At 70.0% G+C, this 57,671-nt stretch carries 49 protein-coding genes and 3 riboswitches (1 of these 52 running past the window's edge); of the genes, 15 read left to right on the top strand and 34 right to left on the bottom strand.

Features of this window, described 5'->3' with window-relative positions:
• From AC5Y6X_RS17255 to modA, 4 genes are all read right to left on the bottom strand, one after another.
• Positions 1-616: the 5' portion of an alanine and proline-rich secreted protein Apa gene (locus AC5Y6X_RS17255; protein WP_499987821.1), read on the bottom strand. Its footprint begins 404 nt before the window's first position; the window shows 616 of its 1,020 coding nt (coding positions 1-616); it begins with the start codon at positions 614-616; its stop codon lies beyond the left edge, outside the window.
• A 120-nt stretch (positions 617-736) separates the two neighbouring features.
• Positions 737-1,858, bottom strand: coding sequence for a sulfate/molybdate ABC transporter ATP-binding protein (locus AC5Y6X_RS17250; RefSeq protein ID WP_499987819.1), 1,122 nt, complete (start codon positions 1,856-1,858; stop codon positions 737-739).
• Between the two features lie 6 nt (positions 1,859-1,864).
• On the bottom strand, positions 1,865-2,659 hold the full coding sequence (locus AC5Y6X_RS17245) for an ABC transporter permease (protein ID WP_499987818.1): 795 nt from the start codon (positions 2,657-2,659) through the stop codon (positions 1,865-1,867).
• A 3-nt stretch (positions 2,660-2,662) separates the two neighbouring features.
• Entirely contained in the window at positions 2,663-3,415 is a 753-nt protein-coding gene (modA, locus tag AC5Y6X_RS17240) for a molybdate ABC transporter substrate-binding protein (protein WP_499987817.1), read from the bottom strand.
• 177 nt (positions 3,416-3,592) lie between these two features.
• On the opposite strand from modA, the gene AC5Y6X_RS17235 reads away from it, so the two are divergent.
• The 3 genes from AC5Y6X_RS17235 (at position 3,593) to AC5Y6X_RS17225 (ending at position 6,756) form a co-directional block, all read left to right on the top strand.
• Positions 3,593-4,270, top strand: a complete 678-nt coding sequence (locus AC5Y6X_RS17235; protein ID WP_499987815.1) for an SDR family oxidoreductase — start codon at positions 3,593-3,595, stop codon at positions 4,268-4,270.
• A gap of 52 nt (positions 4,271-4,322) precedes the next feature.
• The gene (locus tag AC5Y6X_RS17230; protein ID WP_499987814.1) at positions 4,323-5,240 is read left to right on the top strand and encodes an LLM class F420-dependent oxidoreductase; all 918 of its coding nucleotides are present in this window, start codon (positions 4,323-4,325) and stop codon (positions 5,238-5,240) included.
• Between the two features lie 130 nt (positions 5,241-5,370).
• Positions 5,371-6,756, top strand: a complete 1,386-nt coding sequence (locus AC5Y6X_RS17225; protein ID WP_499987813.1) for an NAD(P)/FAD-dependent oxidoreductase — start codon at positions 5,371-5,373, stop codon at positions 6,754-6,756.
• A gap of 4 nt (positions 6,757-6,760) precedes the next feature.
• On the opposite strand, the gene AC5Y6X_RS17220 is transcribed toward AC5Y6X_RS17225, so the two are convergent.
• Positions 6,761-7,171, bottom strand: a complete 411-nt coding sequence (locus AC5Y6X_RS17220) for a PaaI family thioesterase (RefSeq protein ID WP_499987812.1) — start codon at positions 7,169-7,171, stop codon at positions 6,761-6,763.
• Between the two features lie 266 nt (positions 7,172-7,437).
• On the opposite strand from AC5Y6X_RS17220, the gene AC5Y6X_RS17215 reads away from it, so the two are divergent.
• From AC5Y6X_RS17215 to AC5Y6X_RS17175, 9 genes are all read left to right on the top strand, one after another.
• On the top strand, positions 7,438-7,854 hold the full coding sequence (locus tag AC5Y6X_RS17215; protein ID WP_324676764.1) for a BlaI/MecI/CopY family transcriptional regulator: 417 nt from the start codon (positions 7,438-7,440) through the stop codon (positions 7,852-7,854).
• A gap of 14 nt (positions 7,855-7,868) precedes the next feature.
• On the top strand, positions 7,869-8,819 hold the full coding sequence (locus AC5Y6X_RS17210) for a M56 family metallopeptidase (RefSeq protein WP_499987810.1): 951 nt from the start codon (positions 7,869-7,871) through the stop codon (positions 8,817-8,819).
• A gap of 96 nt (positions 8,820-8,915) precedes the next feature.
• Positions 8,916-10,385, top strand: a complete 1,470-nt coding sequence (gene gnd / locus AC5Y6X_RS17205) for an NADP-dependent phosphogluconate dehydrogenase (RefSeq protein WP_499987809.1) — start codon at positions 8,916-8,918, stop codon at positions 10,383-10,385.
• A 47-nt stretch (positions 10,386-10,432) separates the two neighbouring features.
• On the top strand, positions 10,433-11,869 hold the full coding sequence (locus AC5Y6X_RS17200) for a GuaB1 family IMP dehydrogenase-related protein (protein WP_499987807.1): 1,437 nt from the start codon (positions 10,433-10,435) through the stop codon (positions 11,867-11,869).
• Between the two features lie 214 nt (positions 11,870-12,083).
• The gene (locus AC5Y6X_RS17195; protein WP_499987805.1) at positions 12,084-13,454 is read left to right on the top strand and encodes a hemolysin family protein; all 1,371 of its coding nucleotides are present in this window, start codon (positions 12,084-12,086) and stop codon (positions 13,452-13,454) included.
• The gene (locus AC5Y6X_RS17190) at positions 13,451-14,497 is read left to right on the top strand and encodes a hemolysin family protein (RefSeq protein ID WP_499987803.1); all 1,047 of its coding nucleotides are present in this window, start codon (positions 13,451-13,453) and stop codon (positions 14,495-14,497) included. The genes AC5Y6X_RS17195 and AC5Y6X_RS17190 overlap by 4 nt, the downstream gene beginning before the upstream one ends.
• A gap of 286 nt (positions 14,498-14,783) precedes the next feature.
• Complete coding sequence (locus AC5Y6X_RS17185; RefSeq protein WP_499987801.1) at positions 14,784-16,985, top strand: malate synthase G; 2,202 nt, start codon at positions 14,784-14,786, stop codon at positions 16,983-16,985.
• Between the two features lie 46 nt (positions 16,986-17,031).
• Positions 17,032-19,059, top strand: a complete 2,028-nt coding sequence (locus AC5Y6X_RS17180; protein WP_499987800.1) for a substrate-binding domain-containing protein — start codon at positions 17,032-17,034, stop codon at positions 19,057-19,059.
• A gap of 23 nt (positions 19,060-19,082) precedes the next feature.
• Positions 19,083-19,943, top strand: coding sequence for a haloalkane dehalogenase (locus tag AC5Y6X_RS17175; RefSeq protein WP_499987798.1), 861 nt, complete (start codon positions 19,083-19,085; stop codon positions 19,941-19,943).
• A 15-nt stretch (positions 19,944-19,958) separates the two neighbouring features.
• Here the strand turns inward: AC5Y6X_RS17175 and gcvP are convergent, their stop codons facing one another.
• The 12 genes from gcvP to AC5Y6X_RS17115 form a co-directional block, all read right to left on the bottom strand.
• On the bottom strand, positions 19,959-22,796 hold the full coding sequence (gcvP, locus tag AC5Y6X_RS17170) for an aminomethyl-transferring glycine dehydrogenase (protein ID WP_499987797.1): 2,838 nt from the start codon (positions 22,794-22,796) through the stop codon (positions 19,959-19,961).
• 35 nt (positions 22,797-22,831) lie between these two features.
• Positions 22,832-22,954, bottom strand: a riboswitch (glycine riboswitch).
• A gap of 2 nt (positions 22,955-22,956) precedes the next feature.
• A riboswitch (glycine riboswitch) is annotated at positions 22,957-23,054 on the bottom strand.
• 130 nt (positions 23,055-23,184) lie between these two features.
• Positions 23,185-23,811, bottom strand: coding sequence for a MerR family transcriptional regulator (locus tag AC5Y6X_RS17165; protein WP_499987796.1), 627 nt, complete (start codon positions 23,809-23,811; stop codon positions 23,185-23,187).
• Positions 23,812-24,103: 292 nt separating this feature from the next.
• A complete protein-coding gene (locus tag AC5Y6X_RS17160; protein WP_324676742.1) occupies positions 24,104-24,598 on the bottom strand; it encodes a bifunctional nuclease family protein in 495 nt (164 codons plus the stop codon).
• A gap of 101 nt (positions 24,599-24,699) precedes the next feature.
• Positions 24,700-25,449 carry a transcriptional regulator FtsR gene (gene ftsR / locus AC5Y6X_RS17155; protein WP_324676740.1) on the bottom strand — a complete coding sequence of 250 codons (750 nt, stop codon included), beginning with the start codon at positions 25,447-25,449 and terminating at the stop codon, positions 24,700-24,702.
• A complete protein-coding gene (gene garA, locus AC5Y6X_RS17150) occupies positions 25,449-25,934 on the bottom strand; it encodes a glycogen accumulation regulator GarA (RefSeq protein WP_324676738.1) in 486 nt (161 codons plus the stop codon). Before garA ends, ftsR begins: the two co-directional genes overlap by 1 nt.
• A 166-nt stretch (positions 25,935-26,100) precedes the next feature.
• Entirely contained in the window at positions 26,101-26,499 is a 399-nt protein-coding gene (gene gcvH / locus AC5Y6X_RS17145) for a glycine cleavage system protein GcvH (RefSeq protein ID WP_499987793.1), read from the bottom strand.
• Positions 26,500-26,535: 36 nt separating this feature from the next.
• Positions 26,536-27,333 (bottom strand): DUF881 domain-containing protein, encoded by a 798-nt coding sequence (locus AC5Y6X_RS17140; RefSeq protein WP_499987791.1) that lies wholly within the window; start codon positions 27,331-27,333, stop codon positions 26,536-26,538.
• Positions 27,334-27,351: 18 nt separating this feature from the next.
• Positions 27,352-27,684, bottom strand: coding sequence for a small basic family protein (locus AC5Y6X_RS17135; RefSeq protein ID WP_067118246.1), 333 nt, complete (start codon positions 27,682-27,684; stop codon positions 27,352-27,354).
• A 58-nt stretch (positions 27,685-27,742) separates the two neighbouring features.
• Positions 27,743-28,663 (bottom strand): DUF881 domain-containing protein, encoded by a 921-nt coding sequence (locus tag AC5Y6X_RS17130; RefSeq protein ID WP_499987789.1) that lies wholly within the window; start codon positions 28,661-28,663, stop codon positions 27,743-27,745.
• On the bottom strand, positions 28,656-29,285 hold the full coding sequence (locus AC5Y6X_RS17125) for a CDP-alcohol phosphatidyltransferase family protein (RefSeq protein ID WP_499987787.1): 630 nt from the start codon (positions 29,283-29,285) through the stop codon (positions 28,656-28,658). The genes AC5Y6X_RS17130 and AC5Y6X_RS17125 overlap by 8 nt, the downstream gene beginning before the upstream one ends.
• 71 nt (positions 29,286-29,356) lie before the next feature.
• Positions 29,357-31,690, bottom strand: coding sequence for an accessory Sec system translocase SecA2 (secA2, locus tag AC5Y6X_RS17120; protein ID WP_499987785.1), 2,334 nt, complete (start codon positions 31,688-31,690; stop codon positions 29,357-29,359).
• Positions 31,691-31,804: 114 nt separating this feature from the next.
• Positions 31,805-33,442 carry an acetolactate synthase gene (locus tag AC5Y6X_RS17115; protein ID WP_499987783.1) on the bottom strand — a complete coding sequence of 546 codons (1,638 nt, stop codon included), beginning with the start codon at positions 33,440-33,442 and terminating at the stop codon, positions 31,805-31,807.
• A 70-nt stretch (positions 33,443-33,512) separates the two neighbouring features.
• On the opposite strand from AC5Y6X_RS17115, the gene bacA reads away from it, so the two are divergent.
• Complete coding sequence (gene bacA / locus AC5Y6X_RS17110) at positions 33,513-35,432, top strand: vitamin B12 ABC transporter pemease/ATP-binding protein BacA (RefSeq protein ID WP_499988380.1); 1,920 nt, start codon at positions 33,513-33,515, stop codon at positions 35,430-35,432.
• Positions 35,433-35,438: 6 nt separating this feature from the next.
• Here bacA and AC5Y6X_RS17105 read toward each other — a convergent pair whose 3' ends face one another.
• The 3 genes from AC5Y6X_RS17105 to AC5Y6X_RS17095 form a co-directional block, all read right to left on the bottom strand.
• On the bottom strand, positions 35,439-36,911 hold the full coding sequence (locus tag AC5Y6X_RS17105; protein ID WP_499987781.1) for an FAD-binding protein: 1,473 nt from the start codon (positions 36,909-36,911) through the stop codon (positions 35,439-35,441).
• Entirely contained in the window at positions 36,908-37,408 is a 501-nt protein-coding gene (locus AC5Y6X_RS17100; RefSeq protein ID WP_499987779.1) for a VOC family protein, read from the bottom strand. The genes AC5Y6X_RS17105 and AC5Y6X_RS17100 overlap by 4 nt, the downstream gene beginning before the upstream one ends.
• A gap of 91 nt (positions 37,409-37,499) precedes the next feature.
• Positions 37,500-38,183, bottom strand: coding sequence for a TetR/AcrR family transcriptional regulator (locus AC5Y6X_RS17095; RefSeq protein ID WP_499987777.1), 684 nt, complete (start codon positions 38,181-38,183; stop codon positions 37,500-37,502).
• A 126-nt stretch (positions 38,184-38,309) separates the two neighbouring features.
• Here AC5Y6X_RS17095 and AC5Y6X_RS17090 point away from each other — a divergent pair, with 126 nt between their 5' ends.
• Positions 38,310-38,765: a nitroreductase/quinone reductase family protein gene (locus tag AC5Y6X_RS17090; RefSeq protein WP_499987775.1), complete on the top strand. Its 456-nt coding sequence runs from the start codon at positions 38,310-38,312 to the stop codon at positions 38,763-38,765.
• Here AC5Y6X_RS17090 and AC5Y6X_RS17085 read toward each other — a convergent pair.
• Positions 38,762-39,436: an Rv1815 family serine proteinase gene (locus AC5Y6X_RS17085; protein WP_324676715.1), complete on the bottom strand. Its 675-nt coding sequence runs from the start codon at positions 39,434-39,436 to the stop codon at positions 38,762-38,764. The genes AC5Y6X_RS17090 and AC5Y6X_RS17085 overlap by 4 nt on opposite strands.
• Before the next feature lie 101 nt (positions 39,437-39,537).
• Positions 39,538-40,482 (bottom strand): sterol desaturase family protein, encoded by a 945-nt coding sequence (locus tag AC5Y6X_RS17080; protein WP_499987773.1) that lies wholly within the window; start codon positions 40,480-40,482, stop codon positions 39,538-39,540.
• A gap of 85 nt (positions 40,483-40,567) precedes the next feature.
• Between AC5Y6X_RS17080 and AC5Y6X_RS17075 the strand changes: the two genes are divergently transcribed.
• A complete protein-coding gene (locus AC5Y6X_RS17075) occupies positions 40,568-41,761 on the top strand; it encodes an NAD(P)/FAD-dependent oxidoreductase (RefSeq protein ID WP_499988379.1) in 1,194 nt (397 codons plus the stop codon).
• On the opposite strand, the gene AC5Y6X_RS17070 is transcribed toward AC5Y6X_RS17075, so the two are convergent.
• From AC5Y6X_RS17070 to AC5Y6X_RS17015, 12 genes are all read right to left on the bottom strand, one after another.
• Positions 41,762-42,475, bottom strand: coding sequence for an MgtC/SapB family protein (locus tag AC5Y6X_RS17070; RefSeq protein WP_324676711.1), 714 nt, complete (start codon positions 42,473-42,475; stop codon positions 41,762-41,764).
• A gap of 95 nt (positions 42,476-42,570) precedes the next feature.
• Positions 42,571-42,897: a DUF732 domain-containing protein gene (locus AC5Y6X_RS17065; RefSeq protein WP_499987771.1), complete on the bottom strand. Its 327-nt coding sequence runs from the start codon at positions 42,895-42,897 to the stop codon at positions 42,571-42,573.
• Positions 42,898-42,923: 26 nt separating this feature from the next.
• Positions 42,924-44,318: a PPE family protein gene (locus tag AC5Y6X_RS17060; protein ID WP_499987769.1), complete on the bottom strand. Its 1,395-nt coding sequence runs from the start codon at positions 44,316-44,318 to the stop codon at positions 42,924-42,926.
• Between the two features lie 39 nt (positions 44,319-44,357).
• Positions 44,358-45,608, bottom strand: a complete 1,251-nt coding sequence (locus AC5Y6X_RS17055; protein WP_499987767.1) for a PPE family protein — start codon at positions 45,606-45,608, stop codon at positions 44,358-44,360.
• 938 nt (positions 45,609-46,546) lie between these two features.
• Positions 46,547-47,737, bottom strand: a complete 1,191-nt coding sequence (locus AC5Y6X_RS17050; RefSeq protein WP_499987765.1) for a PPE family protein — start codon at positions 47,735-47,737, stop codon at positions 46,547-46,549.
• An 82-nt stretch (positions 47,738-47,819) separates the two neighbouring features.
• Positions 47,820-49,010: a PPE family protein gene (locus AC5Y6X_RS17045; RefSeq protein WP_499987763.1), complete on the bottom strand. Its 1,191-nt coding sequence runs from the start codon at positions 49,008-49,010 to the stop codon at positions 47,820-47,822.
• Entirely contained in the window at positions 49,007-49,252 is a 246-nt protein-coding gene (locus AC5Y6X_RS17040) for a PE family protein (protein WP_499987761.1), read from the bottom strand. Before AC5Y6X_RS17040 ends, AC5Y6X_RS17045 begins: the two co-directional genes overlap by 4 nt.
• 396 nt (positions 49,253-49,648) lie before the next feature.
• Positions 49,649-49,824, bottom strand: a riboswitch (M-box (ykoK) riboswitch).
• Positions 49,825-49,948: 124 nt separating this feature from the next.
• Positions 49,949-51,781, bottom strand: coding sequence for a type VII secretion AAA-ATPase EccA (gene eccA, locus AC5Y6X_RS17035; RefSeq protein WP_324682259.1), 1,833 nt, complete (start codon positions 51,779-51,781; stop codon positions 49,949-49,951).
• Positions 51,778-52,980 (bottom strand): type VII secretion protein EccE, encoded by a 1,203-nt coding sequence (gene eccE / locus AC5Y6X_RS17030; RefSeq protein ID WP_499987759.1) that lies wholly within the window; start codon positions 52,978-52,980, stop codon positions 51,778-51,780. Before eccE ends, eccA begins: the two co-directional genes overlap by 4 nt.
• 19 nt (positions 52,981-52,999) lie before the next feature.
• Complete coding sequence (locus tag AC5Y6X_RS17025) at positions 53,000-54,856, bottom strand: S8 family serine peptidase (RefSeq protein WP_499987757.1); 1,857 nt, start codon at positions 54,854-54,856, stop codon at positions 53,000-53,002.
• Complete coding sequence (gene eccD, locus AC5Y6X_RS17020) at positions 54,834-56,354, bottom strand: type VII secretion integral membrane protein EccD (RefSeq protein WP_499987755.1); 1,521 nt, start codon at positions 56,352-56,354, stop codon at positions 54,834-54,836. Before eccD ends, AC5Y6X_RS17025 begins: the two co-directional genes overlap by 23 nt.
• 269 nt (positions 56,355-56,623) lie before the next feature.
• A complete protein-coding gene (locus AC5Y6X_RS17015) occupies positions 56,624-57,532 on the bottom strand; it encodes an ESX secretion-associated protein EspG (protein WP_324682264.1) in 909 nt (302 codons plus the stop codon).
• Positions 57,533-57,671 lie beyond the last annotated feature (139 nt).

Below are 57,671 nucleotides of genomic sequence, written 5' to 3'. Positions count from 1 at the left end.
TCCCGTTGGCGCCGGTCAGCGTGGACGTCGACTGGTTGATCCGCGTGCCCGGGTACGGCATGAAGAACTCGCCCATGTCCGAGCCGAGCCGGACCGCGGCCTTGGCGTTGTTGGCTTCGGCGCTGGCGTAAAGCTTTTGATCCAGCCGGCCCATCACGATGCGAGTGTCGTTGGCCACCGGCGGCGGCTGATTGGGCATCGGCGGCTGGCCGGTCGTCTTGCTCAGCAACTCCGAGCCGTAGTCGAGGTGGGACGCGTCCGACTCCACCCAGCCGGGCGGAAGCACGAAGCTGAATCCGCCGACGGGGTTGCCGATCCGGCCGGCGTTGGGGTCGACGGCCGGCGGTGGCGGCGCGTTCGGGTCGACCGGTGGCGGCGGCGCGGCGTTCGCATCGCCCGGCGCCGGCGGCGCATTCGGAGCGGGCTGCGCGTTCGGCGCGGGGGCGGCCGGCGGCGGGGCGGCCGTGGTTGCCGGGACCGGGGTGGGGGTCTCCGGATCGGCGTGCGATGTCGCCGGCAACGCGATGGTGACGGCGCTGGCGCCGGTCACCGTGGCGATCGCCAGCGTTGCCCACAGGGCTTTGCGGCGTGTCGAGTTCGGGTCCACCTGATCCATGGCGACGAACCTACCGTGTTACGGCTGTGACGCAAGGGTGCGCTGCTGACGATGCGGTGCGGTTTTCCCGATGTTGCCAATGTGCAACCAGTTTCGACGGCGCGCGGTCCGTCCCGACGGTCAGGAGCGAGCGGGCCGCGCGGCCGCCGGATACAGCGTCACCTCGGTGGCCTTGACCGAGAACCACACCTCCTCCCCCGCCGCCAGCCGCAGCTCCGACGCGGCGTCCACGGTGATTTCGGCGGCCAGGCCCGGCGCGCCGTCGGGCTGCTCACGGGCCCGCACCAACACGGCGGACCCGCGCATACCCAGCTCCGCGACGGTCAGCCGGACGCAGTTGCGCGGGCTGCCGTGCGGCGGCTCTCGGTAGACGGCCACGGCCGACGGCGGGAACACCGCGACGGCGTCCTGCCCGCCGCCGAGCTCCTGTGCCGGCATCCCGTGCCATGGCTCGCCGGACCGGGCGCGCAGCGAGCCGTCGGCCCCGATCGTCCCGTTGACCAGGTTGATGCCCGCGATGCGGGCGCCGAAATGGCTGCGCGGCGCGGCGAGCACCTCGGCCGCCGGACCGATCTCGGCGACCCTCCCGGATTCGAGCACCAGCACCCGGTCGGCCAGGGTGAGCACGTCCAGCAGGTCATGCGTTATCAGGATCACCGCGCAGCCGCTGCGGGCGACCACGCCGCGCAGCACCGCGCGGATGGCCGCGGCCGCGGCGACGTCCAGCCCGGTCAGCGGCTCGTCCAGCAACAACACGTCGGGCTCGGCCGCCAGCGCCCGCGCGATTGCCACCCGCTGGGCCTGACCGCCGGACAGCCGCCGCGATTTCCGGTCGGCGAGCTGCTCGGCGCCCACCTCGCGCAGCCAGCGCAGCGCCCTCGATCGCTCTTCGGCGCGCCGCCCGCCACGCGACTTGCCGACGATCCTGCGACGGCTGTGCGGCCCGAACGCCACGTTGGCGGCGACGCTCAGGTGCGGAAACAGCAGCGGATCCTGCAGCAGCAGCCCGACCCGGCGATCGTGGGTCGCCACCTGCACGCCGGCGGCCGTGTCGGTCAGCACCCGATCCCCCAACCGCACCACGCCCTCGTCGGGACGCACCAGCCCCGCGATGACGTGCAGGGCCGTCGACTTGCCCGCGCCGTTGGGCCCCAGCACCGCGAGCACCTCGCCCGCCGACACCGAGAACTCCACGTCCAGCCCGCGGTCGACCACCACCGCGCGAAGCCGCAACTCGCTCATCGCCGGCTACCCCGCCCCCGGCCCGGTCAGCCTGCGCGCGCCCAGGCCCAGCACCACCAGCGCCGCCACCGCCACCAAGAGGATCGACAGCGCCACCGCCGCGTTCGCGTCGGTCACCCGCTGCAGGTAGATCTCCAGCGGCAGGGTGCGGGTCACGCCCTGCCGCGAACCCGCGAAGGTCAGCGTCGCGCCGAACTCCCCCAGCGAGCGGGCGAACGCCAGCACCGCGCCCGACACCACCCCCGGCAGCAGCAGCGGCAGGGTGACCCGCCACCAGACGGTGCTGGGCCGCGCCCCCAGCGTCGCCGCCACCACCTCGTAGTTGGCTCCGGCGGTTCGCGCGGCGCCCTCGAGGGAGATCACCAGAAACGGCAGCGACACGAACGTCTGCGCCAGCACCACCGCGGTGGTGGAAAACGCGATGCTCACCCCGGCGGCCTCCAGGTACCGGCCGACCAGGCCGAGCCTGCCGAACGCGTACAGCAACGCTATGCCGCCGACCACCGGCGGCAGCACCAGCGGCACCAGGATCAGCGGCCGCAGCACCCGCACCAGCCGCCCAGCGCCGCGGGCCAGCACCAGCGCCATCGGCACCCCCAGCAGCACGCACAGCACCGTGCTGGCCGCGGCGGTCTTCAGGCTGAGCAGCAGCGCCGTCTTCGACGACGAGCTGGTGATCAGCGACCAAAAGTTGGGCCAGTCGACCTCGATCGCGATCGACAACAGCGGCAGCGCCACGAAGACCACCCCGGCGGCGGCGGGGACGTACACCCAGCGGGGCAGAGCCGTATTCCCTTGCACGGCTCAGGGTTTCGCGAAGCCCGACTGGGCCAGGACCTGCTGCCCCGCGTCGGACGTCACCAGCGCGACGAACTTCTGCGCCAGGGCCGGTTTCGGCGCCTTCTTCAGCACCCCGATGGGATAGACGTTGACCGCACCGGACGCCTCGGGGAAGTCGACGGTCGCCACCTTGTTTCCGGCGGCGTGCGCATCGGTGACGTAGACCAGCCCCGCGTCGGCCTGCCCGCTGGTGACCTTGTTGAGGACGTCGGTCACGCTGGGTTCCTCGCTGACCGGGTTGAGCCGCACGCCGGTGCCGTCCTCGACGCGCCGGGCCGCCGATCCGCAGGGCACCGGCTGCTGGCAGATCACCACGGCGAGCCCGGGCCTGGCGAGGTCGGCGAACGATCCGATCCTTTTCGGGTTGCCCGGCGTCGTGACGATCACCAACGTGTTGGACGCGAAGTTCGCCGGGTCACCGGCCAGCAGCCCGGCCCTGGCGACCGTGTCCATCTGCGCGGTGTCCGCCGATGCGAAGACGTCGGCGGTCGCGCCCTGGGTCAGCTGGGTCGCGAGCTCCGAGGAGCCGCCGAAATCGAACTCGACGCCGCTGCCCGGGTTGTCGGTCTTGAACCGCTGGCCGATCCGGGTGAACGCGGGTTTCAGCGAGGCCGCCGCGAAAACCACGATCGACCCGGACGCCTGCGGCTTCGAGGCGCAGGACGCCGTCCCCGGCAGCAGCATCGCGGACAACAGAAGGCCCAGGAAACGGCGCATGGGTGAACCCTAACGCGCCGACGATGCGGCCCGCCGGGGGCCAAATAGTCGCAAACGAGTGACGGCCGAATAGTTATGCAAATGATCTGCGCGGCGCGCCCGACGGGATTTCCCCGAATAGCTACTGTCCAGTAACATCGACCGGTATCGACGTTCAACGTTGAGCACGAGGAGGTCATGGCTGTGGAGGTGCTGGTCACCGGCGGGGATACGGCGCTGGGGCGCACAGTGGCCGAGGGCTTCCGCGATGACGGTCACAGGGTGACCCTCGTGGGCTCGCGGCGCAGCGACCTCGAGGTCGCTGCCAAAGAGCTGGACGTGGACGCGATCGTCTGCGACACCACCGACCCGGCGAGCCTGGAATCGGTTCGCGGTCTGTTCCCCCACCACCTCGACACGATCGTCCACGTGCCGGCCCCGGACTGGGACGCCGGCGACCCGCGCACCTATGCGCTCTCCGACACGGCCACGGCATGGCGCAAAGCGCTCGACGCGACGGTGCTTTCGGCGGCGCTGACGGTGCACGCCGTCGGCGACCACCTGCGCTCCGGTGGCTCCATCGTTTGCGTGGTGGCCGAAAACCCGCCAGCCGGCAGCGCCGACGCCGCGATCAAGGCGGCCCTCTCGAATTGGGTTGCGGGACAGGCGGAGATCTTCGGCACCCGCGGGATCACGATCAACGTGGTGGCACGGGGCCGCAGCGCCCAGGCCGGTTACGACGGCCTCTCCCGGACGCCGCCGTCGGTCGCGACGGAGGTCGCCCGCCTGACGCTGTTCCTCACCACCTCGGCGGCCCGCCACATCACCGGCCAGACCCTGCACGTCAGCCACGGCGCCCTGGCCCGTTTCGCCTGACGCTGAATCCGGGCCGTATCCCGACGCGGGGCGCCGCACTACGGTAGACGGCGTGGCTATTCGACTCGGTCTGCAGATTCCCAACTTCTCCTACGGCACCGGGGTGGACAAACTCTTCCCCACCGTCCTGGCCCAGGCCCGCGAGGCCGAAGCGGCCGGTTTCGACTCGGTCTTCGTCATGGACCACTTCTACCAACTGCCCATGCTGGGCGATCCCGACCAGCCGATGCTGGAGGCCTACACCGCGCTGGGCGCGCTGGCCACCGGCACCGAGCGGGTGCAGCTGGGCACCCTGGTGACCGGCAACACCTATCGCAACCCGGCGCTGCTGGCCAAGATCATCACGACGCTGGACGTGGTCAGCCAAGGCCGGGCGATCCTGGGGATCGGCACCGGCTGGTTCGAGCTCGAGCACGACCAGCTGGGCTTCGAGTTCGGCACGTTCACCGACCGCTTCAACCGGCTCGACGAGGCGCTGCAGATCATCCTGCCGATGATCAAGGGCGAACGCCCGACCTTCGAGGGCAAGTGGTATCGCGCCAACCAGGCCATGGCCAATCCGCGCTTCCGCGACCACATTCCGTTGATGATCGGCGGCAGCGGCGAGAAGAAGACGATCCCGCTGGCCGCGCGCCACTTCGACCACCTCAACGTCATCGCCGGGTTCGACGAGCTGCCGGCCAAGGTGAAGGTCGTGCGGCAGCGCTGCGAGGAGATCGGCCGCGACCCGGCCACGCTGGAGACCAGCACGCTGACCACGGCCGTCGTCGACGAGAACTTCGGTGCCGACCGCATCCCCGCGGAGATGACCCAGCGCATGGTGGCCGGCAGCGCCGAGTCGGTCGCCGACCAGATCAAGACCAAGGTGCTGGACGCCGGGATCGACGGGGTGATCATCAACATGCCCTTCTACACACCCGGGGTCATCGCCGCCGCCGGGGAGGCGCTGCGGCCCCTGGTCGGTCTGTGAGCGCAGCCAGGGCGGCGAGCCGGTGTGGGTCATTACACATGCAAACGAATTGGGTTTCGGGTGTCCGCTGACTAGCGTGGTAGCTAACTGAATTCGCGCGTCAAGAAGCCCCGGCAGGAGCAACCCGAACATGAGCACGCAGGCGGAAACCACTGCTGCACCCGAGCGTCGTCATCAAGTCGTCATCATCGGATCGGGTTTCGGCGGGCTCAACGCGGCAAAGAAGCTCAAGCACGCCGACGTCGACATCAAGCTGATCGCCCGCACCACCCACCACCTGTTCCAGCCGCTGCTGTACCAGGTGGCCACCGGCATCGTGTCCGAGGGCGACATCGCCCCGCCCACCCGGGTGGTGCTGCGCCGGCAGCGCAACGTCCAGGTGTTGCTCGGCGACGTCACGCACATCGACCTGGAGGGGCGGTTCGTCGTCTCGGATCTGCTGGGTCACGTCTACGAAACCCCTTACGACACACTGATTGTCGCCGCCGGCGCCGGCCAGTCGTACTTCGGCAACGACCACTTCGCCGAGTTCGCGCCCGGCATGAAATCGATCGACGACGCGCTCGAGGTGCGCGGCCGCATCCTGAGCGCCTTCGAGCAGGCCGAACGCTCCCGCGACCCGGAACGACGGGCCAAGCTGCTGACGTTCACGGTCATCGGCGCCGGCCCCACCGGCGTCGAAATGGCCGGGCAGATAGCCGAATTGGCCAACCACACCCTGAAGGGGTCCTTCCGGCACATCGATTCCACCCGGGCGCGGGTGATCCTGCTCGACGCCGCGCCGGCGGTGCTGCCGCCGTTCGGCGAAAAGCTCGGTGACCGGGCGGCGACGCGGCTGCAGAAGATGGGCGTGGAGATCCAACTCGGGGCGATGGTCACCGACGTCGACCGCAACGGCATCACGGTCAAGGACTCCGACGGCACCACCCGGCGGATCGAAACCGCGTGCAAGGTGTGGTCCGCCGGGGTGCAGGCCAGCGGGCTCGGCCAGGACCTCGCCGAGCAGTCGGCGGTCGAGATCGACCGGGCCGGGCGGGTCAAGGTGCTGCCCGACCTGTCCATCCCCGGGCACCCGAACGTGTTCGTCATCGGTGACATGGCCGCCGTCGAGGGCGTGCCGGGGGTGGCCCAGGGCGCCATCCAGGGCGCCAAGTACGTCGCCGGCCTGATCAGGGCCGAGCTCGGCGGGGCCGACCCCGCCGAGCGCGAGCCGTTCCAATACTTCGACAAGGGCTCGATGGCCACCGTGTCGCGGTTTTCCGCGGTCGCCAAGATCGGCCCCATGGAGTTCAGCGGGTTCATCGCCTGGCTGATGTGGCTGGTGCTGCACCTGGTCTACCTGGTCGGCTTCAAGACCAAGGTCAGCACGCTGCTGTCGTGGACCGTGACCTTCCTGAGCACCCGCCGCGGCCAGCTCACCATCACCGAGCAGCAGGCGTTCGCCCGCACCCGCCTCGAACAGCTGGCCGTGCTGGCGGCCGAGGCGAAGCGGCCGGCGGCCCGGCGGGCCAGCTAACGGGCTACGCCTCGAGGTTCTGCAGCCGCACCTGACCCCGGGCGACGACCCGGTCGTCGGCGTCGGTGATGGTGACCAACCACAACTGCTGGCTCCGGCCGCGGTGGATCGGTTCCGCCCTGCCGTAGACCGTCCCCGAGCTGATGGACCGCAGGAAATCCGTGTTGTTGTTGACCCCGACGACGTTCCCGCCGCCGTGCGCGGCGCGCCAGGTGTAGGCGGACACGCTGGCCATGCTCTCGATGATCGAGCAGTAGACCCCGCCGTGCACCAGGCCCATCGGCTGCAGCAGTTTGGGTGTGACCTCGAGTTGCGCCCGGGCCCCGTCGGGGCTGAGCTCGGTGAATTGCAGCCCCAACTCGCTGTCGAACGGGGCGGTGAAATCCGGCGGGAGAAGCTCTTCGGGCGATGGCACGCCAATGTGTCTACACCATCGGTGAAAACGGGCGAGCCCCGTGCACGGGGCACGGGGCTCGCCGATCGAGTAGACCGGGGGTCACTGCAGCCCTCAGGACTCTGCCGCGGTCGTGTCGCTCGACCGGTTTAGCATAGGCAAGGCTGCCCTAATTTCGCAAGGGCTCGGCGCGGGTTCCGCACTCACAGTTATTCGCCAGCCTTCGGTACGACAGCCGGTAGTAATCGGGAGTACGCTTGTGGCAACGCTCAGGAGATGAACGAACTATGGCAAAACTGACACGGCTCGGGGATCTGGAACGCGCCGTCATGGATCACCTGTGGTCCACCCCGGAACCCCAGACCGTCCGCCAGGTCCACGAAGCGCTGTCGGCGCGACGCGACCTTGCCTACACCACGATCATGACCGTGCTGCAACGGCTGGCCAAGAAGAACCTGGTCTCCCAGATCCGCGACGACCGGGCGCACCGCTACGCGCCCGTGCACGGCCGCGACGAGCTGGTCGCGGGGCTGATGGTCGATGCCCTGTCCCAGGTCGAGGATTCCGGCGGCCGGCAGGCCGCGCTGGTCCACTTCGTCGAGCGCGTCGGCGCCGACGAGGCGGACGCGCTTCGGCGGGCACTCGCCGAATTGGAAGCAACCCAACGCAAAACGCCATCGGCTGGCGCTAACGCGGAGGAGTAAGGGAGACTAGCAGCGTGTCCGCGGCGGCCTTCACCCTCCTCGCGGTGCTGCTGGTCGGCCCGGCGCCGGCACTGTTGGCACGCGCGGGGTGGCCGCTGCGCGCTCCGCGCGCCGCGATGGTGCTGTGGCAGGCCATCGCCCTGGCCGCGGTGCTCTCGGCGTTCAGCGCCGGCATCGCGATCGCCACGCGGGTGCTCATGCCGGGCCCCGACGGGCGGCCCACGGCCAGCGTCGTCGGCGCCGCCGGCCGGCTCGGGTGGCCGCTGTGGACGGCCTACATCGCGGTCTTTGCGCTGACCGTGCTGGTCGGTGCGCGGCTGATGGTCTCGGTGGTGCGGGTCGCCATCGCCAACCGGCGACGCCGGGCCCACCACCGCATGGTGGTCGACCTCGTCGGCGTCGGCCACGATGCGGTGCTCGCCCAGCCGTGCGCCCGGGCGCGCGACCTTCGGGTGCTGGACGTCGCGCAACCGCTCGCCTACTGCCTGCCCGGCGTGCGCAGCCGGGTCGTCGTCAGCGAGGGAACGCTCACCACGCTCGCCGATACCGAGGTCGCCGCCATCCTCACCCACGAGCGGGCCCACCTGCGCGCCCGCCACGACCTGGTCCTGGAGGCCTTCACCGCGGTGCACGCCGCCTTCCCGCGACTGGTCCGCAGCGCCAACGCGCTGCGGGCGGTGCAACTGCTCGTCGAGTTGCTCGCCGACGACGCCGCGGTGCGCGCGACCGGCCGCACTCCCCTGGCCCGCGCGCTGGTCGCCTGCGCCTCCGGGCGGGCGCCGTCGGGCGCGCTGGCCGCCGGCGGTCCCAGCACGGTGCTGCGGGTGCGGCGGCTGTCCGGGCGGGGCAACAGCCTGGTGCTGTCGGCCGCCGCGTACCTGGCGGCGGCGGCCGTGTTCGTGGTGCCCACCGTCGCGCTGGCCGTGCCGTGGCTCACCGAGCTACAGCGCTTGTTCAACGTCTAGCGGCGGCGCGGGGGCGAAACACTTTGGAGGACCGCCGGTTCGCTGTGCCAGAGTGTGTCGGGATCGCCGTCAAATGGCGCGACTGAAAGGCAGCACATGAGTTCGTCGGATACCCGGCCAGGTTCCAAGACCGGCACCGCGCAGATCGGGGTCACCGGCCTGGCCGTCATGGGCTCGAACATCGCCCGCAATTTCGCCCGCCACGGCTACACGGTCGCGCTGCACAACCGGTCCGTCGCCAAGACCGACGCGCTGCTCGAAGCGCACGGCGACGACGGCAACTTCGTGCGATCGGAGACCATCGAGGAATTCCTGGACGCGCTCGAGAAGCCGCGGCGGGTGCTGATCATGGTCAAGGCCGGCGACCCCACCGACGCCGTCATCGATCAGCTCGCCAACGCCATGGAGGAAGGCGACATCATCATCGACGGCGGCAACGCGCTCTACACCGACACCATCCGCCGCGAGAAGGCGATGCGCGAACGCGGGCTGCACTTCGTCGGCGCCGGCATCTCCGGCGGCGAGGAGGGGGCGCTCAACGGGCCGTCGATCATGCCGGGCGGGCCGGCCGAGTCCTATACGTCGCTGGGCCCGCTGCTCGAGGAGATCTCCGCACACGTCGACGGCGTGCCGTGCTGCACCCACATCGGCCCCGACGGCGCCGGGCACTTCGTCAAGATGGTGCACAACGGCATCGAGTACTCCGACATGCAGCTGATCGGCGAGGCCTACCAGCTGCTGCGCGACGGGCTGGGCAAGACCGCCGGGCAGATCGCCGACGTGTTCGACGAGTGGAACAACGGCGACCTGGACAGCTTCCTGGTCGAGATCACCGCGCAGGTGCTGCGCCAGACCGACGACAAGACCGGCAAGCCGCTGGTGGACGTCATCCTCGACGAGGCCGAGCAGAAGGGCACCGGCCGCTGGACGGTGAAGTCGGCGCTGGACCTCGGGGTGCCGGTCACCGGCATCGCCGAGGCGGTGTTCGCCCGCGCCCTGTCGGGTTCGGTGGCCCAGCGCAGGGCCACCACCGGGCTGGCGTCGGGCGAGCTCGGTGAAAAGCCAAGCGATGCAACTCAATTCACCGAAGACATCCGGCAGGCCCTGTACGCGTCGAAGATCATCGCGTATGCTCAGGGCTTCAACCAGATCCAGGCCGGCAGCGCCGAATACGACTGGGGCATCACGCCCGGCGACCTGGCGACCATCTGGCGCGGCGGCTGCATCATCCGGGCCAAGTTCCTCAACCGGATCAAGGAGGCCTACGACTCCGACCCCGACCTGCCCACGCTGATCGTGGCGCCGTACTTCCGCAGCGCGATCGAGGCGGCGATCGACGGCTGGCGCCGCGTGGTGGTGACCGCCACCCGGCTGGGCATCCCGATCCCCGGGTTCTCCTCGGCGCTGTCCTATTACGACGCGCTGCGCACCGAGCGGCTGCCCGCGGCGCTGACCCAGGGCCTGCGCGATTTCTTCGGCGCGCACACCTACGGCCGCATCGACGAGGACCCCGGCAAGAAGTTCCATACCCTGTGGAGCGGGGACCGCACGGAGGTGCCCGCCTAGTTCGGCCAACTAAACTGGCCCGCAGGTACACGGTGGGGCGATAGCGAATGAAATTTCTGGACGGGCACCGGCCTGGGTACGACCTGACCTACAACGACGTGTTCATCGTGCCGAACAGCTCCGACGTCGCGTCGCGGTTCGACGTCGACCTGGCCACCGGCGACGGCTCCGGCACCACCATCCCGGTCGTCGTCGCCAACATGACGGCCGTAGCCGGGCGGCGGATGGCCGAAACGGTGGCCCGCCGCGGCGGCATTGTCATTCTGCCGCAAGACCTTCCGATCACCGCGGTGCAGCGGACGGTGGAATTCGTCAAGAGCCGCGATCTCGTCCTCGACACCCCGGTGATGCTCGCACCCGACGACTCGGTGTCCGACGCGATCGCGCTGATCCACAAGCGCGCGCACGGCGTCGCCGTGGTGGTCTTCGAGGGCCGCCCCATCGGTTTGGTGACCGAGTCGTCCTGCCTGGGCGTGGACCGCTTCACCAGGGTCCGCGACGTCACCGTGAGCGACTTCGTGACCGCCCCCGTCGGCACCGACCCGCGGAAGATCTTCGACCTGCTCGAGCACGCCCCGACCCAGGTCGCACTGGTGACCAACCCCGACGACACGCTGGCCGGCGTGCTGACACGCACCGGGGCGCTGCGCGCCGGCCTGTACACCCCGGCCACCGACGCCGACGGGCGGCTGCGCATCGGCGGCGCCGTCGGCATCACCGGGGACGTGGGGGCCAAGGCCCGCTCCCTGGTCGAGGCCGGCGTCGACGTGCTGGTCATCGACACCGCGCACGGGCATCAGGTCAAGACGCTGGAGGCGATCAAGCTGGTCGCGTCGCTGGACCTGGGCGTGCCGCTGGCCGCGGGCAACGTGGTCTCGGCGGAGGGCACCCGCGATCTGCTCGGCGCCGGGGCGAACATCGTGAAGGTCGGCGTCGGGCCCGGCGCCATGTGCACCACCCGGATGATGACCGGCGTGGGCCGTCCGCAGTTCTCCGCGGTGCTCGAATGTGCTTTGGCGGCAAGGCAACTCGGTGGTCACGTGTGGGCCGACGGCGGGATCCGGCATCCGCGGGACGTTGCGCTGGCGCTGGTCGCCGGCGCGTCGAACGTGATGATCGGCTCCTGGTTCGCCGGGACCTACGAGTCGCCCGGCGACCTGATGCGCGACCGCGACGACCAGCCGTACAAGGAGAGCTACGGCATGGCGTCCAAGCGGGCGGTGGTGGCCCGCAGCACCGGCGACACCGAGTTCGACCGCGCCCGCAAGGCCCTGTTCGAGGAGGGCATCTCGACGTCGCGGATGGGGCTGGACCCCGACCGCGGCGGGGTCGAGGACCTGATCGACCACATCACCTCGGGCGTGCGCAGCACCTGCACCTACGTCGGCGCCGCGAACCTGGCGGAGCTGTACGACCGGGCCGTCGTCGGTGTGCAATCGGTCGCCGGCTTCGCCGAGGGCCACCCGCTGCCGCTGGGCTGGTGACCCCGGCGGCGCGGATGCCTTCGCTACCATGTGAATTCCCGGAACTTCCGGGCCGCGACAGAGCGAAAGGGATGACGTGCCGCAGGCACCCGCCGAGGCCTCGTCGAGGCCGGGGGCCTTGCGCGCGCAGCGGCGACTCCCCGCCGCCGGGGTGACCCGGGCAGACCCGACCGGACCGGCGTCCGCACCGCCGTCCCGGTAATTGAGCCCAGCGATGAACGTCACCGTCACCGTCGTCAGCGTGCTGGCCATCGCGGTGCTCATCTTCGGCAACGGGGTGTTCGTCGCGGCCGAGTTCTCGCTGACCGCGCTGGACCGCACCACGGTCGAGGCCAACGCGCGCCGGGGCGGGCGCCGCGACCGCTGGATCCAACGCGCCCAGAACAGGTTGTCGTTCCAGCTGTCGGGCGCGCAGATCGGCATCTCCATCACCACGCTGGTGGCCGGGTACCTGACCGAGCCGATGGTGGCCGACCTGCCGCACCCGTGGCTGGACGCGATGGGGGTGTCCGACCGGTTGGCCGACGGCATCACCGCGTTCATGGTGATGGTGATCGTGACGTCGGTGTCGATGGTGTTCGGGGAGCTGGTGCCGAAATATCTGGCGGTGGCGCGCCCCCTGTCGACGGCGCGCGCCGTGGTGGGCGTCCAGCTGCTGTTCTCGCTGCTGCTCACCCCGGCGATCCGGTTGACGAACGGGGCCGCGAACTGGATCGTCCGCGAGCTGGGCATCGAGCCGGCCGAGGAGCTGCGCTCGGCCCGCTCGCCGCAGGAACTGCTGTCGCTGGTGCGCGCCTCGGCGCGCACCGGCTCCCTGGACCCCGCGACCGCCGCGCTGGTGCGGCGGTCGCTGCAGTTCGGCAACCTCACCGCCGAGGAGCTGATGACGCCGCGGTCCAAGATCGTCGCGCTGCAGACCGACGACACCGTGGCCGACCTGATCGCCGCGGCCGCCGAGTCCGGGTTCTCCCGCTTCCCCATCGTCGACGGTGACCTCGACGAGACCGTCGGCATCGTGCACGTCAAGCAGGTGTTCAAGATCCCCCGGGCCGACCGGCCGCGCACGCTGCTGGCGACGGTCGCCCAGCCGGTCCCGATGGTGCCGTCGACGCTGGACGGCGACGCGGTGATGGCCGAGATCCGCGCCAACAGCCTGCACACCGCGATGGTCGTCGACGAATACGGCGGCACCGCGGGCATCGTGACCGTCGAGGACCTGATCGAAGAGATCGTGGGCGACGTCCGCGACGAACACGACGACGCCACGCCGGACGTGGTGGCCGCCGGCCGCGGCTGGCGGGTGTCCGGCCTGCTGCGCATCGACGAGGTGGCCGCCGCCACCGGGTACCGGGCCCCCGAGGGGCCGTACGAGACGATCGGCGGCCTGGTGCTGCGCGAGCTCGGCCACATCCCGGTGGCCGGTGAGACGGTCGAGCTGACGGCGCTGGACCCCGACGGGCTGCTGGACGCCTCGACGCGCTGGCGGGCGACCGTGATCGGGATGGACGGTCGCCGCATCGACGTGCTCGAGCTGACCGAACTGGGCGGCCACGCGCACACCGCCGCGGGGGTGTGCCACCGATGAACGACACCCTCGGGGTGGTGCTGGCGGTCCTGCTGATCGGGGCGAACGCGTTTTTCGTCGGCGCGGAATTCTCGCTGATCTCGGCGCGGCGCGACCGGCTCGAGGCGCTGGCCGAGCAGGGCCGGGCCAGGGCGGTCACCGTCATCCGCGCCGGCGAGCAGCTGTCGTCGATGCTGGCCGGCGCCCAGCTCGGCGTCACGGTGTCCTCGCTGCTGCTCGGGCGGATCGGCGAGTCGGCCGTCGCCAACCTGCTGCGGCGGGGGTTCGGGCTGACCGCGATGCACCCGACGCTGCTGCACACGCTGTCGTTCGCGATCGCGCTGGCGCTGGTGGTGACGCTGCACGTGCTGCTGGGCGAGATGGTGCCGAAGAACATCGCGCTGGCCGGTCCGGAACGCACCGCGATGCTGCTGGTCCCGCCGTACCTGGCCTACGTGCGCGCCGCCCGGCCGTTCATCGTGTTCTACAACAAGTGCGCCCACGCGATACTGCGCGCGCTGGGCGTGGAACCCAGGGACGAGCTGGACATCGCGGTCTCCCCCGTGCAGCTCAGCCAGCTGATCGCCGAATCGGTGTCCGAGGGCCTGCTGGATCCCGAGGAGCACACCAGGCTGACCCGCGCGCTGCAGATCGGCAGCCGGGTCGTCGGGGATGTGGCGGTGCCGCTCGCCGAGGTGCGGGCGGTGCCGATGGCCGCGGCGGGCTCGGGGCCGCGGGTCGGCGACGTCGATCGCGCCCTGGCGCAGACCGGCTACTCCCGCTTTCCGGTCACGGACCCCGACGGGAACTTCGTGGGCTACCTGCACATCAAGGACGTGCTGACGCGCAGCGACGACCCCGAGTCGGTGATCGACCTGGCGCTGGTGCGCCCGCTGCCGCGGGTGCGCGCGTCGCTGCCGCTGGCCGACGCGCTGTCCCGGATGCGCCGCAGCAACAGCCACCTGGCACTGGTGACCGACGGCGCCGACGGCGGCCTGGTCGCGATGGTGACGATGGAGGATCTGGTCGAGGACCTGGTCGGCAGCATGCGCGACGCGTCCTGAAACCGGCCGCCCGGCCCGCCCGGCGAGAAGCGCGGCCCGGGGCCCGTATGATTGAACGGCCGCCGGTACAGGCCAATGGAGGAATGTGCTGGACGGCTCAAAGTCTTGGCCGGCAGTCATGCGTTGCCACAAAGCGGTACTCACCGTCCGCCCCGGCACCATGGGTGGAGCTGTGCGCACGCCTGACCTGCGATTGCGGGTTTGGCGGATACGCTCTTTCGGGCTGCCGGCCGGTAGGCTGACGAAGTAGCCACTGGCACCAAAGAGGCCATTACGGAGGAGAAACATGACTGATCGCGTGTCGGTGGGGAACTTGCGCGTCGCCCGAGTGCTCTACGACTTCGTGAACAACGAGGCCCTGCCCGGCACCGACATCGACCCCGAGAGCTTCTGGGCCGGCGTGGACAAGGTCGTCACCGACCTCACCCCGCAGAACCAGGAGTTGCTGCGGCGCCGCGACGAGTTGCAGGCCCAGATCGACAAGTGGCACCGCCACCGCGTCATCGAACCGATCGACGTCAAGGCCTACCGCGAATTCCTCGCCGAAATCGGATACCTGCAGCCCGAGCCCCCCGACTTCACCATCACGACCTCGGGCGTCGACGCCGAGATCACCACGACCGCCGGCCCGCAGCTGGTCGTGCCGGTGACCAACGCGCGGTTCGCCCTCAACGCGGCCAACGCCCGCTGGGGCTCCCTCTACGACGCCCTCTACGGCACCGACGTCATCCCCGAAACCGACGGCGCCGAGCAGGGCACCAGCTACAACAAGGTGCGCGGCGACAAGGTGATCGCCTACGCGCGCAGGTTCCTCGACGAGGCGGTGCCGCTGGCGTCGGGCTCGTGGGCGGGAGCCACGGGCGTGAGCATCGTGGACGGCCGGCTGCAGATCGCCAGCGGCCCGGACTCCACCGGGCTGGCCGACCCGGAGCAATTCGTCGGGTACAGCGGCGAGCTGGGCTCCCCCAGCTGGTCGGTGCTGCTGGTCAACCACGGGCTGCACATCGAGATCCAGATCGACCGCGAGTCGCCGATCGGCAGGACCGACGCGGCCGGCATCAAGGACGTGGTCCTGGAGTCGGCCGTGACCACCATCATCGACTTTGAGGACGCCGTCGCCGCCGTCGACGCCGACGACAAGGTCCGCGCCTACCGCAACTGGCTGGGCCTGAACAAGGGCGACCTGTCCGCGCCGGTCGACAAGGACGGCAAGACGTTCACCCGGGTGCTGAACCAGGACCGCCACTACACCACCCCCGACGGGGGCGAGCTGGTGCTGCCGGGGCGCGCGCTGCTGTTCGTCCGCAACGTCGGTCACCTGATGACCAACGACGCGATCGTCCTCGACAACGACGGGGCCGACGGCGACGAGGTGTTCGAGGGCATCATGGACGCGCTGTTCACCGGCCTGACCGCGATTCACGGCCTCAGGGCCGGCGACGCCAACGGGCCGCTGACCAACAGCCGCACCGGGTCGATCTACATCGTCAAGCCGAAGATGCACGGTCCCGACGAGGTCGCGTTCACCGCCGAGCTGTTCAGCCGCGTCGAGGACGTGCTCGGGTTGCCGCAGACCACCCTGAAGGTCGGCGTCATGGACGAGGAGCGGCGCACCACGCTGAACCTGAAGGCGTGCATCAAGGCCGTCACCGACCGGATCGTGTTCATCAACACCGGCTTCCTGGACCGCACCGGCGACGAGATCCACACCTCGATGGAGGCCGGCCCGATGGTGCGCAAGGGCACCATGAAGAGCCAGCCGTGGATCCTGGGCTACGAGGACAACAACGTCGACGTCGGCCTGGCCGCCGGGTTCGCCGGCCACGCCCAGATCGGCAAGGGCATGTGGACCATGACCGAGCTGATGGCCGACATGGTGGAGCAGAAGATCGGGCAGCCGAAGCAGGGCGCCAGCACGGCCTGGGTGCCGTCGCCCACCGCGGCCACCCTGCACGCGCTGCACTACCACAAGGTCGACGTCATCGCGGTGCAGAAGGAGCTGGCCGGCCGCAAGCGGGTGCCGATCGAACAGCTGCTCACCATCCCGCTGGCCAAGGAGCTGGCCTGGGCGCCCGAGGAAATCCGCGAGGAGGTCGACAACAACTGCCAGTCCATCCTCGGCTACGTGGTGCGCTGGATCGACCAGGGCGTGGGTTCGTCGAAGGTTCCCGACATCCACAACGTGGCGCTCATGGAGGACCGCGCCACGCTGCGCATCTCCAGCCAGCTGCTGGCCAACTGGCTGCGCCACGGCGTGATCACCGAGGAGGACGTGCGCGCCGGCCTGGAGCGCATGGCCCCGATGGTGGACCAGCAGAACGCCGGGGACGCGGCGTATCGGCCGATGGCGCCGAACTTCGACGACAGCATCGCCTTCCAGGCCGCGCAGGAGCTGATCCTGTCCGGAACGCAGCAGCCCAACGGGTACACCGAGCCGATCCTGCATCGGCGGCGACGTGAGTTCAAGGCCCGCGCCGGTGCCTCATAACGCACTGACATGACGACGAGTCGACTGAAAGGCGGCGCGCAGCGGCATGGGTAGGCACAGCAGGCCCGACCCCGAAGACGAAGACCCCGTCGACGAGCCGGCTGACGAATCACCCGCGGACGTTCCGCATTCCGACTACCGCCGCTATGCGGACGCCGGTCATTACGCGGACGAGGGCTATGCCGACGAGGATTATGACGACGCCGACTACGACTACGCCGGTGCCGACGAGGATTATGCCGACGAGGCCGGCGACGAATACCCGGAATTCCCGTCCCGGCCGGCCGCCGCGGCGGGCTCGGGGCCGCCGACCCCGCCCGGCGGGCACCGCGGGCTCGGCGATTGGCGGGGCGGTCACCGCAGCGACGGCGGCCGGCGCGGCGTCAGCATCGGGGTGATCGTCGCCCTCGTCGCCGTCGTCGTGGTGGTCGGCACGGTGATCCTGTGGAGTTTCTTCGGCGACGTGTTGTCCAACCGCTCGCACACGGCCGCCGCGCGCTGCGTGGGCGGCAAGGAGGCGGTCGCCGTCGTCGTCGACCCGTCGCTGGCCGACCAGGTGCAGCAGTTCGCGGACAGCTACAACGCATCGGCGGGCCCGGTCGGCGACCACTGCATGCAGGTCAACGTCAAACCGGCCGGCTCCGACGCCGTCGTCGCCGGCTTCATCGGCAAGTGGCCGGCCGAACTGGGTGACCGGCCGGCACTGTGGATCCCCGCCAGCTCGGTGTCCGCCGCGCGGCTGTCCGCGGCGGCGGGCCAGAAAACGATCAGCGACAGCCGCCCGCTGGTGACCTCGCCGGTGGTGCTCGCGGTGCGGCCCGAGCTGCAGCAGGCCCTCGCCAACCAGAGCTGGGCGACGCTGCCCGGCCTGCAGACCAACCCGAACGCGTTGGCCGGCTTGAACTTGCCGGCGTGGGGGTCGCTGCGGCTGGCGCTGCCGACGAACGGCAACGGCGACGCCGCCTACCTGGCCGGCGAGGCGGTGGCGGCCGCGGCGTCGCCCGCCGGCGCGCCGCCCACCCAGGGCGTCGCCGCGGTGCGCACGCTGACGGGCGCACAACCGAAGCTGGCGGACAATTCGCTGACCGAGGCGATGAATACGCTGCTCAAGCCCGGCGACGCGGCGACCGCGCCGGTGCACGCGGTGGTCACCACCGAGCAGCAGCTGTTCGCGCGCGGCCAGTCGCTGCCGGACGCCAAGGGCACGCTGGCCTCGTGGCTGCCCCCCGGGCCGGCGGCCGTCGCCGACTACCCCACGGTGTTGCTCAACGGCTCGTGGCTCTCGCGCGAGCAGACCTCGGCGGCCAGCGGGTTCACCCACTTCATGCGCCGGCCCGAGCAGCTGGCGAAGCTGGCCAAGGCCGGTTTCCGGGCCGAGGGCGTCAAACCGCCGAGCAGCGCGGTGACCAGCTTCCCGGCGCTGCCCTCCACCCTGTCGGTGGGTGACGACGGGATGCGCGCCACGCTGGCCGACGCCATGTCCGCGCCGTCGGGCGGCGGGGCGGCGACGATCATGCTCGACCAGTCGATGCCCGGCGACGAAGGCGGAAAGTCCCGGCTGGCCAACGTGGTCGCGGCGCTGGGCGACCGGATCAAGGCGCTGCCGCCCACCTCGGTCGTGGGGCTGTGGACCTTCGACGGCCACGAGGGCCGATCGGAGGTCACCGCCGGGCCGCTGTCCGACCCCGTCAACGGCAAGCCCCGCTCGGAGGCGCTGACCGCGGCGCTGGACAAGCAGTACTCGTCGGCCGGCGGCGCGGTCTCGTTCACCACGCTGCGCATGCTCTACCAGGAGATGCAGGCCAAATACGCTGCGGGACAGCCGAATTCGATATTGGTTATCACGGCGGGGCCACACACCGACCAGACCCTGGACGGCCCCGGGCTGCAGAATTTCATCCGCACCGGCGCCGATCCGGCCAAGCCGATCGCCGTCAACGTCATCGACTTCGGGTCCGACCCCGACCGACCGACGTGGGAGGCCGTCGCCCAGCTCAGCGGCGGCAGCTATCAGAACCTGCCGACCTCGGCGTCCCCCGCACTCGCCACGGCGATCGGTCAATACCTGGGCTGACGGCCGCCTGACAGACTGGGGTGATGCGCATCGACTTCACCCCGGACCCGCGGCTGTACCCGTTCGAGTCGCGCTGGTTCGACAGCTCGCGTGGCCGCGTCCACTACGTCGACGAGGGAGACGGGCCACCCATCCTGTTCTGTCACGGCAACCCGACCTGGAGCTTCCTGTACCGCGACATCATTGTCGCGCTGCGCGACCGGTTCCGTTGCGTCGCACCGGATTACCTCGGTTTCGGGCTCTCCGAGCGACCGGCGGGGTTCGGCTACAAGATCGACGAGCACGCGGCGGTGGTCGGCGAGTTCGTCGACCACCTCGGCCTGGACGGCTACCTGAGCATGGGCCAGGACTGGGGCGGGCCGATCAGCATGGCCGTCGGCGTCGAACGCGCCGACCGGGTGCGCGGCGTGGTGCTGGGCAACACCTGGTTCTGGCCCGCCGACACCTTCGCGACGAAGGCCTTCAGCAGGGTGATGTCCAGCCCGCCGATGCAGTACGCGATCCTGCGGCGCAACTTCTTCGTCGAACGGCTGATTCCCGCGGGAACCGCGCGCCGGCCCAGTGCCGCGGTGATGGCGCACTACCGCGGCGTGCAGCCCAGCGCCGAGGCGCGCAAGGGCGTGGCCGAGATGCCCAAGCAGATCCTGGCCGCCCATCCGCTGCTGCAACGGCTCGCCGCGGCGGTGCCGGCTAAGCTCGGCGCCAAGCCGACGCTGCTGGTGTGGGGGATGAAGGACGCCGCCTTTCGGCCCGGGCCGACGATCCCGCGGATGCGGGCCACCTTCCCCGACCACGTCGTGGTGGAGCTGCCCGACGCCAAGCACTTCATCCAGGAGGACGCCCCCGACGAGATCGCCGCGGCGATCGTCGAGCGCTTCGGCTGACGCGCCCGGGGCGCCCTAGGCGAAGGCCTCCACCGGCGGGCAGGAACAGACCAGGTTGCGGTCGCCGTAGGCGCTGTCGATGCGGCGCACCGGCGGCCACACCTTGGGCCGGAACGCCTTGCCCAGCGGATAGGCCGCCTGTTCGCGGGTGTACGGGTGATCCCAGTCGGACACCGCCAGGCACTCGGCGGTGTGCGGCGCCCCCCGCAGCGGGTTGTCATCAACAGGCCAGTGCCGGGCCGCCACCTTCTCGATCTCGCCGCGGATGGCGATCATCGCCTCGCAGAAGGCGTCGACCTCGGTCAGGCTCTCGCTCTCGGTGGGCTCCACCATCAGCGTGCCGGCCACCGGGAAGCTCATGGTGGGTGCGTGAAAACCGTAGTCCGCCAACCGTTTTGCGACGTCGTCGACGGTCACGCCGGTCGACTTGGTGATGCCGCGCAGGTCCAGGATGCACTCGTGGGCGACCATGCCGTTCTCGCCGGTGTAGAGCACCGGGAAGTACTCGTCGAGGCGGCGGGCGATGTAGTTGGCCGACGCGATCGCGGTGAGCGACGCCGCCCGCAACCCGTCGGCGCCCATCATCCGGATGTAGGCCCAGGTGATCGGCAGGATCGAGGCGGACCCGTAGGGCGCCGACGACACCGGCCGGCCGCCGGGCAGCTCCGGGGCGTAGGGGTGACCGGGCAGGTACGGGGCCAGGTGCGCGCGCGCGGCGACCGGACCGACGCCGGGCCCGCCCCCGCCGTGCGGTATGCAGAACGTCTTGTGCAGGTTCAGGTGGCTGACGTCGCCGCCGAACTTCCCGGGCCGGGCCAGCCCGACGAGCGCGTTGAGGTTGGCGCCGTCGATGTAGACCTGGCCGCCGGCGTCGTGGGTGGCCGCGCAGATCTCGGCGATGTCGTGTTCGTACACGCCGTGCGTCGACGGGTAGGTGATCATCAGCGCCGCCAGCCGGTCGGAGTGCTCGGCCACCTTGGCGCGCAGGTCGTCGAGGTCGACGTCGCCGTTGTCCCGGCAGGCCACGACCGCCACCCGCAGCCCGGCCAGCGCGGCCGACGCCGCGTTGGTGCCGTGCGCGCTGGCCGGGATCAGGCAGACGTCGCGGTGCGGTTCGCCGCGGCTGGCGTGGTAGTCGTGGATCGCCAGCAGGCCGGCGTACTCGCCCTGCGAGCCGGCGTTCGGTTGCAGCGAGACCGCGTCGTAGCCGGTGATGGCCACCAGCCAGCCCTCCAGGTCGGCGATCAGGCGGCGCAGCCCGGCGCTGTCGGAGGCGGGGGCGAACGGGTGCAGGCGCGCGAACTCGGGCCAGGTGATCGGCTCCATCTCGGCGGCGGCGTTGAGTTTCATCGTGCACGACCCGAGCGGAATCATGCTGCGGTCCAAGGCGATATCCTTGTCGGCCAGCGTCCGCAGGTAGCGCATCATCGCCGTCTCGGTGCGGTACTGCGTGAACGCGGGATGTGTCAGAAACTCCGACGTGCGGTTCACGATGCCGGCGCACGCCGGCTCGGCGGCCGCTGAAACTCCGAACGCGTCGAGCACCGCGGCCACATGCTCGTCGGTGGTGGCCTCGTCGCAGGACACCGAGATGTGGTCGTCGTCGACCCGCCACACGTTGATACCGCGCTCCTTGGCGGCCGCCTGGATCTGCGCCGCACGGCCCGGGACGCGCGCCAACACGGTGTCGAAGAACTTCTCGTGCACCAGCGCTGTGTCGGCCGCCGAGCCCAACGCCGCGGCGATCGCCTCGGCGTGGGCGTGCACCCGGCGGGCGATCGCGGTCAGGCCGTCGGCGCCGTGGTAGCTGGCGTACATGGCGGCCATCACCGCCAGCAGCACCTGCGCGGTGCAGATGTTGCTGGTCGCCTTGTCGCGGCGGATGTGCTGCTCGCGGGTTTGCAGCGCCAGCCGGTAGGCCGGCGATCCGTCGGCATCCACCGACACCCCGACCAGCCGGCCCGGCAGCTGGCGGGCATGGTTAGCGTGCACCGCCAGGTACCCGGCGTGCGGACCGCCGAATCCCATTGGCACACCGAACCTTTGGGTGGTGCCGAACGCGACGTCGGCACCGATCTCGCCGGGTGGCGTGATCAGTGTCAGGGCCAACAGGTCGGCGCCGACGGCGACCAGCGCACCCCGGTCATGGGCCTGGGACACCAAGGCCGACCAGTCCGTGATCCGGCCGCTGGCGCCGGGCAGCTGGGCGACGACACCGAAGAACTCGCCGTCGGGCAGGCCGTCACGCAGGTCGGCGGTCACGATCTCGATGCCCAACGGCTCGGCGCGGGTGGCCAGCACCGCGGCGGTCTGGGCGAACACGTCGGTGTCCACCGCCAGCCGGTTGGCGGAGCCCCGCGACGCCCGGTGCATCAGCGTCATGGCCTCGGCGGCTGCGGTGCCCTCGTCGAGCAGCGACGCGTTGGCGACCTCGAGGCCGGTGAGGTCGGCCACCATGGTCTGGAAGTTCAGCAGCGCCTCAAGCCGGCCCTGGCTGATCTCGGGCTGATACGGCGTGTAGGCGGTGTACCAGGCCGGGTTCTCCAGGATGTTGCGCACCAGCACCGGCGGGGTGAGCGTGTCGTAGTAGCCCTGCCCGATCATCGAGACGGCCACGGTGTTGGCGTCGGCCAGGGCGCGCAGCTCGGTGAGCGCCTCGACCTCGCTGGCGGCCGGCGGCAACGCGTCCAGGCCCGGCGCGGCGGCGCCGTCGGGCCGCTTGTCGAGGATGCCGGACGGGACCGCCTTGGCCGCCAGCTCGTCGAGCGAGTCGACACCGATGACGGCGAGCATGGCCGCGACGGCCGGGCCGTCCGGGCCGATGTGCCGGGCTGCAAATGACTGGTCGGACACTGGCGAACTCCTGATGGGGCCAGAGGGACGGGTGGCCCTCTCCCTCTGTCTTCACCCAGTCGCCGGGTGCCTGAGAGATTCGGCGCCGGTGCTTTCGGCGGCGCCTTTCCCCATCGGCGGGTGCGTCCGCTGCCGGTCGCACCACTTTCCAGAGGCATCGTTGTCTTGCGCGGTCCGGGTGCCTGAGAGGTTGACGGAGAGGTATTGCTCCTTCGGCGTCCGTGACTGGCGATCACGGAACTCTCCCGCACGAGGGCGATGCGGCGACCAGTTTACCCGTCGCCCCAAATGGCCCGCGAGCGTCCGCATATGTACGGCGACACGCCGTAAATCGTGTACAAATGAGCGCCCTCGCGCGGACGAGAGGGGCCGAAGAGGGCCGCGGGTGCTAGCCGATCTTGCGGTCGCGATGCTTGCGCCGGGACGCCAGCTCGTCCTCCGGGGCGTCGATCGACTCGCCGCCGTCGGCCCGCTCGCCGGGGAAGTCGGCGATCACGCCGGTCAGCTCGCGCATCGCGCCGGACACCGCGATGCCGAACACGCCCTGCCCGCCCTGCAGCAGGTCGACGACCTCTTCGGCCGACGTGCACTCGTAAACCGTGGTGCCGTCGGAGAACAGGGTGATGTTCGCCAGGTCCTGCACGCCGCGCTGGCGCAGATGGTCGACGGCGACGCGGATGTTGTGCAGCGAGATCCCGGTGTCGAGCAGGCGTTTGACGATCTTGAGGACCAGGATGTCCTTGAACGAGTAGAGCCGCTGGCTGCCCGAGCCCGCCGCGCTGCGGATCGACGGGACCACCAGCGACGTGCGGGCCCAGTAGTCCAGCTGGCGGTAGGTGATCCCGGCGATCTGGCACGCGCTCGGCCCGCGGTAGCCGACCAGCTCGTCGGGCACGGAGTCGTCGGGGAACAGCCCGGGCTGCACGGGCGCGCTCGGCGCGGTGACGCCGGGGTCGGTCGTGGCGTCCGCGTGGTCAGCTAGGTCCAGCTGCTCTTGACGTGGCTGCTCGCTCACGGTGGGTTCCTCTCGCCGATCGCGCTCTCGTTGTAGCTGCGGCATCGACTGCGTCCGCAGCCATGTTTGCTCAGGCCCGAGTGCTAGAGAGCTTACGCTTTTCGATAGCTGCCGCGCCTTAGTCGTCCTCAAAGTATGGCCGCCGCGGGGGTAAGTCGGGGGACTATCCGCCAGGCGTGTCGAGATCGCGGGCCCAGATGAGACGCATCCGTGATGTCGGTGTCCACCCTGGTCGTCGTGCACGCCACGCCGCGACCGGCCCGCCGGCCTGCGAATTCCCAGCTTGCCCGGGTCAGGTGGCCTTGAAATCGTCGGGGGACACGCTGTCGAGAAATTCTTTGAATTTCTCCACCTCGTCCTCCCGGACGGCGGTGTTGGATTCCTCGTCGCTCTCGTCGGGGATCAGCAGGCCGGCCTGGGCGAGGACGGCCTCCTCGACGTAGATCGGGACGCCGACCCGCAGGGCGATCGCCACCGAGTCCGACGGACGCGCCGACACCGTGATGTTGCGGTCGAAGACCAGGTCAGCGTAGAAGGTGCCCTCCTGCAGGTCGACGATCCGCACCTCCTTCAGCGAATGCCCAAGCGCGGCAATGAGATCCCTGATCAGGTCGTGCGTCAACGGCCGCGGCGGCTCGACGCCTTGTTGCTCGAGCGCGATCGCGGCGGCCTCGGACTGACCGATCCAGATCGGCAAGTAGCGGTCACCGTCGGCCTCGCGCAGCAACAGCACCGGCTGGTTCTGCGGCTGCTCCACGCGAATGCCGACAACACGAACTTCACCCATCTGTGTCTGCCCTCCGCACATGCCGCGACTCACACTCGGCGTGACGACGCGGTGCAACACCATGCCGCCGAACACCAATCTAACGAACGAAAGTCTAGTCCTCAGCGATGCAGAACGTCGCGAACGGCAGACTTGATCAACGAGGTATGCAAAGTGATGGCCAGTGCCGCGACCTCACGCGCCAGGTCGTCGGCGCGATCCAGCGCCCCGGCCTTGCCGGCTTTGACTACCGGCCCGGCAATTTGGGCGATCAGGTCCGACTGCCGGTCGGCCGCCGAGCGGAAGGCGCGCAGGTGCCGCGGCTCGACGCCGTAGTCGGCCAGGGCCCGCGCGCACTGCAGAATCACCACCGCGTGTTCGTCGAACAGCCCGCCGGGACCGGTGGTGATGACCCCCGCCTTGAGCAGCGCGGTGAGCAGGTCGTCGTCCACGCCGGAGCGTTCCAGGAGATCCTCGCGGCTCAGCCGAACCCGGGTGGGCGCCACCGCGGCCGGATCGGATCCGGGCCCGACGGCGGCGCGATCGCCACCCGCGACGGACACCAATCGCGGTACGCCGTAAGGCGATCCGACCGGCGGCAGTTCGCCGTCCGGTTGGGCGTCCAGCTGCGCCCGGATCACCTTCAGCGGCAGGTAGTGGTCGCGCTGCGCGGTCAGGATGAAGCGCAGCCGGGCGCAGTCGTATGCGGTGAACCTGCGGTAGCCCGAGGCAGCGCGCTGCGGCGTCACCAGTCCCTCGGCCTCCAGGAAACGAATCTTGGAGATCGTGACATCGGGGAAATCCGGCCTCAGCAGTTCGAGGACCGCCCCGATCGACATCCCGGCCAGCGCCGGGCTATCGGGCGCGCTCACTAGCCTGAAGATCCTCCCTCGTCGTCACCCTGCTTCGGCCCGGTCAAGAACACCAGGCGGAACTTGCCGATCTGCACCTCGTCGCCGTTCGCCAGCACCGCCGAGTCCACCGGCTCCCGGTTGACGTAGGTGCCGTTGAGGCTACCAACATCGACGACGTGGAAGTCGTTGCCTTCCAACCGGAATTCGGCGTGGCGACGGCTCACGGTGACGTCGTCGAGGAAGATGTCGCTGTCCGGGTGCCGGCCGGCGGACGTGATGGCCTGGTCGAGCAGGAAGCGTGAGCCGGCGTTCGGCCCCCGTTTGACGACCAGTAGGGCCGAGCCCGCGGGCAGCCCTTCGACCCCGGATACCGCGCTCTCGGCTCCCGCCTGCGCCGGAGCGTCCAGCTCGTTGAGGAAGTCGGCCCGGAAGACAGAGGTCGTCTCCACCGTGACTTCGTCAGCGTTCTGGTCGTCCTGTTTTCCTGAGTCCTTGTCCGTCACGCGCTGCTCCTCACTGGCCGCTGTGGCGTTGTCTGACCGGGCCGCTCGGCCGGCTTCCCACTGGGTGCTCTGCCTTCACATTCTGATCTGTTGACCGTACCGCGCACCGGTCGGCGATGTCCCCACCACTGCGCGGATCGACAGGCTGCAGGGACATTAGCAATCGTCATTCGGTCAGTGTGCCGCGGTAGGCCTCGGCGTCAAGCAGATCCGCGATGGCCGAATCCAGCCCGGCGGCATCCGAAACACGGACGTCCACCAGCCAGCCGGCGCCGTACGGGTCGGAGTTGACCAGTTGCGGACTGCCGTCCAGATCGCCGTTGACGGCGGACACCGTGCCCGACACCGGCGCGTACAGGTCCGACACCGACTTCGTCGATTCCACCTCGCCGAACGATTCGCCCGCGGTCAGCACGGTGCCCACGTCGGGAAGCTGAACGAAGACGACATCGCCGAGCGCCGACTGCGCGAAGTCGGTGATCCCGATCCGCGCGGTGTGCTCCCCGCTGCGGCGAACCCACTCGTGCTCGGCGGTGTAGTGCAGGTCGGGCGGGATGTCGCTCACGATGTTCCTGTTCTGCTCGGCTCTAGCATGGCAAGTTCACTTGACGGGCTGAGCGTATTGGTGCGGTTTTGGTTGTCGCAAGGTGGTCACGTCCACCCGGTCGGCCTGCTGCACCGACATCCGCGCACCCACCCGCTTGATGCTGTCCTGCGCGCCGCCCGGGATGTTCATCGCGGCGGCCAGGGTGGGCGGATCGCCAATCGCCAGAATCGAATACGGCGGCGACAGCGTCTTGTTGTCGACGGTCAGCGAGCCCGGCGTGCCCACGACCCAGGTGTCGCCGCCGACCCGCACAGACTGGCGGGTGTCGTTGGTCTCGATCGCCTCGGCGCCGGCGGCGCGCAGCTCGTTGATCACGTCGAGCATCACCTCGGGTGACACTCCGGGGCCAGGGTCGTCGATGGTGACGGTGACGCCGGGCCCGGTCGCGCCGACGGCGCCGACCAGGATGGACAGCGCGGCCAGCCGGGCCTGGGCGCTCTGGATGGCGGCCTGGTCGGTGTTGCCGGACGCCTGCAGCTGGTTGAGCGTGTTCTGCAGGTCGTTGACCTCGGTGTTGAGCGTGGCCTCGCGCTGCCGCAACGAGTCCAGCAGCACCAGCAGGTCCGCGGGGCGGGCCGTGTCCAGCGAGTCACCCGACTTGGTCTGGCGGACCTGGGTGACGATGGCGAGCCCCAACACCAGGCACAAGACGACGGCCAGCGCCCCGAAAAGCAGCCGGGAGCGACCGCCCCGCAGCAGCCCGTTCCCGGGGCGGGGACGGTCGGCCGGCAATTCGTGGCGGCCCCGCGGGCCGTCTTTTGTCGGGTCCCGGTCTGTCGGATCCTGGCTCACGCTGACCTCATCCCCGGGTCATGCCCCGAACAGCCGTCGCCGGAGCGCGGCCGCGTTGCCGAAGATGCGGATGCCCAGCACGACGATGATCGCGGTGGACAACTGCGTGCCGACACCCAGCTGATCGCCGACGTAGACGATCAGGGCGGCCACGAAGACGTTGAACACGAACGAAACCACGAACACCTTCGGATCGAAGATCCGCTCGAGGTAGGCGCGCAGCCCGCCGAACACCGCGTCGAGCGCGGCGACCACCGCGATGGGCAGATACGGCTGGACGACCTCGGGCACGGCGGGATGGAAAACCAGCCCGAGCACGATGCCGACCGCCAGCGCCGCGATGCCGATCATGCGCGGGTTCCCGTCCGCGCCCGTCCCAGGGCGACCTGTCGTAACCGAACTTTTCTCACTAGGGCCCAATCTGTTTGGCGAACTTGACTTCCCGGACCGATCCGGCCGGCAGCGAAAGACCGTCGGAGACGTTGACGGTGACGCCGACGCCGTAGGAGACCTCCAGCAGCCTAAGGCGCTGCAGCCCCGGACTGGCATCGAAGACGTCCCGCATCGAGTGCGGCGGCCCTATCGCGAGGATCGTGTACGGGCTGCCGGTGGGGTTGTTGTCGATCAGGATCGCTCCCCCGGCCTGCCGGATCGTCACGTTCGGCCCGATCCGCACGCCGCCCACCGAAATCGCTTCGGCCCCGCTGGCCCACAACGAGTTGACGACGAGCTGCAGGTCCCGGTCCAGGATGATCTGCCTGCTGCCGTTCACCCGCTGCTTGGACACGTCGGAAAGGTTCGGGCCGGCGCCCGGCTCGGTCACCGTCACGGTCAGGCCGGGGCCGATGACCGGCGTGCTGGCCGCGGCCAGGCCGAGCGCGTCGAGCCGGCCCAGCAACCGTCGCCCCTCCGCGTTGTCCGCCAGCGCGTGCCGCTGCACGTCGTCGACCCGGGCCGACAGCGCGCCGCGCCGCTGGGCCAACCTGGCGTCGGTGTCCTCGGTCGACCGGACGCTTCGCACCAGCAGTTGCTGGGCCGAGCGCACGCCGGGCTCGACCGAGCGGGCCTGGGCGACCGCGGCGGCGAACACCGTGGCGACCAGCAGCGCCGCCAGGGCCTGCCACAGCCAGCCGGCGGCGCGCGCCCGCGCGGTCCGGGGCGATTCGGCGCCGCGACGTTTTTCGGCCGCCGCGGCGTAACCGGGGTCCAGGTGTTCGGACAGCAGGGCGCGCAGCAGCGACGGCACCGGGATCAGCGTCGGCCGCGTCGCGTGCGCGCTGCGCCCGGCGTTGGGGTCGTAGCCGCCGAGCAGGCGGTCGGGTTCAGCCATGCTCGCCCGCCTTGCGGGCCACGGGCTGGCGGCGGCGTTGCCCGAGCCTGGGCATCCGGCGAACGACCAGCACCATCTGCACCGCGTACAGCACGAACGCCCACAGGTAGGCGTAGAGGCCCCAGATCAAGAATCCCCAGCCGCAGGCGCCGATCACCCTGCTCCACAACGCATCCCAGGTGCCGAGCAGGACCAGCGGGAAGCCGGCCATCAGCGCGAAGGTGGCCGCCTTGCCGACGTATGTCACCGGCAGCGCCGACAGCCCGCGGCTGCGCAGCAGGGGCAGCGTCGCGGCCAGCAGCCCGTCGCGCACCAGCAGCGTGACGACGAACCACCACGGCAGCACCTTGTCGAGCGCCATGACGACGGGCACGGTGACCATGTAGAGGCGATCGACCGCCGGGTCCAGCAGGACGCCCAGCCGCGACGACTGGTTCAGCATCCGGGCGATCTTGCCGTCGGCCCAGTCGGAGGCGCCGCTGAACATCAGGATCGCCACGGCCCAGCCGTTGGCGTGCGCGAACAGCAGGGCGTAGACGAACACCGGGATCAGCGCCAGGCGGATGCCGCTCAGCGCGTTGGGCACGGTCAGCACCCGGTTGGGCGGAGGCACCTGCTCCATGAGCCGTGACCTTAACGCGGGAGCCGGCCGGCCCGCAGCGCGGACCGGCGGCGCCGCGCTTGCGATCGCCGCTAGCGGAACACCCCGGGCAGGCTCAGCGTGGACAGCGTGTCGTCCGACAGCGGGTTGTCGTTGACCATGTAGGTCCACGTCGACGTCGGCCGCGCCAGCTTGGACAGATCCAGCCCCGGCTCCTCCTCGAGCACGTTCGCGGTCTCGAACGTCTGCTGCGCCGCCTCAATCGCGTCGGCGGCCAGCGAGGCGAACGCGTCGACGGCCAACCGGTGGAACTCGTCCAGCGGGTTTTGCCGGCCCAGCGCGCGCAGGTGGATGCTCTCCCGGATGTCGGCGAGGTAGGCCAGATGGTCGGCCCAGCCGCGGTCGAGGTGATAGAGCATGATCAGCCGGCAGATCGTCTCGAGCCGTTCCTCCGAGACGTGCTCGGCCAGCTCCTTGTACCGTTTCGGTGCCAGCTCGGCGAGTTCCTCGCGCGCGGTTGCGGTGCGCAGCAACGTGTTTCGCCGGTCGACGATGATGGCGCGCTGCTGGGCGATCAGCTGGTTGTAGCGCCAGGTGTTCGCGTGGACGTCGAGCATCCGGCCCTCGGCGACGCGCTGGGCGTGGTCGAGCAGGCCCGCCGCCTTGGGGCTGACGATGCGGCCGTCGCCCTTGTCCGGGTCGGTCTGCATCGGCAACTTGTTGCGCTCGAGGTTGGCGACGACGACGTCGTCCTCCCAGCTGGAGAAGAACACCGACGACCCGGGGTCGCCCTGGCGTCCGGCCCGGCCGCGCAGCTGGTTGTCCAGCCGCTCGGTGTGATGCCGGCCGGTGCCGACCACGTGCAGCCCGCCCAGTTCGGCGACCCTGTCGTGGTCGGCCTCGTCGGATCCGCCGAGCCGGATGTCGGTGCCGCGGCCGGCCATCTGCGTGGACACCGTGACGGACCCGAACTTGCCGGCCTCGGCGATCACCTGTGCCTCCTCGGCGTCGTTCTTCGCGTTGAGCACCACCGCGGGCACGCCGCGGCGCAGCAGCCGCTCGTGCAGCTCCTCGGATTCGGCGACGTCGCGGGTGCCGACGAGCATCGGCTGCCCGGTCTCGTGCACCTCGGCGATGTGCTCGACGATCGCGTCGTTCTTGGCCGCGGCGGTGATGTAGACGCGGTCGGGCTCGTCCTCGCGAATGTTGGGGGTGTTCGGCGGGATCGGGGAGACGCCGAGCTTGTAGAACTGGCGCAGCTGCTCCCCGGCGGCCAGCGCGGTGCCGGTCATGCCGCACACGGTGGCGTACCGGTTGATCAGCGCCTGCACCGTGATGGTGTCGAGCACCTCGCCCGTCTCGGTGGTCTCGATGCCCTCCTTGGCCTCGACGGCGGCCTGCAGGCCGTCGGGCCAGCGCTGCAGCTGCGCGATGCGGCCGCGCGAGGCGTTGATCAGGTGCACGGCGTCGTCCCGGACGATGTAGTGCACGTCGCGGTGCAGCAGCACGTGGGCGTGCAGCGCCACGTTGACCTCGGTCAGCGTGGTCCCGACGTGTTCCTCGGAGTACAGGTCGATGCCGCCGAGTGCCTTTTCCACCTTGCGGGCGCCGACGTCGGTCAGGTGCACGTTGCGGCTGTCGGCGTCGGTGTCGTAGTCGGTGCCGGCTTGCAGCTCGCCGACCAGCTTGATGATCTCCAGCCGCGGCGTCTCGCGGTGCGTCGTGCCGGCCAGCACCAGCGGCACCAGCGCCTCGTCGACCAGCACGGAGTCGGCCTCGTCGATAAGGGCCACATCGGGATTGGGCGACACCAGGTCGGTGACGTCGGTCACCAGCTGGTCGCGCAGCACGTCGAAGCCGATCTCGTTGACCGATGCGTAGGTGACGTCGCAGTCGTAGGCCGCCCTGCGCTCCTCGCTCGTCGACTCCGCGGTGATCCAGCCGACCGTCAGGCCCATGGCCTGAAGCAGCGGGCCCATCCACTCGGCGTCGCGGCGGGCCAGGTAGTCGTTGATGGTGACCACGTGCACGTGCCGGCCCGCCAGCGCGTAGCCCGCGGCCGCGATCGCGCCGGCCAGCGTCTTTCCCTCGCCGGTGGCCATCTCGATCACGTCGCCGTCGAGCATGCGCAGCGCGCCGAGCAGCTGAACATCAAAGGGCCGCAACCCCGTTGACCGTTCGGCGGCCTCCCGGGCGATCGCCAGGAACTGCGCGATGTCGTCGGACTCGGCGAGATCGTCGAGGTTGAGCAGCCCCGCCGCCTTGCGCAGTTGCTCGTCGGTGAGGCCGGCGGCTTCGTCGTCGTAGTCCGACGAGGCGCCCACCTGGGTGAGCGAACGGTTGCGGTTCTTTTCGGTGCTGGCGCCCAGCAGTCGCCAGAATCGGCTGCTCAGGCGCCCGGGTTCGGCGCGGGTGGTCTTTGGCACAGGTCAACGGTACGCGACCTTCCCACCACGGCGAGCGTGCGCGTTTGCACACGACAAGCCGCTTGGATTCAGGCGGCGTACAACTGCGCACGCTCACGGCAAAGGGCGGGTGTCCTAGGCGAGGTTGGACCGGCGTGGGTAGGCGATGCTCGGGTCGGTGAGCACGTTGACGACGGCGGGCAGGCCACTGGCGAAGGCGCGCTCCAGCGCGGGCCGCAGCTCGGTGGGCGCGGACACCAGCTCACCGTGGCCACCCAGGGCGCGCACCACCTCGTCGTAGCGTGTGCCCGGACGCAACTCCGCGACCACCGAGTAGCCGTAAATCGCCTCCATCGGGTGCTTTTCGAGCGCCCAGATCCCGTTGTTGCCGATCACCGACACCACCGGCACGTTGTGCCGGACCAGCGTGTCCCACTCCATGCCGCTGAAGCCGAACGCGCCGTCGCCCTGCAGCAGCACGACCTGTCGGCCCGGGTGGGCCAGCTTGGCGGCCAGCGCGTAGCCGGGGCCGGAGCCCAGGCAGCCGAAGGGGCCGCTGTCCAGCCAGCAGCCCGGCAGATAGCTGTCGATGACGCGGCCGGCATACGACCCGAAGTCGCCGGCGTCGATCACCACGATGGCGTCGCGGTCCAGCAGCGGCGCCAGCTCGGCGTAGACCCGCATCGGGTGCAGTGGGACCCGCTCGTCGCCGAGCTCGGCGGCCTCGGAGCCGCGGGCCGCGGCCTCGGCCGCGCGCAGCTCGCCGATCCAACCGCGATGCTCCCCCGGCCCGGCCAGCGCCGACAGGATCGACGTCAGGTCGCCGTACAGACCGGCCGCGACGGGCCGCGGGTGTTCGCGGGACGGCTCGACGCGATCGGCGACGGCCAGCTGGGTCTGCGGCCCGAAGACCTTGCCGAACCCCAGCCGGAAGTCCATCGGCACCCCGACCACCAGCGCCACGTCGGCCTCGCCCAGCGCCTTCGCCCGGACCCGCGAGAACGCCAGCGGGTGGTCGGCGGGCACCGCGCCGCGGGCCATTCCGTTCATCAGCACCGGGATCTGCCGCTCCTCGGCAAGGCGCAGCAGCGCCGCCTCGGCGTGTCCCCACCAGACGTTGGTGCCCGCCATGATCACCGGCCGCTGCGCCCCGGCGAGCAGGCCCGCCGCGCGGTCCCGGGCCGTGGCGTCGGGTGCGCCGCCCGGCGGGACGTCGCCGAGCGCGCCGGGGCGGCCCGGGTCCTCGGACACGGAAAACACGTGGTCCATTGGGAAGTCGACGAATCCCACGCCGGACGGGGCGCGCACCGCCGCGCGCAGGGCGTCGTCGACGAGCCGGCCGGCGTCCTCGGCCGACTGGGCGGTGGCCGCGAAGCGGGCCAGCGGCGCGACGAACGGCACGTGGTCGATCTCCTGCAGCGAGCCCATGCCCCAGCGTTGCGCGGGCGCCCGGCCGCCGAGCACCACCAGCGGCGACTGGTTCTGCTGCGCGGCCGCCATCGCGCTCATCCCGTTGGTGACTCCGGGCCCGGCGGTCAGCGCGGCCACACCCGGCACCCGGGTCACCTTCGACCAGCCCTCGGCGGCGAAGGTGGCCGTCTGCTCGTGGCGGGTGTCGATCAGCCGGATGCCCTCGTCGCGGCAGCCGTCGTAGATGGAGAACAGGTGGCCGCCGGACAGCGTGAAGACGGTGTCGATTCCGCTGGCCTTGAGCCGGCGCGCGATGAGCCGGCCGGCGTGCACGGTCTGGCTGGACGGAGCCTCGATGCTCATCCAGGCAGCCTATCCATACTCTCTCGGGTAATTTCGCGGGGAAGTGTCCGCCTAGAAGGAGGCGTTGAAGTTGGGCCCCAAGCCGTTCAAGGAATCCATCAATTGGTCCGCCGCGCTCCCCGACTCCTTGCGGTGGCTGGGCGAAGCCTGGGCGATCAGTGCCGTGTGCCTGCTCGTCGTGCTGGTCCTGATCCGCTATCTCACGGTCTGGGGCCGCCAGTATTGGCGGATCACCCGGGGCTACTTCGTCGGTCCGCACGCGGTCCGGGTCTGGCTGCTGCTGGGCGTGCTGCTGCTGTTGGTACTTCTCACCGTGCGCCTGTCCGTCCTGTTGAGCTACCAGAGCAACGACCTGTACTCATCGCTGCAGACGGCCTTCGAGGGCATTGCGGCGGGCGACGACAAGGCGAAAAACTCTGGCATTCACGGCTTTTGGATGTCGCTGCTGCATTTCAGCATCCTGGCAACCATATTCATCGCCCGTATCTTGATCGACATCTACCTGACGCAGCGGTTCATCATCGCCTGGCGTGTCTGGCTGACCCGGAACCTCACCGACGACTGGCTCGATGGCAGGGCCTACTACCGGGACCTGTTCATCGACGACACCATCGACAACCCGGACCAGCGTATTCAGCAGGACGTCGACATCTTCACCGCCGGCGTGGGTCCGACCCCCAACATCCCGTCCAACGAGACGCAGAACACCTTGCTGTTCGGGGCCGTCCGCGCGGTGGCGTCGGTGATTTCGTTCGCGGCGATCCTGTGGAACCTCTCCGGCGACCTGAACATCTTCGGCTTTTCGCTGCCGCGGGCGATGTTCTGGGTCGTCGTGGTCTACGTGTCGATCGCGACTGTGGTCGCCTTCTGGCTGGGGCGCCCGCTGATTTGGCTCAGCTTCAACAACGAGAAGCTCAACGCCGCGTTCCGTTACGCGCTGGTGCGGCTGCGCGACGCCGCCGAGGCGGTGGGCTTCTATCGCGGCGAGCGGGTGGAGCGGGGGCAGCTGTGGCGGCGCTTCATGCCGATCATCGGCAACTACCGCAGGTTCGTCCGGCGGACCATCATCTTCAACGGCTGGAACTGGTCGATGTCACAGGCAATTGTCCCGTTGCCGTGGGTGATTCAGGCGCCGCGACTGTTCGCGGGCCAGATCGCCTTCGGCGACGTCGGCCAGACGGCCACCGCGTTCGGCGAAATTCACGACTCGCTGTCGTTCTTCCGCAACAACTACGACGCGTTCGCGGCGTTCCGGGCGGCGATCATCCGGTTGCACGGTCTGGTCGACGCCAACGCGCAGGGCCGGGCGCTGCCGACGGTGCTGGTCAAGCCGAGTCGAGAGACGGCCGTCGAACTCGCCGGCATCGAGGTGCGGACACCGGCCGGTGACCAATTGATCGATTCCCTCGACGTGCAACTGGACAGCGGTGACGCGCTGGTGATCACCGGGCGTTCCGGCGCCGGCAAGACGACGCTGCTGCGCAGCCTGGCCGAGCTGTGGCCGTACGCATCCGGGACGCTGTGCCGTCCGGAGGGCGAGAACGCGACGATGTTCCTGTCGCAGTTGCCGTATGTGCCGCTGGGCACGTTGCGCACGGTGGTGTGCTACCCGAACGAGCCGGACGACGTCTCCGACGAGCAACTGCGCGACGTGCTGACCAAGGTCGCGCTGGCCCCCTTCTATGCCCGGCTCGACGAGGAGCAGGACTGGGCCAAGGTGCTCTCCCCGGGCGAGCAGCAGCGCGTCGCCTTCGCGCGCATCCTGCTCACCAAGCCGAAGGCGGTGTTCCTGGACGAGGCCACCTCCGCGCTCGACGAGGGGCTCGAGTTCGCGCTCTACCAGTTGCTGCGGACCGAGCTGCCCGATTGCGTCGTGGTCAGCGTCAGCCATCGGCGCACCGTGGAGCAGCACCACGAACAGGAGCTGCAGCTGCTCGGCGACGGCCAGTGGCGCCTCGAGCCGGTGGAAAAGGAGCCCGCCCGCGTCTGACGGTGTTCAGCGGTTTTGCGCCGCGTGCGCCCCGGCGCGGCGACCGAAGAACGAGCCCTCACCCAGCTGCGTGCCGCTCGCGTAGCCCTTGCCGTCCTGGGCGATGTTGGACGCGCACGCCCCGACCGCGTACAACCCCGGCACCACGGTGCCGTCCTCGCGCAGCACCTGCCCGTCCACCGACACGGCCAGCCCGCCGACCGTGAACCCGGCGTACATGGCCTTGCCCAGCGACATGTCGAACGCGCCCCAGGGTCCTTTGTCTTGCGGCGCAAGGAATTCCGGCTGCTTGTGGAAGTCGGGGTCCTCGCCGCGCGCGGCATAGGTGTTGTAGCGGTCCAGCGTGGCGACCAGGTTGCCCTCCGGGATCCCCAGGGCTGCTTCCATTTCCGGAACGGTCTCCCAGCCGTCGATCAGCGGGACCAGCGGCATCTTGGGGTGCTCCAGATGCGCCTCGTCGACGATCAGGAACGCCGCGCTGTCGGGCTGGTCCATGATGAAACCCGAAGTCCGCGAATGGTAGGAGTCCTCGGCGACGAACCGCTGCCCCAGCTTGTTCACGATGATCCCGGTCAGCAGGATCGACGGCGGGTACGGCGGCGCCGTGATGAAGATCTGATCCATGTGCTGGGTCGCGCCGCCGGCCGACACGCCCAATCGGATGCCCAGGCCGTCGTCGTAGGTGTTGCCGAGCACGAACGGCTTCTCGGCCAGCTTCGGCGTGTACTCGGCCACCATCTCCGGGTTCATCACGAATCCGCCGGCGGCGATGATGACCGACTTCGCCCTGATCGCACCGGTTTCGGAGAACCGCTTCCACATCACGCCGGTCACGCGGGTGTCGGCGCCCGAACCCTCGACGATGAGCTCCGTGGCGCCGGTCTCGTACCGGACCTGCACGCCCAGGCTCGCGGCCCGCTTGAGGAGCAGGTCGATCACCATGGCGGCGCCGCCGGTGTCGCCGGGCACGGGCACCTTGTGGCCGCGGGGCGCCGGCACCGCCTGCTCGAGAAACGGCCACACCTTCTCGTTGCCGGTGAACATCAGCCCCTCGGTGTTGGGCTGGATCACCGCCTTGCCCGGGAAGTAGCTGCGCTCGAACTGAAATCCCAAGTCCTCCAGCCAGTTGAAGTGCTCGACGCTGCCGTCGCAATACGCACGAATCTTTTCGTGGTCCGGCTCCCGCGACACCGCGACCAGATACTTGTACATCTCTTCCGGCGAGTCGGGATGGCCGGTCGCCTGCTGGACGGCGGTGCCCCCGCCGAGGTAAAAGTGGCCTCCCGCAAGCGAAGTCGTGCCACCCGCCACCGCGGCCCGTTCGAGCACCAGCACCCGCGCGCCGGCGCCTAGAGTCTCTGCGGCGCTCACCGCCGCGCAGCCGCCGCCGATGCCGAAACCGATCACCACCACGTCGACGTCATCCGACCAGGACGTGACGGTGTTCGCGTTCACGGTTGCCGGTATCTGGGTGCTCACCGCTGCTCCTGTTTGATGTAGTCGTAAAACGCCCGCATCTCGGGCGAGATGTACGCGATCTCCAGGAACGGGACGCCCGCCTGCGGGGCCGACACGTAGGCGAACTGGATGCCGCCCGGCATCACGCCCTGCTGCACCACCGCGGCGCCGTGGCCGGCGGCCTCGGTCAGGGCCGCGTCGAATCGCTCGGGGCTGTCGGCCTCGATGCAGATGTGGTGCAGGCCCGGTCCCGAGTCGCGCAGAAAGTCACTATAGATATTCCGCCCGCGCACCGGCGCGATCAGCTCCAACTGCATGTCGCCGAGGTAGCTCAGCGAGATGCCGGCGACGAAATCGGCGGGCTCGCCACGGTAGCTGCAGGTGTCCGGGGCAAAGTGCACGTCGGGTATCCGCACCCATTTCCGGACGCCTAAAAGGCCGGTGAGGGCCGTTTCGGTGACGTCCAGGTCCGGGGTAACCCATGCGATCTGCGTCGGCTCGTGAACGGGAAGGGTCATCGACTGGCAGGATAGCCCACTTTGCCGCGAGCACGCGCCCGGCGCCGGAAAAACTCGGATGAACACGTTCTAATTCGCGGGCGTCAACGCGTCAGTGCTGGCCCAGCAGGTCCACCAGCAGCCGAAGCTGGGTGTCGAAGATGGCCTCGGGATCGGTCAGGGTGTCGGCGCCGTACTGGCCGAACACCTCGAGGCTGATCGCGCCCAGCACCGCCGCCCAGAACAAGAAGCACTTGGCGATGACGGAATCGTCGCCGGGAAAGCCGAATTCGTGGCGAATCCGTTCGAAGTCCGACGACATCGGTTGCGGCGCAACGGTATCGGTCAACCTGATGTCTCCGGTGGCGATGCCCGCGGCGATGGCGTCGAAGATGGCCCCCACCACGCGGGTGCCCACCCCGACGGTCCGCTCCGGGGGCGCGTGATATCCGGGCACCGGGCTGCCGTAGAGCAGGGCCCACTGGGCGGGATGCGCCACGGCCCAGCGCCGGGCCGCCCGCGCGATCGCCATGACGTCGTGGCTCCACAGCTCGTCGGCGCTGTCGCGGGCCCGGTCCACCGCGTCGGCCAGGTCGGAATAGGCGTCGACGAGCAGCAGGGTCAGCAGCTCGTCGCGGCTGGACACGTAGCGGTACACGGCCGAGGACACCATGCCCAGGTCGCGGGCGATCGCACGCAGCGACAACCCGGCCGCGCCGCAGTCCACCAGGTGTCGCCGGCCCAGCTCCACGATCCGCGCCTCGATCTGCTCCCGCGACTCCTGGCGTTTGCCCACGCGACCAGTGTGACACAAACGAGATCACCGCTCTTGCTTTTCGGCGGGCGATGTGGGAGCGTGGCTAGCACCGAGAGCACCGCTCTCACAACGCGCAACCCGAAACACCCCTCGAGAGGACCCACGATGGCCACGCGATACGAAGAACCGAACCAGGCCGCGCGGGCGGCGAACGCGGCGATCCGTTGGCTCGCGGAGCTGGGCATCAGCATCGCCGGGACCCGGGCGCTGCGCGTGCGCGGCCGCAAGAGCGGCAAACCGCGCGCAGTGGTGGTCAACCTGCTGACCGTCGACGGCGTCGACTACCTCGTCTCACCGCGCGGCAACACCCAATGGGCGCGCAACGTCCGCGCCGCGGGTGTCGTCGAGATGGGACCGCGCTGGCGCAGGCAACGGCTGCGGGCCACCGAGCTGGACGACGCGGCCAAGCCCGAGGTGCTGCGGCGCTACCTGGCCAGGTGGTACTGGCAGGTCAAGGGGTACGTCGCCGGGCTGACACCGGAGTCCAGCGACGAGCAGCTGCGGGCCGGCGCCGGCTCCATCCCGGTGTTCGCGCTCGCCGCGGCCGGTGACGCGCACTAACTGAGGCTGGTGCCCATCCCGAGGTCCTGGCGGACCTGATCGGCGGTGGACCGCCACGACACCGCCGCCGGCAGATCGCCCCAGACGCTGTTGAAGATCCCGACGATCTGCCCGGGTCCCCCGTCCGGGGCCAGGTATACGGGACCGCCCGAATCACCCGGGTGGCTCTGGACGCCGTGGGACATGGTGAACCAGCCGTTGTTGACGCTCTCCACCGTCCCGCAGGTCTCGCCGGTCGCGACGCCGAAATGGCAGACCGCCTGCCCCGGCTGCACGGTCAGACCGGGGGTCGAAACCAGCGGACGCCCGCCCGGCAGGATGTCGTTCGCCGGGACGTTGTCCAGCACGATCGCCTCGTAGTCGTTGACCACCTGGTCGGTGGCCACCGTCGCGCCGCTGGGCGTGTTGTCGCGGAAGGTGGCCAGGTGCCCGATGACGTGGCGGTCCTTGTCGGTGACGACGCCCCCGCCCCGGCAGTGCCCGGCGGTGAACGCGATCTTCGTGGCCGGGTCGACGTAGCCCAGCGTGCACAGGTGGGAATCCTGGTGGATCTCCATGCCGGGGAAGACCACAACCGGGTCGGCCCCGGCCGTCGCACCCGGCAACCCGGGTACCAGCGCCGCGACCGTAACGGACGCGGCAAACGCGCGCAGTGCCAGGCGGTGCACCATGGACTCCGTTCCGTCGAGGCCGGTAGACGCACCGGCCAGAGCTTGAGATTACGACGTCAATCTCGCCGACGTTGAGTCTTTCGCGCGACCTGGCCGTGACGTTACCGTGACGTGGCCAGCGGCACCGCGCCGCCGGTTTGGCCGGCCGCGGCCGGTTCCCAGCCCGGCGGTCCGAAGACGTAGCCCAGGCGATCGCGCAGCCGGCTCGCCGAGCGCCAGTCGCGGGCGATCGCGACGTATTCGCGGACCTGCAGGTTCCAGACGTTGAACGTGTCCACCTGCTTGGTCAGGCCGTAATGCGGGCGGAACACCTCGGGCTGGAAGCTGCCGAACAGCCGGTCCCAGACGATGAAGATGCCGCCGTAGTTCTTGTCCAGATAGATCTGGTCCATGCCGTGGTGCACCCGGTGGTGCGAGGGGGTGTTGAAGACGAACTCGAACGGCCGCGGCAGTTTGCCGATCCGCTCGGTGTGCACCCAGAACTGGTAGATCAGGTTCAGCGACCAGCTGAAGAACACCATCCAGGGCGGAAGCCCCAACAGCGGCAAGGGAATCCACATCAAGATCTCGCCGCTGTTGTTCCACTTCTGGCGCAGCGCGGTGGCGAAGTTGAAGTATTGACTGGAGTGGTGGGCTTGATGGGTGGCCCAGATCAGCCGGACCCGGTGCGCCATCCGGTGATAGGCGTAGTAGAGCAGGTCCACCCCCACCATCGCGATGACCCACGTGTACCACTTGCCCGGCGAAAGATGCCAGGGCGCGACATAGGCATAGAGCGCCGCGTAGCCGAGCAGCGCCAGCGCCTTCCAGGCGGCGCTGGTGGCTATCGACACCAGCCCCATCGAGATGCTCGCCATCGAGTCGCGGGTGAGGTAGGCGCCCGACGCCGGACGCTGCTGCTCGGCGCCGGCGGCCTCGATGCGTTCCAGCTTGCGGGCCGCCGTCCACTCCAGGGTCAGCAGCAGCAGAAAGAACGGGATCGCGAACAGCACCGGATCCCGCAGCTGCGAGGGCAGCGCGAGCCAGAACCCGGTCACGGCATGCACACGGATAGATTACGTCCATCGGCGCGATGTCCATCGGCCGATCCGTGCACGCCGGCCGGCCGGGATTGACGAGGTGGTGGAGCGCTTGACCGCCGTCGTCGTCATAGGCTCCGGGTTCGCCGGGCTGTGGGCGGCGCTCGGCGCGGCCCGGCGACTCGACGAGCTCGCCGTTCCCGCGGGCACCGTCGACATCACCGTGTTGAGCGCCAAGCCATTTCACGACATCCGGGTCCGCAACTACGAGGCCGATCTGAGGGCCTGCCGCATCCCGCTCGCCGACCTGCTCGACCCGGCCGGGGTCGCGCACATCGCGACCGAGGTGACCGCGATCGACGCCGCCGCCCGCACCGTCGCCACGTCCGACGGCGTGACGCACGGCTACGACCGCCTGGTGCTGGCGTCGGGCAGTCAGGTGGTCAAACCCGCCGTACCGGGCCTGCGCGAGTTCGGCTTCGACGTCGACACCCACGACGGCGCCCTCGCCCTGCAGCACCACCTGCTTGGCCTCGCCCACGCGCCGACGGCGGCGGCGGCCACCGTCGTCGTGGTGGGCGCCGGGCTGACCGGGATCGAGACGGCCTGCGAGCTGCCGACGCGGCTGCGCGCGCTGTTTCCCGGGGGTTCGGTCGCGCCCCGGGTGATCCTCGTCGACCACCACGCGGTCGGCTCCGACATGGGCCCCTCGGCGCTGCCGGTGATCGAACGGGCCCTGTCGGACAACGGCATCGAGACCAGGACCGGGGTGCGGGTCACCGCCGTCGACGGGGATGGCGTGTCGTTGTCGACGGATGAGCGGCTCGCGGCGGCCACGGTGGTGTGGTGCGCCGGCATGCGCGCCAGCCCGCTGACCGAGCAGCTGCCGGTGGCGCGGGACCGGCTGGACCGGGTGCCCGTCGACGACTTTCTGCGGGTGATCGGGGTGCCGTCGGTGTTCGCCGCGGGCGATGTCGCGGCGGCCCGGATGGACGACGAGCACACGTCCGTGATGTCGTGTCAGCACGGCCGGCCGATGGGACGCTACGCCGGCTACAACGTGATCGGCGACCTGTTGGGCGCGCCGATGCTGGCCCTTCGGATTCCTTGGTACGTAACGGTTCTCGACCTCGGACCGGCCGGCGCGGTCTACACCGAGGGGTGGGATCGGGTGGTGGTCTCCGATGGCGCGCGGGCCAAGGCCACCAAGCGGACCATCAACACCCGGCGGATCTACCCGCCGCTGACCCGCAACCGCGCCGACCTGCTGGCCGCGGCCGCACCGCAACTGCAGGACCGCCCGTAACTACTCCGCCGATTGCTGGGCCGCGTCGCCGGCGTACCACTGCACCGCGCGCACCCCGGGTTGCAGGGACAGCTCGGCCACCAGCCGCTCGAGCCTGGCCGGCGTGTGGCCGTCCATGAGCAGGTGCGCGCTCAGGGTGATCTCGTCGTCGGTGGCGTGCCCGGTGTGGATGCCCCGCAGCGTGATGTCGTTGCTGCTGGTGTGTTGCACGATCTGGGCGCGCGCGTACTTCTCGGACTTGCGCCGGCAGACCACCTGCACGAGATAGGGCTGCAGGCTTTCGTCCTCCTCGACGGCGTTGTCGTGGTCGATGAGCCGGCCGAGTGGGCGCCCGAACAGATGGATGGCGACGACGGTGCCGGTGCCGATCAGCGTGAAGGCCAGATGCCCGGAGGCGGCCAGGACGCCCACCGCCGCGGAGCACCACAGCGTCGCCGCGGTGTTGAGGCCGCGGACGTTGAATCCCTCGCGCAGGATCACCCCGCCGCCGAGAAACCCGATGCCCGACACCACATACGACGCGACCCTGGTGGGGCTGCTGTCCTCGGTGGCGACCGAGTAGAGCACGAACAGCGTCGCGCCGCCGGCGACCAGCGCGTTGGTGCGCAGGCCGGCCAGGCGCGCCCGCCATTGCCGCTCCAGGCCGATCAGCGCGCCGCACCCGACCCCGATCCCCAGCCGGAGCGCGAAATCGGCGACGCTCAGCGTCTGCATCACACACCACATATAGCCACACCCGGGCACATCCAGGTGAACGGCGAGTGGACCCCGGTCAAACCGGTCGAACCGGCGCGGATCGGGTTCGGCCGTCAGGCCTTGGACAGTTGGTGGGGGCAGTAGTACTTCGCCGAGATCATGGCGAAATTGGACGCCATCTCCATGTCCATTCCCGGGTTGCGCGTCTTCACGTCGTGCACCAGCTCCAGGCCCGACTCGCCGTTGTTCAGGCACGAGCACACCGCCCGGCCGGCCCCGACGGCCGCGCCCGGGTTGGCGAAGCTGAAGCCGGCCTGATGCAGCGCGTCGAGAAACCCGGCGTCGTCGCCGTCGGGAACCGGAGGTGGACCGGCATGGGCCGGGGCGGCGATGCCGATCATCGCGGAAACGCCGAGTATCGCCAGTAAGGCTCTCATCACTCACCAACTTCCAATTGTGTTGTGCGTTAACCGAATTGCGCTTCCGGGGGCACGACCTTGGCCTTGCCCTTGGACAGATGCACCGCGTGGATGCCGGGTTTCTTCGAGAGCTGCTCGAGCAGCGCGTCGAGGCCTTCTTGGCCGACGGTGTGGTGCTGCACGCTTTCGGGTTTCTCCGATATCTGTGCGACCAGGCGTTTGAGGTGCTCGGGCGAGTGTTTGTCCTTCAGGTCTTTGATCGGGGTGAGACGGCCGCGGACGCCGGCTCGCATCACGGTGGGGCCCCCGGCGCCCAGGGCGCTGCCGAGCATGCCGGCCACCGACATCGAGCTGAGCAGGCCCTCGCCCAGCGCGGCCGCGGGCACCGCGTCCGGCCCGGCGGCCGACAGGGCGGCGGCGACCGTCCTGATCGCCGGGGTGGCGGTGGCCCAGGTCGGCGGAACCGACAGCTTCCCCACCAGCGTGCCGGCGTTTCCCATGCCCGCCGAGACGGCGCCGTACAGCGTGCCCCGGCCGAAGCCCAACGCTCCCAGCCCGGCGCCCAGCGCGTCCTTCGGCAGCGCGCCATACGACACGGGCGGGGCGAACTTGAGCCACTGCGACAGGGGGAAGTTGATCAGCAGCCCGACGTCGTTGAACTGCGTGGTGAGGCCCAGCGGAACCTTCACCGCGTTGTACATGCTGGTGTAGAAGGTCGCCCCGCCCGGGACGGTGTTCAGCAGATTGGTCCAGAACTTGTTGTAGTCCGAGGCCATCTGCGCGAGCCCCGCCAACGGCCCGGTGTAGCCGCTGGGCGTGGTGGCCGCGCCGGTCGCCAGGTTCGACACGACGTTGCCGGCCGAGGTGCCGGAGGCGCGGCTCACCGCGGCCGCTTGCGTCGCCGTGCCCGCGGGGTTGGTGGTCTGTGGCGGCTCGGTGAACGGCGTCAACCCATTGGACGCGGTGGCCGAGGACGCGAAGTACGTGTCCATCGCCGCGCCGTCCTGCGCCCAGAATTCGCCGTATTGGGCCTCGTTGGCGGCGATCGCGGCGGTGTTCTGCCCGAAGATGTTGGTCGCGACCAGCTGCGCCAGCAGGGCGCGGTTTTCCGCGATCACCGGCGGCGGCACGTGTGCGGCGAATGCCGTCTGGTAGGCGGACGCCGCCGCGGTGGCCTGCATCGCGGCCTCGTGGGCCTGCGTGGCGGTGCCCTGCATCCACGCGACGTAGGGGGCGACCGCGGCCGCCATGGTGAGCGACGACGGGCCCGTCCAGGGCCCGCCGGCCAGGCCCGACACCACCGCCGAGTAGGAGGACGCGGCGGACTGCAATTCGGTGGCCAGCTCGTCCCAGGCCACCGCGGCGGCCAGCAGTGACTCCGCTCCCGGACCGGCATACATCCGGCCGGAGTTGAACTCCGGCGGAAACGCTCCGTAAAACATGGCTAAACCCCTTCCCGGGTGGCCCGCGCGTTCATCGGGTCAGTCCTCGAGCGCCGGGATGACGATGATGGTGGCCGCGGCGGGGTCGGCCCCGGCGGCGACGCCGCCCAGCGCCGTGGCCGCCGCCCCGCCGCCCGAGTGCGTCGCGCCGGCCGCCATGGCGCGACCGGCCAGGCTCGACAGCGCCATCTGGCCGAAGACGCGGCCTTCGCCGGCCAGCGCGGCGTCCGGGGCGGCCGCCACATTGGCCGGCAGCACCGACGCCAGCGTTCGGATGGCCGGGGCGGATTCGGTCCAGCCCTGCGGCACCGACATGCTTCCGACCAGGGCCGCTTTGCCCATCGATCCGGACGCCTGGCCCGCGCCGACGGCGGAGCTCAGGCCGGCCCTGACGGTGCCGCCGCTGGTCAGTGGCGCCAGCGCCCCGGAAATGGCCTTCGGCCCCGACAGGTAGGCCGCGGCGCCCTGACCGTTCTGGCCCCAGGCGTATGCCTGCCCGAACGACAGGAACGGGCCACCGGGGATGGTGCTCCACGACTGCGGGGAGTACGGCCCGGTGAACACCGACCAGAACTCGTTCCAGTCGGTGATCACGGGCGGCACCGTGAGCCCCGTGCCCGTCCCCGTCGACGCCGCGTTGCCCGCGGCGTTGGTCGCGCTGGGCGTCGCGGTGACCAGTTGCGACAGCGTCGACGCCGTGTTCGAGCCGGGCGCGGTGCCGGACTGGGCGACGGCGGCGGCCTGCGTCGCGCCGGCCGACTCGTTGGTGGTGCGCGGCGGCTCGGTGAACGGGCTCAGCCGCGATGCCGCCGCCGACGCGCCGGCGTAGGCATACATCGCGGCGGCATCCTGCGCCCACATCTCCATGTAGTGGGCCTCGGTCGCGGCGATCGCGGGCGTGTTCTGGCCCAGGAAGTTGGTCGCGATGAGCGTCGCGAGCAGGGTGCGGTTGGCCGCGATCAACGGCGGGGGCACGGTGGCCGCGAAGGCGGTCTCGTAGGCGCCCGCGGCGAGCTTGGCCTGCGTGGCCGCCTGCTCGGCCTGGGCGCCGGTGGCGCTCATCCACGCGACGTACGGCGCCGCGGCGGCCGCCATCGCCAGCGAGGACGGACCCGTCCACGGCGCGGCGGTCAGGCCGTCGATGGTCGACCCGTACGACGCGGCCGCAGCCTGCAGCTCGGCGGCCAGCTCGTCCCAGGCCGCGGCCGCGGCCAGCAACGGCCCCGCCCCGGCGCCGACATACATCCGGCCCGAGTTGATCTCCGGTGGCAGCGCCCCGAAATCCAACAACCTATGCCTCCCCTATTCGGCCGCGATGGTAGGCGCGATAACGCGCCCGGCCCGCGAACCCACTCCGGCTCTAATGAAATCCATCAGGTCACCGCGGAGCGCATGAGTTTTATTTGCGGTCCCTGGAGACAACAAGTCACCCACCCCCGTGTCCGAAAATTGTGTCGATGGCATCCAGCCGCGCTGCCGGCACCCCGCCGATATAGCGATCATCGTGATCGAAACATATGCACGATGCGTTCCCGGCGAGTAATCAGAATGTAAAAAAGCACTGTCACATTTCCCAATCGCGGGTGTGAGGACTTTGTTTCACGGCCGACGCGGCGCGACGACGATGACCAGCTCAGACTGGTACCTAGAGGGTTGACGGGCAGGCCAAATCCCCCCGTGGCAGGTCGGCAATTCGGTAACGCCTAATTGCAGATCGGCGCCGGCGGCGGTCGACGTCGATCAATTGTCGTTAGGTCCAATTAATTGCGGCACACCCGCTGACTTTTATGACCCCTCGCTGCATCAAAGCCGTGCAAGCGCATTGCTTTCTCGCGCACATATACCGCACATGCCCCATATATGTTCCTCAAAATATCGACCGTCATTGCCGACGGCCGTGTTATGCCCAGCTACACCGGCCGCGATTGCCGATACCGTTGGCCGGCCCGGTTGGGCGATGAATTCCGGGCCGGCCACAGATCCCGTCGTCGCTCGGCTTGATTGCTCGTCGTCATGCACACGCTCCCTTGGATTTCACCTAGGGTAAGCCCGCGTAGCTGCTGCGGCGCTGGTTAGCTGCTGACGGTTGGCTGTGAGATTCAATTGCGCCATTTGCGCTGGTACAACCGATAATTCGGGTCGTCGCACGCCGAGCATGGCCTCACCGAATGGTTGCAGAACGCTCACGCGGCCGACGCACCTATTGTGAGATGGCGGTCGCGGGGCTACTATCCCGCGGCCGGCGGGCGCGCCACGAAGCTTGGGCGGAAGCCGTATTGGGGCACGGCGCGGCCCTCGCCTTGCCCGCCCACGAACCCCGCCAGTGGCACCGGAGGCGTGCTTTCGGTGACCGGCGCGGGCTCCTCGAGCGGTGCGCCCCCCAGGGCCGAAGCCAGCGGGCTCTGCGACGGCGCGGCGGCGGTCCAACCTTGCGGCACCGACAGCGGTCCGACCAGGCCGCCCCTGCCCATCGTCGCCGCAACCGAATTTCCCAGCGCCCCAACGTTTCCCAGCGCGCCGGGGGTCACGCCCTCCGCCGCGCCGGCCACTGCCCCGGCCGCCCCCTCGGCAGTGCCCTCGGCCGCCTGCTGACTCAGGCTCATGAAGCTGGCCGCGCTGCCCAGGAACCGTGCCGGCATGAAGAAGCCGGAGGCAAAGATGGTGTTCCAGATATTGGCGTTGAGCCCGAAGTTGTCCCACAGCCAGGACGACGACTGGGATTCCGCCAGCGACCCGGCGCCCGCCAGCGGCGACGGCGAGGCCAGGGTCTGCAGGCTTCCCGGCACGGCCGACATCAATTGTGCGACAGTGCTTTGCCCGCTGCCGGCCGACGTGGCCGCGGCCTGGCCCGCCGCGGCGGACTGCGCCGGCAGCCCGGCCGCGTTGGTGGTCTGCCGCGGCGGGTCGAACGGGGTCAGCCGGCTGGCCACGGCGGAGGCGCCGGCGTAGCCGTACATGGCCGAGGCGTCCTGGGCCCACATTTCGGCGTAGTCGGCCTCGGTGGCCGCGATCGCGGGGGTGTTCTGCCCGAAGAAGTTGGTGGCGATCAGGATCATCAGCCGGGCCCGGTTTTCCGCGATCACCGGCGGAGGCACCGTGGCCGCGAACGCGGCCTCGTAGGCCGCGACGGCGGCCTCGGCCTGGGCGCCGGTCTCGTCCGCCTGCGCCGCGGTGGTGCTCATCCATGCCACGTACGGCGCGGCCGCGGCCGCCATCGAGGCCGACGCCGGGCCATACCACGCCTGGCCGGTCAGCTCCGAGAGCACCGAGCCGTAGCCGAGCGCGGTGGCCCGCAACTCCGCGGCCAGTCCGTACCAGGCCGAAGCCGCGGCCAGCAGCGGGCCCGGGCCGGGCCCGGAATACATTCGGGCCGAGTTGATCTCGGGGGGAAGCATGGCGAAGTCGGGTGATGCCGTCATCGTCAGCCTCCTCCCCTCGCTCAGTTAGACAGCCCCGATGGCCCCACCGGCCCGGGCGCTCGAAGTGCGTATCTCCCGCGGGCTATCCAGCCGCGGGCGGCCGCGCGACGAAGGTCGGTTTGAAGCCGTATTGGGGTACATTGCGGCCGAAGCCCTGGCCGGTCATGCCGGCCAGCGGCACACCGGGCATGCCGGCCGCCATGGCCGGTGGCGGGGCCACCATCGGGGTGGCCCCCAGCGCCGGGGACAGCGCGCCGGGCGCCGCCCCGGTCCAGCTCGGCGGCACCGACAGCGGCCCGACCAGGCCCGCGCTACCCAGGCCGGCCTCGACCGGGCCGGCCGCTGCGCCCAGGCCGCCCAGCGGGGCGGTCGCCGCGGCCGCGCCCTCCGCCGCCCCGGCCGCGGCGGAGGCAGCGCCCGCTGCGCCCTCGGCCGCGCCCTGCTGCCCCATGCCCATGAAGTCCGCGGCGGTGCCCAAGAAGTTGCCCGGCATGTAGAAGCCCGACGAGAAGATGGTGTTCCAGATATTGGCGTTGGGGCCGAAGTTGTCCCACAGCCACGACCCGTCGATCCCCGACAACGCGGTGCCCGCCGTCGCGGTCGTCCCCGCCCCCGGTGCGGCCATGTCTTGCAGGGTGCCCGGCACCGCCGACATCATCCTGGTCAGCGTGCTCTGCCCGGTGCCGGCCGAGGTGGCCGCGGCCTGGCCGACCGCGGCCGACTGCGCCGACACCCCGGCGGGATCGGTGCTCTGCTGCGGCGCGGCGAACGGGGTCAGCCGGCTGGCCGAGGCCGAGGAGCCCGCGTAGCCGTACATCGCCGCGGCATCCTGGGCCCACATCTCGCTGTACTGCGCCTCGTTGGCCGCGATCGCCGGCGTGTTCTGGCCCAACACGTTGGTCGTGATCAGCGACATCAGCTGGGCCCGGTTGGCAGCGATCTGCGGCGGGGGCACCGTGGCCGCAAACGCGGTGGTGTAGGCCGCCGCGGCCGCCTCGGCCTGGGCGGCGGTCTGCTCGGCCTGCACCGCGGTGGTGTTCATCCATTCCACGTACGGCGCGGCCGCGGCCGCCATCGCCGCCGATGCCGGGCCGTGCCACTCCTCGTCGGTCAGCGCCGACAGCACCGCCGAATACGACAGCGCCGTCGACCGCAATTCGGCGGCCAATCCCTTCCACGCCGAGGCGGCAACCAACATCGGGCCCGAACCCGCTCCCGAATACATCCGAGCCGAGTTGATCTCCGGGGAAAGCATCGCGAAATCCAGCGTCATCGGTCGCGCCCTTCTCTTAGGTTGGTGTCGGCGGCTTCGTCGGCCGCACAGGACGTTGCGCTCGCACCCAAAACCGAGGTGAATGTCTCGTGGGTTGCTGCGGCGTGCGCGCTGAATTGTGTTGCGGTCAAGGCGGATACCTCGGCGGCGGCCACATTCTCCGCGGCCGGCCCCGATCCAACGCCATCCAGGTGACCGGCAGCCGTCGCCAGCGCTTCGGGACGGGTAATTGCAAACGACATCGCACTGCTCCTCTGGCAAACGGACCAACGAGTGGCCGGCGTTGCTGCGTCACCCGCCGCGGCGGCAGGTCAGGACGGTCACGCCGGGAATGATAACCGTTTTCATTACGGCCCCATGTGGCGCCCACCGGGCGGCGCGGCTAGTGCCGGCGCGGTCCGTTCACGTCGACCCGCGAAACGGGGACGGGATCAGATGTCTCGGGCTTAGCCGATGCGGGCCGAGCCGATACAGGCTGAGCGGGAGGTGCCGGGGTCGGGTCGCAACGAAATGGTCATCGGTCTGGAGTACGGACTATCGTCGGGACTCACTTCGCTCTCACCTCCTCACGGCCGGGGCACACGGGGATGCCGCCACATCGCACATGGGGAGGGGCGCCCGAACCGGACCAGGCAACCACCGCACCCCTCTCGTCAGAGCTTCGGCACCACACGGCGTATCCGGCCGGATCGGACCGGAAGCCACTTGGGCTCAACCCTTAAGCCGGGAGGAGCTGTCCTGACCCTGGGCGTCTCTCGACGTTCGAGGTCAGTGGCCTATATCCGTGCAGACGCCTCACCTAGCGAGGTGCATGCAGAGCCATCGTGGCACTCGAAGCGAGGCGAGTCAACTCACCTGCCACCCAATTGCAGGAATCCACTCGCGGCCCCGCCGCGCTCGGAAAACCCATGCGGCGCCGCGGGTTTCCCCACCCGGCGTCAGCCCGACTTCTTCTCGGCCACCGCCGCGCTGAGGCCCTCGGCCAGGTCCTCGCCGGTCAGCTCCTTGAACCGCAGCAGGTCACGCTCGCTGAACTCGGTGGTGTCGCTGGCCAGCACCGCGTCGAGGTCCTCGTCGTCCAGGCGAAAACTGCGGTGGTCCCGGGCCTTTTCCACCACGTTGCGCACGAAGCCGGCGTTGCCGAGGGTATCGATCCCGCGGATCAGGTCCCCGTCTTCGGAGTAGCTCTCATCGAGGTAGAACTTGGTGTACGACGGCAGCAACACCTGGGCGGATTCGTCGGTGATGACGTCCTCGTTCTCCCGCCCCATCAGCTTGGTCAGCGCGAGCAACTCGTCGGGGGTGTAGCTGAAGAACTCGATCACGGTCGAAAAGCGCCGTCGCAGACCCTGATTCACCTCGAGCATCTTGTCCATCGCCTTGGCGTAACCCGCACCGAAGACCACCAGCTCGTCGCGATGGTTCTCCATGTACAGCAGCAGGGTGTTGATGATCGCGTTGCCGTACGGGTCGCCCTGGTGATAACCGCGCTCGAACAGGGTGTGCATCTCGTCGAAGAAGACCGCTCCGCCCAGAGCGCCCTCGAGCATCTCCTCGGTGTTCTTCTCCGCGTCGGCCATGTACCGGCCCAACAGCTTGGTGCGGCTCGTCTCCACCACGAGGGGCTTGCGCAGCACGGTCAACCCGCACAGCTGTTTGGTGAAAGCCCTTGCCACCGAAGTCTTTCCGGTACCCGGCGGCCCCAGCAACAAGGTGTGGCGCGATGTCACCGGCACCGGCAGCCCCATCTTGGCCCGGGCCAGGTTCACCTTGGTCGTCGACTTGATGAGCCTGATCTCCCGCTTGGCCTTTTCCATGCCCAGCATCGCGTTGAGCTCGGCGTCGCCTTCGGCCAGATACTTCGCGGCGGCCTCGGCGTGGCGCGCGGCCTCGGTCTGGGCGCGGGTCGGGGCGCTGTCGGGATCCCACGGGTCCGTGCGGGCCTCGATCGTTTCCGGGTCGGTCAGGATCAGCCGGTAGTCGGGATTGTCCAGCGCCTCGCGGGCCGGGGTGAATTTCGGGTCCCGCGAATACACCCGGCGCAACAGCTCGACGGCCTCGTCCTCGCGGCCGAGGTGCCGCAGGCACATACCCTGGGTGTACAGGGCCACGTTGGCCGCGCCCGGCACCCGGTCCGCCTCGATGGCTTCCTGGCCGCGCCGCACGGCCTCCTCGAACACCCCCAGCGAGGCCAGCGCCGTGGTGGCCATCGCCGCGCCGGCGGCCTTCAGCTCCGGGTTGCGCCAGACCTTGCCCTCGGGAAATTGGTTGAGCACGTCGGGCCACCGCCCGGTGCGGAAGTACAGCACCCCGCGCACGTAGGTGACCAGCTCCTCGTCGAACGGATGCCTGGGCTCGACGTTGTCGAGCAGCTTCGCGGCCTCCTCGTAGTGCTTCGCCTCGGCCAGCGCGGCAGCGTACCCGCAGGCGAGCGACTCCACGCTGGTGATCGCCAGCCGCAGGAACAGCCCGTCGGAGACCTCGGGCCGGAACTGCAGGTCGGTGACCCCGAGGCGGCGGATCTCCCAGCCGAACGTCCTGGTGGACGCCCACGCGCCGGCGAGCACGTCGATGCTTTGCTCACCCGCCAGCACCCGCGCCAGCCACGCATCGCACATGCCGGGGTCGATGGTGGACGCCATGGTGAACATCTGCGACGCCACCTGCGGATTGTGGCTGGGCTGCAGCCCGTTCACGGAGATGCCGGACGCCAGCAGCCCGGCGACCATCGCGTTGCGGGCGTCCTCGACGGTCGATTGCGGGCGAGTCATTGTGCTGCAGGCAAGGCCGCAGCGCTCTCGAGCACCTGAGCGACCGGCAGCACCAGCTCATCGCCCTCGAGCAGGTCCCGGGTGGGCACCACCAGCAAGGGCCGCGGGGTCGGGGCCGGCAGGCTCGCGCGCACGGCCGCCAGTTGGCGGCCGGTGAGCCGGTTCAGCCCGTGCGGCAGCCCCTTCGGGGTCCGCTTGTCGCTGTGATAGCGCACCCAGGCCGACACCAGCGGACGCCCGCCCTGGGTGGTGAGCCGGATGGTCACCACGGTCGCCTCGGTGTCGGGCTGCCACAGGTCTTCCACGGTCTCGGTGGTGATGTCCGACGGCGTCAACCAGAAACTGGTCGCGAACCCGTTGAAATGCTTGAGGTAGCGCCACCCCGGGCGGCTCCACGTCGGCTCGAGGTCGGCCAGCACGGCCTTGTCCACCTCGGCGAGCTCGTCGGCGTTCAACGGCCGGGCCGCGCAACCGTGCCCGTCGAGATCCTGGGCGAGCCGCTCGGTGGCCGCGACCAGCGTCGCAGCCAACGAGTCGCGGGCCGCCACCGCGGCGACGTTGCGCTGGGGATTCATCCGCAGCACCAGCCAGGTGCGGCGCAGGTACGAGGCGGGCTGTTCGCCCACCACCTCCCACTCCTCGGGCCCCCAGTCGTCGAGCTTCGACAACTCGGCGGCATTGCCGCCACGCCGCACCTTCACCGAGACGATGTCGATGCCGTCGAGGTGGACGTCGAACTGGTGCAGCCCGCCGGCGACCGCCTGCACCAGCAGCGTGGGCGCCGACGCCGCCGCGCGATGGCGGTGGCGCCCCGCCGCGTCGTCGTCGCCGCCGTCGACCGCGATCACGGTGACCAAACGGCCCGCGTACTCGCGGACCCCCACCTTGTCGTGCCCGTATTTGCGCCGGTGATCGACCGCGGGCGTGCAGCCCGCGGCCAGCGCCGTGCCCGGATCGGCGGACCAGTCCCACAGCCACGTGACCAGCCCGGACGTCAGCGTGAGGCCGTGGTGGGTGACCAGCGACAGCAGCGTGATGATCGCCGCGACGCCGACGCCCACCCAGAAGGCGATGCGGTGCTCGCCCTGCCAGGACTGCGGGCAGTGGCTGGCCACCAGCATGATCGCGACGTCGACCAGGAACACCGTGGTGACCCGCAGCCACGACAGGGACAACCCGAACCTGCGCTGAGCCTTCATCGCTATCGCCGCCCCGCCCTCACTGCTGCTTCCGTCGCTTCGTCATCGTCGCCACGCCGAAGATCGCGCCGCCGATCAATAGCGCGCCGGTCAGTCCCCCGGCGGCCACCCACACTGGCACCATATCGCGGTGCGGCGGCGGCTTGGGCACCGTCAGCGGCGCCGACAACTGCTGTGGCGGCTTGGCCGGGCCCTCGGGCACGTCCCACGTCAGGGCCGCCACCGGGTCGACCACGCCGTAGCCGATCTGGTTGTCCACGCCGCGGGCGGGCGCCCTGGCGGTGCGGGTCAACCGGTTGATCACCTGATACGCCGAAAGATGCGGGAACTTGGCGCGGACCAGCGCGGCCACCCCGGACACGATCGCCGCCGAGAAGCTGGTGCCGGCCGGCACCAGCAGCGTGTTGTCCGGGCCGTCGATGGCGTTGATCAGGCCGTCGTCGCGCGGCGAGAGCCCGACGATGTCGGATCCGGGCGCGGCGATGCCCACCCACGGTCCCGCGATGCTCGACGCGCCCTGGCCCTGACCGCCCTGGGTCAGCGGCCGGCCCTCCGGATCCACCGCGCCGACCGTCAGCACGTAGTCGCTGAACCAGGACGGGGTCACCACGGTGGTGACGGCGTTCCAGTTGCGCGGATCCTTGGGCTGCAACGGGTCGAAGATCGGGTTCTGCTTGCAGTCCTTCTTGCTGCTGTCGCCGGCCGCGGCCACGATGACGGCGTTCTTGTCCACCGCCGCGTAATGCACCGCGGCGCCCAGCGAGCGCTGGTCGATGATGTTGCGCGCGCTCATGCACGTCACATCGGAGATGTTGATGATCTGGGCGCCCATGTTGGCGGCATGCACGATGGCCCGCGCCATCGTCTCGACGTTGTCGATCTTCGCCCGGGTCTGCGGATCCTCGTCACCGGTGTAGGCGTCCTTGAGGCCGAACGCCTGGCTGGATTGGCGGATCGAGATGATGTCCACATCGGGCGCGATGCCGCTGTACGCGTCCGGCGCCTGCCCCGACGGGGCCGGGGGTGGTGGCGGTTTCGGCGGGTCGAGCGGACGCGGGTACACCGGGTTGTCGACGCCGACGACCCGCAGGCCACCCGCGTGGCTGGGTATCGTCACCGTGCCCGCGGCGCCACGACCGGCCGCCGGGGCCTGGCCGGGCCCGGGCGCCGGACCCTGACCCGGCGCCGGCGCGGGTGGTGCCGGCGGTGCCGGTGGCGCGGCCGGCGGGGGGAATCCGAATGGGCCCGGCGCGGGCGGCGGCGAAGCCTCCGACTGGGGCGGCGGCGGAACCATCGTCACCGTCTGCGGCAGCGGTGACAGGGTGACGGTCTGCGGCGGTGGCGCTTTCGGGGGCGGCTCGGTGGTCGGGATGGTGACCGGCTTACGCGGCGCCGCCGGCGGCGGCGGTGCGCCGTTCGCCGGGGCCGCGCCGATCATCGACGCCACGATCGTGCCGTGGGCGTCGCAGTCCGACAGCCCGTCGCCGCCCATGATGTAGTCGCCGCCGGGGATCAGGTGCTGGAACCGGGAGTGCGGGGTCACGCCCGTGTCGATGACGGCGACCTTCACGCCCGCGCCGCGGCCGAACTGCCACGCCTCCTGCAGGTTCAGCATGTCCATGTACTTGGGCGGGGACCGGAAATCGGTGCCCGGCAACACGCCGACCTCGGTGCAGTACGAGTTCTGCTTCATCGGCGCCGGCGGCCCGGGCGGACCGTCGGGCGGCACCGCGGCCGGATCCACCGTCGGGGGCGAGATCGCGTACGCCGGCGGCAGGCCGGCCAGCGCGCCCGAGGCCAGCAGGAGCGCAGCGACGGTCGCGCGGCAGGCACGACCACGCCACATCGTGCCGTCAGCGGTACCGGATGGCTGCATAGACATTCATCAACCACAATGCCAACGGGAAGATCGGCATCAGGCAGAGGTATTCGATCCATTCCACGAACTTGCGGAACAGCGGGCTGTAGATGGTGTTGGGCACCACCGCCGCGGCCGTCAGACCCGCCGCCGGCAGCAGGACCAGGATCCCGGTGCAGATCGACACCGACAGCGGCGAGTGCAACACCAGCGCGTACCGCAGCACCACCGCGCCGACGATCAGCACCGACGTCCCGGCCAGGGTGATCGCCTGCCAGCGGTCGACGTACGAGCGCCCCCGCAGCATCAGGAACCCCGCGCTGAAGCCGGCCAGCAGCAGCGGCAGCCAGCGCTGCTCGGTGTGCGGATCGGACAGTGCGGTCAGCGAAACCACCATCAGCACGCCCAGCCCCAGCAGCAGCCCGGTCAAAAACGACCGGGCGCGCTCGGCCTGCAGCAGCACGTCGCGCACCGAGGCGGGCCCCTCCAGGATCGGAGGACCGCCGCCCGAACGCACCACGGTGGTGGGCAGGTCGGGCCGTGCCTCGAAAACCCACCGGCTGGTGGCCGACGGGAACACCGGCAGCCGGATGCCGGCCAGCCGACGCGACATCGCCGGCGCGCTGTGGTAGGCCAGCACGCAGGCCAGCACCACGCAGGTGAACAGCGTCACCGCGCCGCTCATCGCGATCATCCGCGCCAGGGCGGCGATCGCCGTGACCCCGCTCACCGTGATGATCGCGGTGTAGATCCCGAGCCGGCGCCCGGTGAAACGAAGGGCCAGCATCGTGGCGATGGTCAGCACCCCGAAGCCCAGCACCGCATGCGGGGAACCCACTCCGCCGGGCGGCGCCGCCGCGGCGGCGACGGCCAGCGGCGCCAGGCCGCTCAGCAGCATGATGTCGCCGACGCGGCGGTCTTCTTCCGTGCGGGCCCGCAGCAGCACCAGCATGGACACGCCCAACACCAGCGCGGCGATAACCCCGGTGTAGATGGTGGTCAGCCACGAGTTGTGGTGGAAGCGCCACCAGCCCAGCAAGCCCGTCGCGGCGATCACGCCGATGGCGACCATCGAGGCGCCGACCTGAACCGCGACGACCGGGTCGATCGCGGCGAACCGCTTGCTGAGGTTTTGCGAAACGGCGGTGGAGATGTGCTCGACGACCTGCGACCGCTTCTCGGTGTCGACGACGAACCGCAGCCACAGGCGGTCGCCGTCGTAGACGTCTTGTTCGGTGAGCGATTGCGTGGCCCGCAGGGGGGTGCCGTCGACCAGGCACAGCGCCCACTTGCCGCGGCCCTTGGCCTCCAGCGGCGTCTCGCCGAGTTCGCGCAGCCGGCTGTTGACCACCTTCAGCAGCGGGTCGGTCATCACCGAGACGGGGGCATTGGCGTCGAGCAGGACGCCGATCTGGACACCCTCGCCGGCCATGATGCCGACCACGACGGCCCGAGGCTGCGAGACTCCCTCGATATCGGGCTGTGGTGCTGCAGCTACCCCAACTACCGAAGTCATCGCGACGCACCCCCTGGCGTGGTCAATGTGGAAACCCGTGCAGTTGACCGCGCGGGGGCTGTTGCCGACCCGCTCACCGGGGCGCCGCGGCGCCTGAGGATTTGCAGCCCGACGAATTCGGATTTCATCTCAGTCCCGCCCTCGCGATCAATTGTTCTGGCTTTGCTGGTGAACCGTCGTCAATGGTTCTAGAGAAGTATGCCGTGTTTGCCTGTTGCCCGCACGTTGTGGGCAAACACGTTGGTAAACACTGCGTTTCGCAACCCGGTTCACACCCTGCGGTGGGTTTTCCACTCGCCGTACGGCAGCGTGTCCAACACCGTTTTTATACCGACCTGCACCAATTGCGGGGTGGCCGGGCAGATGGCCAGCCACGCCTCCCCCGAACCCGCGGTTCGCGCCTGTTGGTAAAGGGCGATCCGGCCGCCCGAACCGTCCTTGAGCGACAGCACCGAGGCGCTCGGGCCCTTGGCGTCGTCCCGGTATTGGCGCGCGTACACCGCGGCCTCGGCCGCCGGGTCCGAAAGCGCCTGCCCCAGCGCGGCCACCGTGGAAGCGCTGATGCCCATTCGCCGCAGGTCCCCGCCGGAGAACACGTTGAAGCCGGACTCCTGCCACGATTTCGTCGCTTCCAGCATCTCCTCCAGCGGCACGTTCACCGCGTTGATCGCCGCCGGCTCCGCGTGATGGATCGACTCGAGGCCGTCCAGCACCAGCGACGCGATCGAGGCGCTGTCGGCGACGGCGACGTCGTCGACCGTGATGTCGTTGCCCACCCGGACCGCCGATACCCAGTGCTGATTACGACGGGCCAGCACCACCCGGAACTCGTTGTCGGGGATGTCGCGGGAGCCGGGCGGCTGGTTCTCGTCGTCGACGACGCCGTACAGCAGCTTGCCCCGCGACAGCAGCGCGATGACCTCCAGGTCGGGCGCGGCGAGCACCCGCATGCGCTCGGCCACCTGCTCCTGCACCTCGTTCAGCTCGTTGACGACGATGCCCTGCTCACGCATCACCGCCATGCCGGGGTGCTCGTTGAGCCAATCGTTCGAGTCGGTGGACACGTAGGGCCGGCACCGCAGTTCCGGCGCCACATGCCGGATGTCCAGCAGCGCCTGCAGCATCCAGAAGCCGTCGACGTTGACGGTGATGTCGGTGCGGGTGCTCTGTGAGTCCATCAATCCCTCAAAAGTCGACGTGCTCGGACAACCGCAGGACGCGGCAGCACACCGAGGTATGGTGTGCTGCCGCGCCTGAAGTCGGGGTTAGGCCCAGCTGGAGCCGACGGCGCTGTCGGTGCTGGCCATGTTGCTGCCA

The organism is Mycobacterium sp. NGS26 (assembly GCF_059813025.1).
Note: the sequence above shows the minus strand (reverse complement) of the source record. Positions and strands in the feature narration are given on the sequence as shown.

Excerpts from the sequence above, each read along its gene's own strand:
- eccE (WP_499987759.1), bottom strand. The coding sequence starts at position 52,980 with ATGAAGGCTCAGCGCAGGTTCGGGTTGTCCCTGTCGTGGCTGCGGGTC.
- AC5Y6X_RS17215 (WP_324676764.1), top strand. The coding sequence starts at position 7,438 with ATGGCAAAACTGACACGGCTCGGGGATCTGGAACGCGCCGTCATGGAT.
- AC5Y6X_RS17015 (WP_324682264.1), bottom strand. The coding sequence starts at position 57,532 with ATGGACTCACAGAGCACCCGCACCGACATCACCGTCAACGTCGACGGC.
- AC5Y6X_RS17090 (WP_499987775.1), top strand. The coding sequence starts at position 38,310 with ATGGCCACGCGATACGAAGAACCGAACCAGGCCGCGCGGGCGGCGAAC.
- AC5Y6X_RS17175 (WP_499987798.1), top strand. The coding sequence starts at position 19,083 with ATGCGCATCGACTTCACCCCGGACCCGCGGCTGTACCCGTTCGAGTCG.
- AC5Y6X_RS17135 (WP_067118246.1), bottom strand. The coding sequence starts at position 27,684 with ATGATCGGCATCGCGGCGCTGGCGGTCGGCATCGTGCTCGGGCTGGTT.
- AC5Y6X_RS17180 (WP_499987800.1), top strand. The coding sequence starts at position 17,032 with ATGGGTAGGCACAGCAGGCCCGACCCCGAAGACGAAGACCCCGTCGAC.
- eccA (WP_324682259.1), bottom strand. The coding sequence starts at position 51,781 with ATGACTCGCCCGCAATCGACCGTCGAGGACGCCCGCAACGCGATGGTC.
- AC5Y6X_RS17125 (WP_499987787.1), bottom strand. The coding sequence starts at position 29,285 with ATGGAGCAGGTGCCTCCGCCCAACCGGGTGCTGACCGTGCCCAACGCG.
- AC5Y6X_RS17235 (WP_499987815.1), top strand. The coding sequence starts at position 3,593 with ATGGCTGTGGAGGTGCTGGTCACCGGCGGGGATACGGCGCTGGGGCGC.
- gnd (WP_499987809.1), top strand. The coding sequence starts at position 8,916 with ATGAGTTCGTCGGATACCCGGCCAGGTTCCAAGACCGGCACCGCGCAG.
- AC5Y6X_RS17045 (WP_499987763.1), bottom strand. The coding sequence starts at position 49,010 with ATGACGCTGGATTTCGCGATGCTTTCCCCGGAGATCAACTCGGCTCGG.
- AC5Y6X_RS17185 (WP_499987801.1), top strand. The coding sequence starts at position 14,784 with ATGACTGATCGCGTGTCGGTGGGGAACTTGCGCGTCGCCCGAGTGCTC.
- AC5Y6X_RS17040 (WP_499987761.1), bottom strand. The coding sequence starts at position 49,252 with ATGTCGTTTGCAATTACCCGTCCCGAAGCGCTGGCGACGGCTGCCGGT.
- AC5Y6X_RS17070 (WP_324676711.1), bottom strand. The coding sequence starts at position 42,475 with ATGCAGACGCTGAGCGTCGCCGATTTCGCGCTCCGGCTGGGGATCGGG.
- AC5Y6X_RS17050 (WP_499987765.1), bottom strand. The coding sequence starts at position 47,737 with ATGACGGCATCACCCGACTTCGCCATGCTTCCCCCCGAGATCAACTCG.
- AC5Y6X_RS17225 (WP_499987813.1), top strand. The coding sequence starts at position 5,371 with ATGAGCACGCAGGCGGAAACCACTGCTGCACCCGAGCGTCGTCATCAA.
- AC5Y6X_RS17085 (WP_324676715.1), bottom strand. The coding sequence starts at position 39,436 with ATGGTGCACCGCCTGGCACTGCGCGCGTTTGCCGCGTCCGTTACGGTC.
- AC5Y6X_RS17060 (WP_499987769.1), bottom strand. The coding sequence starts at position 44,318 with ATGTTTTACGGAGCGTTTCCGCCGGAGTTCAACTCCGGCCGGATGTAT.
- AC5Y6X_RS17115 (WP_499987783.1), bottom strand. The coding sequence starts at position 33,442 with ATGAGCATCGAGGCTCCGTCCAGCCAGACCGTGCACGCCGGCCGGCTC.
- AC5Y6X_RS17200 (WP_499987807.1), top strand. The coding sequence starts at position 10,433 with ATGAAATTTCTGGACGGGCACCGGCCTGGGTACGACCTGACCTACAAC.
- AC5Y6X_RS17130 (WP_499987789.1), bottom strand. The coding sequence starts at position 28,663 with ATGGCTGAACCCGACCGCCTGCTCGGCGGCTACGACCCCAACGCCGGG.
- AC5Y6X_RS17025 (WP_499987757.1), bottom strand. The coding sequence starts at position 54,856 with ATGCAGCCATCCGGTACCGCTGACGGCACGATGTGGCGTGGTCGTGCC.
- AC5Y6X_RS17190 (WP_499987803.1), top strand. The coding sequence starts at position 13,451 with ATGAACGACACCCTCGGGGTGGTGCTGGCGGTCCTGCTGATCGGGGCG.
- AC5Y6X_RS17100 (WP_499987779.1), bottom strand. The coding sequence starts at position 37,408 with ATGACCCTTCCCGTTCACGAGCCGACGCAGATCGCATGGGTTACCCCG.
- AC5Y6X_RS17250 (WP_499987819.1), bottom strand. The coding sequence starts at position 1,858 with ATGAGCGAGTTGCGGCTTCGCGCGGTGGTGGTCGACCGCGGGCTGGAC.
- AC5Y6X_RS17195 (WP_499987805.1), top strand. The coding sequence starts at position 12,084 with ATGAACGTCACCGTCACCGTCGTCAGCGTGCTGGCCATCGCGGTGCTC.
- eccD (WP_499987755.1), bottom strand. The coding sequence starts at position 56,354 with ATGACTTCGGTAGTTGGGGTAGCTGCAGCACCACAGCCCGATATCGAG.
- AC5Y6X_RS17160 (WP_324676742.1), bottom strand. The coding sequence starts at position 24,598 with ATGGGTGAAGTTCGTGTTGTCGGCATTCGCGTGGAGCAGCCGCAGAAC.
- modA (WP_499987817.1), bottom strand. The coding sequence starts at position 3,415 with ATGCGCCGTTTCCTGGGCCTTCTGTTGTCCGCGATGCTGCTGCCGGGG.